The sequence below is a fragment of the Streptomyces sp. YS415 genome, from assembly GCF_023544665.1.
Taxonomy (GTDB): domain Bacteria; phylum Actinomycetota; class Actinomycetes; order Streptomycetales; family Streptomycetaceae; genus Streptomyces.
The window spans coordinates 57672-114695 of record NZ_JAMJFL010000013.1; the positions used below are offsets into that span (position 1 = coordinate 57672).

At 68.1% G+C, this 57024-nt stretch carries 51 protein-coding genes and 5 pseudogenes (2 of these 56 running past the window's edge); 32 read left to right on the forward strand and 24 right to left on the reverse strand.

Annotated features, from left to right (window positions below):
• On the forward strand, positions 1-100 hold the end of the coding sequence (locus tag M8H82_RS18385; protein WP_250075360.1) for an SDR family oxidoreductase. 650 nt of this gene lie to the left of the window's left edge; only the last 100 of its 750 coding nucleotides appear in the window; the start codon falls outside the window, past its left edge; its stop codon occupies positions 98-100.
• A gap of 14 nt (positions 101-114) precedes the next feature.
• The gene (locus M8H82_RS18390) at positions 115-1110 is read left to right on the forward strand and encodes a sigma-70 family RNA polymerase sigma factor (RefSeq protein ID WP_284049053.1); all 996 of its coding nucleotides are present in this window, start codon (positions 115-117) and stop codon (positions 1108-1110) included.
• Positions 1111-1162: 52 nt separating this feature from the next.
• Here the strand turns inward: M8H82_RS18390 and M8H82_RS18395 are convergent.
• Positions 1163-1335: pseudogene (locus M8H82_RS18395) on the reverse strand (hydrolase); the annotation flags it as partial.
• A 455-nt stretch (positions 1336-1790) separates the two neighbouring features.
• Between M8H82_RS18395 and M8H82_RS18400 the strand changes: the two are divergent.
• On the forward strand, positions 1791-2645 hold the full coding sequence (locus tag M8H82_RS18400; RefSeq protein WP_250075375.1) for a polysaccharide lyase: 855 nt from the start codon (positions 1791-1793) through the stop codon (positions 2643-2645).
• A gap of 291 nt (positions 2646-2936) precedes the next feature.
• Positions 2937-4460: a cellulase family glycosylhydrolase gene (locus M8H82_RS18405; RefSeq protein ID WP_250075381.1), complete on the forward strand. Its 1524-nt coding sequence runs from the start codon at positions 2937-2939 to the stop codon at positions 4458-4460.
• 371 nt (positions 4461-4831) lie between these two features.
• On the opposite strand, the gene M8H82_RS18410 is transcribed toward M8H82_RS18405, so the two are convergent.
• On the reverse strand, positions 4832-5461 hold the full coding sequence (locus M8H82_RS18410) for a TetR/AcrR family transcriptional regulator (protein ID WP_250075385.1): 630 nt from the start codon (positions 5459-5461) through the stop codon (positions 4832-4834).
• A gap of 104 nt (positions 5462-5565) precedes the next feature.
• On the opposite strand from M8H82_RS18410, the gene M8H82_RS18415 reads away from it, so the two are divergent.
• The gene (locus tag M8H82_RS18415) at positions 5566-6624 is read left to right on the forward strand and encodes an aldo/keto reductase (RefSeq protein ID WP_250075392.1); all 1059 of its coding nucleotides are present in this window, start codon (positions 5566-5568) and stop codon (positions 6622-6624) included.
• A gap of 938 nt (positions 6625-7562) precedes the next feature.
• On the opposite strand, the gene M8H82_RS18420 is transcribed toward M8H82_RS18415, so the two are convergent.
• On the reverse strand, positions 7563-8231 hold the full coding sequence (locus tag M8H82_RS18420) for an SGNH/GDSL hydrolase family protein (RefSeq protein ID WP_250075397.1): 669 nt from the start codon (positions 8229-8231) through the stop codon (positions 7563-7565).
• 720 nt (positions 8232-8951) lie between these two features.
• Here M8H82_RS18420 and M8H82_RS36800 point away from each other — a divergent pair.
• Positions 8952-9037: pseudogene (locus M8H82_RS36800) on the forward strand (IS630 family transposase); the annotation flags it as partial.
• Positions 9038-9419: 382 nt separating this feature from the next.
• Here the strand turns inward: M8H82_RS36800 and M8H82_RS18425 are convergent.
• Positions 9420-10364 (reverse strand): annotated as a pseudogene (locus M8H82_RS18425) (NAD(P)-dependent oxidoreductase); the annotation flags it as partial.
• 90 nt (positions 10365-10454) lie between these two features.
• Here M8H82_RS18425 and M8H82_RS18430 point away from each other — a divergent pair.
• On the forward strand, positions 10455-11099 hold the full coding sequence (locus M8H82_RS18430; RefSeq protein ID WP_250075729.1) for a TetR/AcrR family transcriptional regulator: 645 nt from the start codon (positions 10455-10457) through the stop codon (positions 11097-11099).
• Between the two features lie 253 nt (positions 11100-11352).
• Positions 11353-11901, forward strand: a complete 549-nt coding sequence (locus M8H82_RS18435) for a phosphatase PAP2 family protein (RefSeq protein WP_250075419.1) — start codon at positions 11353-11355, stop codon at positions 11899-11901.
• 167 nt (positions 11902-12068) lie between these two features.
• Here M8H82_RS18435 and M8H82_RS18440 read toward each other — a convergent pair whose 3' ends face one another.
• Both M8H82_RS18440 and M8H82_RS36805 read right to left on the reverse strand, forming a co-directional pair.
• On the reverse strand, positions 12069-14063 hold the full coding sequence (locus tag M8H82_RS18440) for a tetratricopeptide repeat protein (RefSeq protein ID WP_250075420.1): 1995 nt from the start codon (positions 14061-14063) through the stop codon (positions 12069-12071).
• Positions 14064-14521: 458 nt separating this feature from the next.
• Positions 14522-14713, reverse strand: a complete 192-nt coding sequence (locus M8H82_RS36805; RefSeq protein ID WP_374211677.1) for a DUF6191 domain-containing protein — start codon at positions 14711-14713, stop codon at positions 14522-14524.
• Between the two features lie 133 nt (positions 14714-14846).
• Here M8H82_RS36805 and M8H82_RS18450 point away from each other — a divergent pair, with 133 nt between their 5' ends.
• Both M8H82_RS18450 and M8H82_RS18455 read left to right on the forward strand, forming a co-directional pair.
• Positions 14847-16319 (forward strand): FAD-dependent monooxygenase, encoded by a 1473-nt coding sequence (locus tag M8H82_RS18450; protein ID WP_250075423.1) that lies wholly within the window; start codon positions 14847-14849, stop codon positions 16317-16319.
• Positions 16320-16528: 209 nt separating this feature from the next.
• Entirely contained in the window at positions 16529-17149 is a 621-nt protein-coding gene (locus tag M8H82_RS18455; RefSeq protein WP_250075425.1) for an SMI1/KNR4 family protein, read from the forward strand.
• 172 nt (positions 17150-17321) lie between these two features.
• Here M8H82_RS18455 and M8H82_RS18460 read toward each other — a convergent pair whose 3' ends face one another.
• A complete protein-coding gene (locus M8H82_RS18460; RefSeq protein ID WP_250075427.1) occupies positions 17322-17681 on the reverse strand; it encodes a MerR family transcriptional regulator in 360 nt (119 codons plus the stop codon).
• Between the two features lie 59 nt (positions 17682-17740).
• Here M8H82_RS18460 and M8H82_RS18465 point away from each other — a divergent pair, with 59 nt between their 5' ends.
• On the forward strand, positions 17741-18070 hold the full coding sequence (locus tag M8H82_RS18465; protein WP_250075428.1) for a putative quinol monooxygenase: 330 nt from the start codon (positions 17741-17743) through the stop codon (positions 18068-18070).
• A gap of 20 nt (positions 18071-18090) precedes the next feature.
• Here the strand turns inward: M8H82_RS18465 and M8H82_RS18470 are convergent, their stop codons facing one another.
• Positions 18091-20976, reverse strand: a complete 2886-nt coding sequence (locus M8H82_RS18470; RefSeq protein ID WP_250075430.1) for a CHAT domain-containing protein — start codon at positions 20974-20976, stop codon at positions 18091-18093.
• A 148-nt stretch (positions 20977-21124) separates the two neighbouring features.
• Between M8H82_RS18470 and M8H82_RS18475 the strand changes: the two genes are divergently transcribed.
• From M8H82_RS18475 to M8H82_RS18485, 3 genes are all read left to right on the forward strand, one after another.
• Complete coding sequence (locus tag M8H82_RS18475) at positions 21125-21517, forward strand: hypothetical protein (RefSeq protein WP_250075432.1); 393 nt, start codon at positions 21125-21127, stop codon at positions 21515-21517.
• The gene (locus tag M8H82_RS18480) at positions 21514-22413 is read left to right on the forward strand and encodes a hypothetical protein (RefSeq protein WP_250075433.1); all 900 of its coding nucleotides are present in this window, start codon (positions 21514-21516) and stop codon (positions 22411-22413) included. The genes M8H82_RS18475 and M8H82_RS18480 overlap by 4 nt, the downstream gene beginning before the upstream one ends.
• A 356-nt stretch (positions 22414-22769) precedes the next feature.
• Complete coding sequence (locus M8H82_RS18485; protein WP_250075435.1) at positions 22770-23231, forward strand: hypothetical protein; 462 nt, start codon at positions 22770-22772, stop codon at positions 23229-23231.
• A gap of 178 nt (positions 23232-23409) precedes the next feature.
• On the opposite strand, the gene M8H82_RS18490 is transcribed toward M8H82_RS18485, so the two are convergent.
• The 7 genes from M8H82_RS18490 to M8H82_RS18520 all read right to left on the reverse strand — a co-directional run bounded on the left by M8H82_RS18490 (position 23410) and on the right by M8H82_RS18520 (position 28977).
• Entirely contained in the window at positions 23410-24291 is an 882-nt protein-coding gene (locus M8H82_RS18490) for an alpha/beta fold hydrolase (protein WP_250075437.1), read from the reverse strand.
• Positions 24292-24301: 10 nt separating this feature from the next.
• The gene (locus M8H82_RS18495; RefSeq protein ID WP_250075440.1) at positions 24302-24439 is read right to left on the reverse strand and encodes a hypothetical protein; all 138 of its coding nucleotides are present in this window, start codon (positions 24437-24439) and stop codon (positions 24302-24304) included.
• Positions 24436-25662, reverse strand: a complete 1227-nt coding sequence (locus tag M8H82_RS18500) for a glycosyltransferase (RefSeq protein ID WP_250075442.1) — start codon at positions 25660-25662, stop codon at positions 24436-24438. The genes M8H82_RS18495 and M8H82_RS18500 overlap by 4 nt, the downstream gene beginning before the upstream one ends.
• Positions 25663-25771: 109 nt before the next feature.
• A complete protein-coding gene (locus M8H82_RS18505) occupies positions 25772-26572 on the reverse strand; it encodes a VOC family protein (RefSeq protein WP_250075443.1) in 801 nt (266 codons plus the stop codon).
• A gap of 110 nt (positions 26573-26682) precedes the next feature.
• The gene (locus M8H82_RS18510; protein WP_250075445.1) at positions 26683-27684 is read right to left on the reverse strand and encodes a GNAT family N-acetyltransferase; all 1002 of its coding nucleotides are present in this window, start codon (positions 27682-27684) and stop codon (positions 26683-26685) included.
• Positions 27685-27845: 161 nt separating this feature from the next.
• On the reverse strand, positions 27846-28490 hold the full coding sequence (locus tag M8H82_RS18515) for a hemerythrin domain-containing protein (protein WP_250075447.1): 645 nt from the start codon (positions 28488-28490) through the stop codon (positions 27846-27848).
• Entirely contained in the window at positions 28483-28977 is a 495-nt protein-coding gene (locus M8H82_RS18520; protein WP_250075449.1) for a carboxymuconolactone decarboxylase family protein, read from the reverse strand. Before M8H82_RS18520 ends, M8H82_RS18515 begins: the two co-directional genes overlap by 8 nt.
• A gap of 93 nt (positions 28978-29070) precedes the next feature.
• Here M8H82_RS18520 and M8H82_RS18525 point away from each other — a divergent pair, with 93 nt between their 5' ends.
• The 3 genes from M8H82_RS18525 (at position 29071) to M8H82_RS18535 (ending at position 30993) form a co-directional block, all read left to right on the forward strand.
• Entirely contained in the window at positions 29071-29958 is an 888-nt protein-coding gene (locus M8H82_RS18525; RefSeq protein WP_250075450.1) for a LysR family transcriptional regulator, read from the forward strand.
• A 148-nt stretch (positions 29959-30106) separates the two neighbouring features.
• Positions 30107-30277 carry a LysR family transcriptional regulator gene (locus M8H82_RS18530; RefSeq protein ID WP_250075453.1) on the forward strand — a complete coding sequence of 57 codons (171 nt, stop codon included), beginning with the start codon at positions 30107-30109 and terminating at the stop codon, positions 30275-30277.
• The gene (locus M8H82_RS18535; protein WP_250075455.1) at positions 30268-30993 is read left to right on the forward strand and encodes a LysR family transcriptional regulator; all 726 of its coding nucleotides are present in this window, start codon (positions 30268-30270) and stop codon (positions 30991-30993) included. Before M8H82_RS18530 ends, M8H82_RS18535 begins: the two co-directional genes overlap by 10 nt.
• A 215-nt stretch (positions 30994-31208) precedes the next feature.
• Here the strand turns inward: M8H82_RS18535 and M8H82_RS18540 are convergent, their stop codons facing one another.
• Positions 31209-32192: a winged helix-turn-helix domain-containing protein gene (locus tag M8H82_RS18540; RefSeq protein WP_250075456.1), complete on the reverse strand. Its 984-nt coding sequence runs from the start codon at positions 32190-32192 to the stop codon at positions 31209-31211.
• Positions 32193-32393: 201 nt separating this feature from the next.
• Between M8H82_RS18540 and M8H82_RS18545 the strand changes: the two genes are divergently transcribed.
• Entirely contained in the window at positions 32394-32951 is a 558-nt protein-coding gene (locus M8H82_RS18545) for a hypothetical protein (RefSeq protein WP_250075457.1), read from the forward strand.
• Positions 32952-33284: 333 nt separating this feature from the next.
• Complete coding sequence (locus tag M8H82_RS18550; RefSeq protein ID WP_250075458.1) at positions 33285-33794, forward strand: hypothetical protein; 510 nt, start codon at positions 33285-33287, stop codon at positions 33792-33794.
• Positions 33795-34989: 1195 nt separating this feature from the next.
• Here M8H82_RS18550 and M8H82_RS18560 read toward each other — a convergent pair.
• From M8H82_RS18560 to M8H82_RS18575, 4 genes are all read right to left on the reverse strand, one after another.
• On the reverse strand, positions 34990-35967 hold the full coding sequence (locus tag M8H82_RS18560; RefSeq protein WP_250075460.1) for a CU044_5270 family protein: 978 nt from the start codon (positions 35965-35967) through the stop codon (positions 34990-34992).
• Positions 35964-36560 carry an RNA polymerase sigma factor gene (locus M8H82_RS18565; protein WP_250075461.1) on the reverse strand — a complete coding sequence of 199 codons (597 nt, stop codon included), beginning with the start codon at positions 36558-36560 and terminating at the stop codon, positions 35964-35966. The genes M8H82_RS18560 and M8H82_RS18565 overlap by 4 nt, the downstream gene beginning before the upstream one ends.
• Positions 36561-37080: 520 nt before the next feature.
• Positions 37081-38355, reverse strand: coding sequence for an MFS transporter (locus M8H82_RS18570; RefSeq protein WP_284049067.1), 1275 nt, complete (start codon positions 38353-38355; stop codon positions 37081-37083).
• Between the two features lie 17 nt (positions 38356-38372).
• Complete coding sequence (locus tag M8H82_RS18575) at positions 38373-38912, reverse strand: transcriptional regulator (RefSeq protein ID WP_250075465.1); 540 nt, start codon at positions 38910-38912, stop codon at positions 38373-38375.
• A 581-nt stretch (positions 38913-39493) separates the two neighbouring features.
• Between M8H82_RS18575 and M8H82_RS18580 the strand changes: the two genes are divergently transcribed.
• The 4 genes and pseudogenes from M8H82_RS18580 to M8H82_RS18600 all read left to right on the forward strand — a co-directional run bounded on the left by M8H82_RS18580 (position 39494) and on the right by M8H82_RS18600 (position 42468).
• Entirely contained in the window at positions 39494-39892 is a 399-nt protein-coding gene (locus M8H82_RS18580) for a hypothetical protein (RefSeq protein ID WP_250075467.1), read from the forward strand.
• A 394-nt stretch (positions 39893-40286) separates the two neighbouring features.
• The gene (locus M8H82_RS18585; RefSeq protein WP_250075469.1) at positions 40287-40739 is read left to right on the forward strand and encodes a DUF5707 domain-containing protein; all 453 of its coding nucleotides are present in this window, start codon (positions 40287-40289) and stop codon (positions 40737-40739) included.
• 16 nt (positions 40740-40755) lie between these two features.
• Positions 40756-41196: pseudogene (locus M8H82_RS18590) on the forward strand (GNAT family N-acetyltransferase); the annotation flags it as partial.
• Between the two features lie 633 nt (positions 41197-41829).
• Complete coding sequence (locus tag M8H82_RS18600) at positions 41830-42468, forward strand: Pr6Pr family membrane protein (protein ID WP_250075471.1); 639 nt, start codon at positions 41830-41832, stop codon at positions 42466-42468.
• Positions 42469-42889: 421 nt separating this feature from the next.
• On the opposite strand, the gene M8H82_RS18605 is transcribed toward M8H82_RS18600, so the two are convergent.
• Both M8H82_RS18605 and M8H82_RS18610 read right to left on the reverse strand, forming a co-directional pair.
• Positions 42890-43402: a hypothetical protein gene (locus tag M8H82_RS18605; protein WP_250075473.1), complete on the reverse strand. Its 513-nt coding sequence runs from the start codon at positions 43400-43402 to the stop codon at positions 42890-42892.
• Entirely contained in the window at positions 43403-44356 is a 954-nt protein-coding gene (locus M8H82_RS18610; RefSeq protein ID WP_250075475.1) for a hypothetical protein, read from the reverse strand.
• Between the two features lie 1660 nt (positions 44357-46016).
• Between M8H82_RS18610 and M8H82_RS18615 the strand changes: the two genes are divergently transcribed.
• The 5 genes from M8H82_RS18615 to M8H82_RS18630 all read left to right on the forward strand — a co-directional run bounded on the left by M8H82_RS18615 (position 46017) and on the right by M8H82_RS18630 (position 51461).
• Complete coding sequence (locus tag M8H82_RS18615; protein ID WP_250075476.1) at positions 46017-48239, forward strand: glycoside hydrolase domain-containing protein; 2223 nt, start codon at positions 46017-46019, stop codon at positions 48237-48239.
• A gap of 12 nt (positions 48240-48251) precedes the next feature.
• Positions 48252-48713, forward strand: coding sequence for a hypothetical protein (locus M8H82_RS18620; RefSeq protein WP_250075478.1), 462 nt, complete (start codon positions 48252-48254; stop codon positions 48711-48713).
• Complete coding sequence (locus M8H82_RS18625) at positions 48710-49453, forward strand: hypothetical protein (RefSeq protein WP_250075480.1); 744 nt, start codon at positions 48710-48712, stop codon at positions 49451-49453. Before M8H82_RS18620 ends, M8H82_RS18625 begins: the two co-directional genes overlap by 4 nt.
• Positions 49454-50027: 574 nt before the next feature.
• Entirely contained in the window at positions 50028-50114 is an 87-nt protein-coding gene (locus M8H82_RS36810; RefSeq protein WP_374211678.1) for a hypothetical protein, read from the forward strand.
• Between the two features lie 774 nt (positions 50115-50888).
• Positions 50889-51461: a hypothetical protein gene (locus M8H82_RS18630; protein WP_250075482.1), complete on the forward strand. Its 573-nt coding sequence runs from the start codon at positions 50889-50891 to the stop codon at positions 51459-51461.
• A 373-nt stretch (positions 51462-51834) separates the two neighbouring features.
• Here M8H82_RS18630 and M8H82_RS18635 read toward each other — a convergent pair whose 3' ends face one another.
• Positions 51835-51978 carry a hypothetical protein gene (locus M8H82_RS18635; protein ID WP_250075484.1) on the reverse strand — a complete coding sequence of 48 codons (144 nt, stop codon included), beginning with the start codon at positions 51976-51978 and terminating at the stop codon, positions 51835-51837.
• Positions 51979-52146: 168 nt separating this feature from the next.
• Complete coding sequence (locus M8H82_RS18640) at positions 52147-52926, reverse strand: NAD(P)H-dependent oxidoreductase (RefSeq protein WP_250075486.1); 780 nt, start codon at positions 52924-52926, stop codon at positions 52147-52149.
• A 139-nt stretch (positions 52927-53065) separates the two neighbouring features.
• Between M8H82_RS18640 and M8H82_RS18645 the strand changes: the two genes are divergently transcribed.
• From M8H82_RS18645 to M8H82_RS18660, 4 genes and pseudogenes are all read left to right on the forward strand, one after another.
• Positions 53066-53914 (forward strand): helix-turn-helix transcriptional regulator, encoded by an 849-nt coding sequence (locus tag M8H82_RS18645; RefSeq protein WP_250075488.1) that lies wholly within the window; start codon positions 53066-53068, stop codon positions 53912-53914.
• Between the two features lie 11 nt (positions 53915-53925).
• Positions 53926-54296 (forward strand): annotated as a pseudogene (locus M8H82_RS18650) (transposase); the annotation flags it as partial.
• 872 nt (positions 54297-55168) lie between these two features.
• Positions 55169-56242, forward strand: coding sequence for a polyprenyl synthetase family protein (locus M8H82_RS18655; protein WP_250075490.1), 1074 nt, complete (start codon positions 55169-55171; stop codon positions 56240-56242).
• A gap of 107 nt (positions 56243-56349) precedes the next feature.
• Positions 56350-57024, forward strand: partial view of a polyprenyl synthetase family protein gene (locus M8H82_RS18660; RefSeq protein WP_250075492.1) — the 5' portion only. It continues 414 nt past the right edge of the window; only the first 675 of its 1089 coding nucleotides appear in the window; it begins with the start codon at positions 56350-56352; its stop codon lies beyond the right edge, outside the window.

A 57024-nucleotide genomic window follows, 5' to 3' on the forward strand; every position in this document is an offset into this window, starting at 1 on the left:
GGAACAGGTCGCCCAGGCCGTCATCGAGGTCGCCCAGAATCCGCACAGCGCCCCGGAATACCGGATCATCGGCAGCGACGGGCTGAGCCCGGTCGGCTGAACCACGCCCCCGCAATGCACCCTGCCGCACCCTCAGGAGAGGCCCCGATGCCCTCGGACGCTCAATTCACCGCCGAGACCGAGCAGTTCCGGCCCGAACTGCTCGCACACTGCTACCGGATGCTCGGCTCGATCCACGACGCAGAGGACCTGGTACAGGAAACCTACCTGCGCGCATGGCGGGCGTACGACGGCTTCGAGGGCCGCTCCTCGGTGCGGCGCTGGCTGTACACGATCGCCACTCGCGCCTGCCTGACGGCACTGGAAACACGCACCCGGCGACCGCTTCCGTCGGGCCTCGGCGCCCCCATGGACGATCACCAGGCGGCCATCGCACCCCGCGAGCCGTCGGTGGCCTGGCTCCAGCCCGCGCCCGATGCGCTGTTCGGCGGTGACGACCCGGCCGCCGTGGTGGCACGCAGGGCCGGAGTGCGGCTCGCCTTCATCGCCGCGCTCCAGTTCCTGTCCGCTCGCCAGCGGGCCGTACTGACACTGCGCGACGTCCTCGCCTTCCGGACCGCGGAGGTCGCCGAGATCCTGGACACCACGACCGCGGCCGTCGACAGCGCGCTGCGCCGCGCACGGTCTCGCCTGACCGAGGCCGGACCCGTCGAGGACGACCTCTCCGCACCGGAGGAGCGGACCCAGCGGGCTCTTCTGGACACCTACGTCGACGCGTTCACCCGGGCCGACGCCGATGCGCTGGTGAACCTGCTGCGCCTCGACGTCGAACTGGAGATGCCGCCGACCCCCACCTGGTTCACCGGCCGCCGAGCGGTCGCCGGGTTCCTCGCCGACCGCGTCCTACGGCCCGGCCTGTGGCACATGGTGCCCACCCGAGCCAACGGCCAGCCCGCACTCGTCGCCTACAAACGCACCGCCGACGACCGGTACGAGGCATACGGAATCCAGGTACTGACCTTGATCGGCAACCGGATCAGCCGCATCACCGCGTTCAACGACCCTGCTCTGGTGAATACGTTCGACCGCTTGCCCGCACGGACGAGGTGAATCGGGCGGCATCCTGAAGATGCCGCCCGTAAGGCGCCGAGGGTCCCGTCGATCAGTCGTCCAGTGCCGTCAGGACGTCCGCGAGGTCGACGAACTGGAGGCCCGTGGCGGCGCGGTCGCCGGACCACGGGGTCTCGTCGCCATCCTGGACGACGAGGAGGCCGTCGGGGCAGCGGGGCCGAGCGGGGCGTTCAGGGCCGCCGCTCCGTCGCCTTCCTCGGATCCTGGGTGTAGCCGTTGGCGGAGACGGTGCCGCCCTCGAGCCGGCACACGGCGGTGAGGTTCCGCTTCGCTCCGCGCGCACCGTGCTCCCCGACGTCTTCGAGGGGCGGTACGGAGACCCGAAGCGCTCACCCTCGGAGCCGCCGGGCAGGCGTCGCTCGCCACCGGGCGACATAGCGCTGCACTGACTCCCCCCGGCGTACAGCCGGACTCGCCTGCCCCTTCTATGGCGTCCCGGAAGTTCCCGCGAGAGGGCTCCGTGGGCCCACGCGGCCGACCGATGCCCCTCTATTGACCGTGCTCCGTCAGGAACCTACTCTCTGCGTAGCTGTAAGGAAACTTTCCTAACAGTTGTCGCGGTGCGGCCTCCCCAGGTCCGCGCCGCTGGAGCGTCATCACCCTCCGTCCGGCGTCCCGACCAGCCACTCAGCTCCACATTCCAAGCGAGGAGCCCTCTGATGCCACCCCCGCACCCCCACCGCACCGGAACCTCCCGCCGCGGCCTGCTCGGCGCAGCCGTGGGCGGACTCGCCGCCACCGCCCTCCCCGCGTCCCTGCGGCTGCCGGCAGGCACTGCGACCGCCGCGACCCTCGCCGACTCCTGGGCGCTGCGCTGGTCGCCCTCTCCGTCAAGTGCCGGGCTCGGCGCGTTCGAGACCATCGAGGACGACCGGGCCGACTCCCACACCGGGGGCCAACCGCACATCTACCCAGTGGGCGACACCTTCCGGTTCAACATGCACCTGGCCGACCGGGACACCTCCACGGACCGTCAGCGCCATGAAGTGACCGGCATGCGGACGTCGGGCAGCTCTTACCTGCGCTGGCTCCCGGGCGAGACGTGGCGCACGACGTATCAGATGTACATCCCGAGCTCACTGAAGGCGACCACGTCCTTCACGCACATCATGCAGACCAAGCAGCCGGGCACGGGCACCTCACCGATCACCGTCATGTCGCTGCGCCGAGTGAACGGTGTGCAGACGATCGAACTGAAGCTGTTCGAGGCGGACATCCTGGTCGGCCGGACCGACCTCGTCCCGCTGCACAACGCCTGGGTCGACGTCGACTTCCGGATGAAGATCGGCGACGGCGCCGCGGGCAGTGTGCGGTGGATCCTCCGCAAGAACGGCAGCACGCTCGTCGACGCGACCCGGACCGGCGTCGACACCTTCCTGCTCGACCGGGTGCGGCCCAAGTGGGGCATCTACCGCTCGCTCGGCGACACGTCCGGTTCGCTGCAGGACTGCTACCTGCTGCTGCGCAACATGCGCGGCTACCAAATGGTCGACGACCCCGCCACGGTCAATTAGCAGGCGGGGAACGCCTTCACCTCACAGGCGTCATCGACTCCAACGACACCGGCTTCTCCGGGACCGGCTTCGTGAACTACGACAACGTCACCAGCTCGTTCGTCGAATGGACCGTCCCGGCGAGCACCGCGGGCCCCGCATCCCCCGGATCTCGGGCCTGCTGGGCAACGGCCACGCTCACCGTGCTCCTGATCGCCGGTCCCCACAGGAGCCGCGCCACCGCCACGACCGTCCACGACGGACCCAACGTAGGCACAATCACCGTCAGTTGATCCCCACCAGGAGGACGTCATGCGCAGCCCCCTGTCAACTCTGCTCGCCGGCACCCTGCTTGCCGCGCTCGGCTTCGGCCTCGCCCCTGCCCCCGCACTCGCCGCCGTCCCCGCGCCCGACCGCGCGGCCAGCGTTCAGATCGCCGCCTCTCCGCAATGGCAGCCGCAGACCTCGTACACCGTGGGCACACGGGTGTCCTACGGCGGCAAGGAGTACGAATGCCTGCAGAGCCACACGTCCCTGACCGGCTGGGAGCCCTCCACCACCCCCGCTCTGTGGAAGGCGCTGGGTGACAGCGGCGGCGGCGACACCACCGCTCCCTCGGCCCCGACCGGTCTGCGCGCCACCGGCACTACGACCTCCAGCGTGTCCCTGGCCTGGAGCGCCGCCACCGACAATGTAGGAGTGACCAGCTACGCGGTGTACCGCGACGGCGCCCAGGTCGCCACGACAAGCGGCACCTCGTACACCGTCGGCAGCCTGGCGTCGAGCACGGCGTACACCTTCACCGTCCGTGCCCGCGACGCGGCGGGCAACGTCTCGCCGGCGTCCAGCGCCGTCTCCGCCACCACTCCGGACAGCGGCACCACTCCGCCGGGCACCACGCCCGCCGCGATCAACGGCCGGCTCAAGGTGTGCGGTGTGAAACTGTGCAACCAGTACGGCAAGCCGGTCCAGTTGCGCGGCATGAGCAGCCACGGTCTCCAGTGGTACGGCCAATGCCTGACCGATGGCTCCCTGGACGCTCTCGCCACCGACTGGAATGCCGACGTCCTGCGCATCTCCCTCTATGTCCAGGAGGGCGGCTACGAGACCAACCCGAGGATGTTCACCGACCGGGTGCACCAACTCATCGAGATGGCCACGGCCCGCGGCATGTACGCCCTCGTCGACTGGCACCAGCTCACCCCCGGCGACCCCAACCACAACCTGTCCCGCGCCAAGACGTTCTTCACCGAGATCGCCCAGCGTCACCGCGGCAAGACCAACCTGCTCTACGACATCGCCAACGAACCCAACAATGTCAGCTGGACGCGCATCAAGTCCTACGCCGAGCAGCTCATCCCCGTGATCCGTGCCCAGGACCCCGCCACCCCGATTCTCATCGGCACACACGGATGGGGCTCCCTCGGAATCTCCGACGGCCGCAACGAGACCGACATCATCAACAACCCGGTCCAGGCGACCAACATCATGTACACGTTCCACTTCTACGCGGCCTCACACGGCCAGGAGTACCTGGACGCGCTCAACCGGGCCTCGGACCGTCTCCCCATCTTCGTCACCGAGTTCGGCACCCAGGAAGCCTCCGGTGACGGCCCGAACAACTTCACCCGCACCCAGCAGTATCTCGACCTGATGGCCACGAAGAAGATCAGCTGGGTCAACTGGAACTTCTCCGACGACGAACGCTCCGGCGCCGTGTACAAGCCCGGCACCTGCAACAGCAATGGCCCCTGGGCCGGCACCGTCTCCCTGAAGCCGGCCGGCGTCTGGATCCGCGACCGAATCCGTACCCCGGACTCCTTCCCCACGACCTGAACCCGCACCACTCCGCACGACACCACACGCACGGACCCCGCCGGAGACCCAACCAGGTCTCCGGCGGCGGTCTGGGAACAACGGCGCAACGGCTCAGCAGACTGCGCATCGCTGGCATACGGTCCGTCACGAGCCACAACGGGGGGTGGGGCCGCTGTAGGTCTCCTCCGGCGCGTGCTGACTTCCTCCAGCTGACGAGCCGTCTCGCCAAGATCGGCATCGGTGCCCTGGGCTCTCTGTCCAGCGAGGACACCCCGCAATGGTCGGCCACCGCAACGGGATTGCCGCCGAGGTCGACGGAACCTTGAGCCCCTATACCCCTGGAGATCGCGCGCCCGGTGACCAGCACTCAGACGGATACAAGAAGCTGGTCACGCAAGACCTCCCTCACCCCGCAGGTACGCCCCCGCGCGCGCTGCGGCAGCGGCGGCCTCGGCAGCCTGGTCCGCGGCGGCTTCGTCGAGACGGTCGCCCGTGGTCAGCAGCCGGTAATAGAGGGGGGCGGAGACCGCACGGATGACCTCGTGGGCATCGGTGCCCTCAGGCACCTCGCCCCGCTCGATGGCTTGCTGGACGCAGGGCGCCCACTCCTTGACGCGGATGTCGTAGAAGCGGTGCAGGGCCTCAGCTGTCCTGGCCTCGCAAGTGGCGGCGGCGATCACCGCCTTGAACAGGGCTCCTTGCCGCGGGTCGGCCAAGGTGCGCTGCACGAGCCGGGCGTTGGCCTTGAGATCGCCGAGCAGCGAGCCGGTCTCGGTACGCGGCAGTGACTGCTCGGCCATGTCCACGAGCAAGTCAGCCACCAAGCTGGTCACCGTGCCCCAGCGGCGGTAGACGGTGGTCTTGCCCACCTCGGCGCGGCGCGCGATGTCGGCGAGGTCCAAGTAAGCAAAGCCGTGCTCTGCCAGCGCGTCCCCAGCCGCTTGCAGCACCGCCGACCGCACCCGTGCCGTGCGCCCTCCAGGACGGATGGTCCCCGGATCGGCCCCCTCAGAACCCATAACGGGACTCCAGTTTCATTAATCGCCCACACCTGCTACGTTGGACACCACACTAACGGAACTCCAGAACCATTAGCCAGTGACGCAGCGAGAGAGGAACAACCATGGAGTACAGGCGGCTGGGCGCATCCGGCCTCAAGGTCCCCGCGCTGAGCTTCGGCGCCGGCACCTTCGGCGGCCAGGGACCGCTGTTCGGCGCCTGGGGCACCACCGATGCGCACGAGGCACGCCGCCTCGTCGACATCTGCCTGGACGCCGGGATCACCATGTTCGACACCGCCGACGTGTACTCCGGCGGTGCCTCCGAGGAGGTACTGGGCGAAGCCATCAAAGGCCGCAGGGACCGAGTGATCGTGTCCACCAAGACCAGCCTGCCCATGGGCGACGGACCAGGCGATGCGGGCTCCTCCCGCTCGCGTCTGATCACCGCATGCGAGGACGCCCTGCGGCGGCTCGGCACCGACTACCTCGACCTGTTCCAACTGCACGCTTTCGACGCCGGCACGCCGATCGAGGAAGTCCTGTCCACACTCGACGATCTCGTACGAGCAGGAAAGGTCCGCTACCTCGGCATCTCGAACTTCTCCGGATGGCAGGCCATGAAGTCCCTCTCGATCGCGGAGAGGTACGGCCACCCGCGCTATGTCGCGCATCAGGTCTACTACTCCCTCATCGGCCGCGACTACGAATGGGAACTGATGCCCCTCGGACTGGATCAGGGTCTCGGAGCCCTCGTCTGGAGCCCCCTCGGCTGGGGACGGCTCACCGGCAAAGTCCGCCGCAACCAGCCCTTGCCGGCCAATAGCCGACTGCACGACACCGCGGACTACGGCCCGCCGGTCGAGGATGAACACCTCTACCGCGTGGTCGACGCCCTCGACGAGATCGCCCAGGAGACCGGCAAGAAGATCCCGCAGATCGCCATCAACTGGCTGCTCCAGCGGCCGACCGTTTCCTCCGTCATCATCGGCGCCCGGAACGAGGAGCAGCTCCGCCAGAACCTCGGTGCCATCGGCTGGACTCTCACGCCCGACCAGATGGCGAAACTCGATGCAGCGAGCGCCAAGGTAGCGGCCTACCCGTATTTCCCCTACCAACGCCAGGAAGGCTTCGCTCGCCTCAACCCACCCGTGGGTGATGTCGCGGCTCCGCCTGCTGCATGACATGACACGACATCGGTGGTCTTCGTGATGTGCAGTCGGCCTGAGCAAGTCCGCAGCCGTCGCGTACTCAACCGACCACACAGGCATCAACGCCGTCGCCCCCCACCGCGATCAGCACCGGCATCCGCACCACCGCCATCGAAGCCTGCACCTGGGACAAGGCCAGCAGCATCGCCGCCCTCCAGCCCTTCCACCGCATGGGCCACCCCAACAGCGCCAGCAAGCCCCAGGAACTGAAGGATGCAAAAAGGGGTTGAGACCCTACGCCACCGGTCACGCACAAGACCGGTGTCAGTGCCATCCTTTAGGATCCCAAGCGCGCGGTCGGCTTCCGGGGGTTCCAGCTCTGAAACGAATGGTTGCATCCCCGGCCTGTCTGGGGGCGGCCCGGAGAAATCGTCCGGGACCTAACCGACGGCCGGGCCTCGTCGATGGCCAGCAGACGACCTGCCAGAGCCGACCGCGCACATAAGCAGGATGACCAGCCCCGCTCCAAGAGCGCTGCCGGGCGGGACACAGCTGCAGGACTGGCCGCCACGCAGCTGGCAGCAAAGGACGTAGGTGCGCACAGGTGAGACGGTGACCACATGAACGACCGCCCTGCGGCACTGAGATGAGCCCCGGCCATACGCATCCGGGCGCTCTTGGCCACACGTCTCCCCGCACATGCTGTTCGCCCCAGCCGACAGCCAGCCGCTTGAAGTGGTGCAGGAGCGAACAGGTTTACTCGTCGACGTAGCGGAGTTCGCCGGAGGTACTGGCAGTCCCGGGCGCCGTGGCGTGCGCGGCGCGTGGCACCGATGTCGCCCTGGCACCGCTCACCCAGCCCCGCATGTGGGCCTGGGCGAGCGGTGCCCTTTGCGCGTGCCGACCAGGGGCCCCGGGCCGCGTCATTCACGCGGGTGCCGGGGCTATGGCGCCGGGGGCGGACCGGCCGGTCAGGTCAGGAGGGCGATGCGGATGGCTCGTTCAACGTGGTTGGCGGTGTTTTCGTGCCCTGCGCTGTTGGGGTGGACCAGGGTGACGCGCTTGCCGAGGAGGCCGCAGTTCAGCGGCGTGCCGGGGAGCGCGGCGGGCCAGTAGTCCGCGGCGTCGCCGCAGATTCCCTCGACCCACTTGGTGTCCGCGGGCTGGCAGACGTCGTGGCCCTCGCTGGAGGAGTAGACGTCGACGTAGGTGTCACCGAAGAAGTTGGTGACCCGTTGGATCGTGGCGTTCAGCTGCTTGAGGACGTCGTCACGAAGCCAGTCGACGTCGGCGTGCTTGATCGCGCCGAGTTCACTGAGGGCGAGGCGGTTGCATTCCCTGGCTTCTTCCGGCAGGACGGCCGGGTAGCCGACTGTGATCACCTTGGCGTGGGGCGCGGCCTCGTGCACCCGGGCCAGCATCTCGATGTACTCGCCCTCGACCCGGGCGAGCTTGTCCTGGATGCCTTCCTCCCCCTCGGGAGGACTGGTGTAGTACTCGCGGCAGGACTCGCCGGACTTCGGGCCCTGTTCGAGGCATTTCAGGAGCATGCCGCCGAAGGGCAGGCTGTTGCCGCCGACGCCGATGGTGACGATGTCGGTCGTGTCGTTGAGTTTCGCTCGCTGGATCTGCGGGTCCACGGAGGGCCATCCTCCAGCCGGGGGCTGGACGGGGCTGATGGGGGTTTGCTTGGTGTTGGCGATGTCGGCGATGGTGCGTTGCCGCAGCTGACGTTGGTCAGCTGGACGTACTTGCCCGGCGGGAACTCGTCCAGTTCCCGCTCGACAACGCCGGGGTAGGCGTCGCTCGTGCGGTCGCAGCCATCCCGCGAGGCGTCGCCGAGCGGGGGCTGCGGGTCGCCGACGAAGCCGCCGGCGGTGTACGAGTCACCTAACGCGGCCCACTCGTACTGATCGGCGGCACCGGCGGGGAGCGAGGGCACGAGCGCGGACAACGCCAGCGCGAGCCCGACAGCCAGGGCTCGTGGACGAAGGCGGGAGACGGGGTGTCGCATGGATCCTCCAGGGCTGACAGCGGCGGGAGTTGCCGAGTTGAAGGCCGCCAGACGGCGTGCAGATGTCGAACGCACCCCTGACCCTCCTTCGCTCTCGGTAGTCGCTTGACTACGCTCCGAAGGTACGGGCGGGCGGGCGGCCGCCTGACGGGTGTGCCGATAAACCACCCGCCCGTATTGCGCTGAGGCTCTGACCGCGACGAATGCGCCGGTGGCCACCCCCTACCGAGGAAGAGATCCCGCCGCGGTGCCGCTCGGCACCTCCAGCTAGTGCTGCGACCACAGACCTTTGCCGGCTAGCTCGTTGTGCTGTCGACGGCTTCGTCCGGCATGGGGAGGCGGGATGGCGGCACCGGTCGAAGCTCATTTCGGACCGCTGCGGCAGTTCACCCTGGCCAAATCCGCCACCCCAGCCACACCGTCCGGACCCGGGAGTGTCGTTGAGGTTGACCCGGTCGGCCTATGCGGGCTGTCGGGAAGCTTGCGGACAGACTGCGGCGCAGGAACCTGAATTGACCGTGCGTCACCTCGGTCTCCCCGCACGCGTCACGTCGAGCGCCGATACCGCCATAACGCAAATACAGGCCAGCAACGCCCCTACTGGCGGCAGACGGAGAGGCCCCACAGTGCGGAACGCTACTGCCACCGCACGACGAGATGGCAGGAGAGGAACTCATCCGGCCCTATCACGGCATCCAAGGCGAGCATCCAGGCTGGCTACCGGGCCGCCATGGTCCGCGACCGCCGGCTGGTGCTGCGGCTGCCGGTGGAGCGGTGTACGGAATTTCCGGGGGCCCGACCGGGACTGACCGCCCTACGGTCGGGCGGCGCCCCGTCGGCTCCCCTGCGCGGTGCGTGCCTCCAGCGCCCGCAGCACTGCGGCCATGTCCTCCCCGCCGTAGCCCGATGCCACGGTCTCCTCGAACAGCGCATGGCACACGTCGAGCAACGGTGAGGCGAGCCCGCTCCCACGGGCGGCCTCGGCGATCAGCCGGTTGTTCTTCAGCACGTCGTGGGCGGCCGCCTGCACCGCGAAGTCGCGGTCGAGCAGCTTGGGCGCCTTCATCCGGGAGACGGCGCTGGCCATCGGACCGGCGTCCAGGACGTCCAGGAAAAGCCGCCGGTCGAGGCCCTGCCGCTCGGCGAAGTGAAACGCCTCGGTCAGGCCGGTGACCTGCGTGATCAGGAACAGATTCACCGCCAGCTTCATGAGCAGGGCGTTCGGCGCGGGGCCACAGACGAACGTCGTCCGGCACACGGGTGCCAGCAGCGGCCGTACGACCTCGACGGCGTCCTCGGCTCCGGCCAGCATCCCCACCAGTTGCCCGTGCTCCGCGGGGACGCGGGAGCCGGAGACGGGTGCCTCGACGTACCGCCCGCCCGCCGCGCGGACGTCGGATTCCAGCTCCCGCGAGTACGCGGGCGAGGTGGTGCCCATGTGCACGACGACGTGGTCGGCGACGCGTTCGGCGAAGTGCGGGGTGCCGCGGCCCAGGACGCTGTCGAGGGCGACGTCGTCGGCCAGCATGAGGAGGACGACATCCGTCCGCGCAAATACCTCGGCGGGTCCCTCCACCACCACGGCGCCGGCCTCGCGCAGCGGCTCGGAGCGGGCGGAGGTGCGATTCCACACCGCCAGGGGCGTTCCGGAGCGGGCCAGTCGCAGCGCCATGGGCTGACCCATGACGCCGAGCCCAATGAAGCCGACGTGCCGCACGGCGTACCGCCTGTCCGAGGTGGGGCGCTTGCTATGACAGCTGTCATAGTAGCGCCGGTTATGACGCCGGTCATAGGGTGGGTGGTGGGGATCGGCGCAGAGCTGCTGCGGGACGGCGGGAAGAGGTCAAGGATGGCGGAGTCCGCCCATGGGCCGCGCGAGCGGATGGTCTTCAGCGCGGCGCAGCTCATCCGCCGCCAAGGGGTCACCGCGACAGGCATGCGGGACGTCGCCGCGCACGCCGGGGCACCCCGGGGCTCCCTCCAGCACTACTTCCCCAGCGGCAAGGAACAGCTCGTCAACGAGGCCGTCGACTGGGCAGGCCGCTACGCCGGCAAGCGCGTCGCCCGCTTCCTGGCGGAACTGCCGAAGCCCACACCCGCCGGGCTGTTCGCGGCAATGGTGCGGCAGTGGACCGACGAGTACGCCACGGCGGACTTCGCGGCGGGCTGCCCCGTCGCCGCGGCGACCGTCGACTGCGCCGACTCGATCGCCTCCACCCGAGAGGCCGCCGCCACCGCCTTCGCCACGTGGACCGGCCCGGTCGCCCGGGCCCTCGCCGACATGGGCGTCCCACAGAAGCGCGCGGAACCCCTCGCCACGCTGATGATCAGCGCCCTGGAGGGAGCGATCCTCATCGCCCGAGCCGAACAGGACGTCCGGGCCCTGACGACCGTGGCACGGGAGTTGGGGCCGCTGCTGGACGCCGCGGCGATGACGGAGGACGAGGAAGCAGGCGGTCCGCAGGCCTGGGCTCCCGGTCCCGAGACTCGATGAGGACGACACAAGCACTGCATTGCCAGTGGTGCGCAGGACGGTCCTGACGTGGCACCCGTCATTGACCTGACCCTCGACTGCGCACCAATGCTCGCCGCCGCGCGTGAGAGCCCGTTGTGCCCGCGCTCCAGGTCCGGGCCGGTGGGCCCGTTCTCGTCATGGATGGTGACGTGGCCGCCTCGCCGACTCCCGGCTCACCATCACAGGTAGATGACCTACGTGTGAACGCACTACTTCGGGACACTTGCAGGTCGTGACGGTGATAGCGGGGCTTCGCGAAGTTGACCGGGTGCTGACCCAACAGGTCGCCTGCAGTATTGGGCCGGGTGTCGGCAGGGTGCTGTCGGCAGTGGAGGAGGCCGCAGAGAGCACAAAGCTCTGGTGGGGTGCAGCCGTGGTGATGGCTGCGGCCGGCGGGTGGCGCGGACGGACGGCAGCGGCCGCCGGAGTGACGGCCATGACGCTGGCGCAGCTGGTCTCCAATGGGCTCTGCAAGCAGCTCGCCGACCGGGAGCGGCCGCCCAAGGAATGGTTTCCGCACGATGAGGTCGATGACCGGCCCGCGTCGTCGTCGTTCCCTTCCGGGCACACCGCCGCCGCCGTCGCCTTCACTGCTGCCATTGTCCCGATCTGGCCGGCAGCAGGGGCGACGTGTGGGTTGCCGGCCGCCATGGTCGCCCTGGAGCGTGTACAGTCCGGCGCCCACTACCCCAGCGACGTCGCCGCCGGCGCCGCGATCGGCCTGGCCGCCGCTACGCTGGTGCGCCGCGCGCCACGCCTTGCACTGCGCTGGTTCACTTGAGCATCACAGCCCTTCGAAGGCAGAGGCCCGTGACAACAGACCCAACCACTCCTCGTGCATGGGGAACAGCCCCCACCGTGACCGCGGTGCCAGGCGAGGGATGACGGGCGCACGTCGGACACCGATCTCCCGCACGAGGAGCGTGGGCCGCTGCCGTCAAACGACTGTTACCGGACGCCGCCGCTCGCACCATCAGCCTGCCCCCGCCAGTGGGCGAAGTACTCCTGGGTGACAAGTGTGGCGGGGTGGTGGGGCCCCAGCACCCGCAGGGAGTCGGCCAGCAACTCTGCGAACGCAGTGGCGGCTCCGGCCGCATCCCCGGCCTCCCCCCGCCAGTTGGCAAGGTTGTGCCGGGCGAGCAGGGTGGAGGGGTGGTCGGGGCCCAGCACCCGCAGGAAGTCGGCCAGCAACTCTGCGAACGCGGTAGCGGCCCCGGCCGTATCCCCCGATTTTCCACGCCAGTAGGCGAGATTATGCCGGGCGAGCAGGGTGTCGGGGTGGTCGGGACCCAGCACCCGCAGCCGGTCGGCCAGCAGCTCGCCGGTGCCGGTGGCAGCCCCGGGAAGATCGCCCAACCGGCCCCGCCAGAAGGTGAGGTCGGCCCGGGTGGTCAGGGTGTCGGGGTGGTCGGGACCCAGCACCCGCAGCCGGTCGGCCAGCAGCTCGGCGAGCGCGGCGGCGGCCCCGGCCACATCCCCCGCCGCCCCCGCACCCCGCCAGTAGGCGAGGTAGTGGCGGGCAGTCAGGGTGTCAGGGTGGTCGGGCCCAAGCACCCGCAGGCGGTCGGCCAGCAGTTCGGCGGTGGAGGAGGCCGCCCCCACCACATCCCCCGCCTCCCCCTGCCAGTAGGCGAGGTAGTGCCGGGCGGTCAGGGTGTCAGGGTGGTCGGGACCCAAGCGGGCCATGGCGGCGCTGGTCAGGCGGTCGAAGTACTGTCGAGCGGCGCTGACTTGGCCGGCCTCACCAAGACTGCGGCCGGTTCGGTACAGCAGTGAGTGTGCGTCCGGGTGGACGAGGGCGGCTTCCGCAAAGTCGGTGAGTACGGCGGTGTTGGCGCGCAGGGCCTGGGCCAGAACGGTGTCGGTTTCGACGTCGGGCCAGGCAGCGAGTAGGGCGTCGGCCGCTGTGCGGGCTGTCTCGTCGAACTGGTCAGGAGTGAGGGTGTCGCGAACGGCGCGCTGGAGGAGTTGGTGCACGCGGACCGCGGTTTGCGGGGTGGTGGGGTCGTGCTGGATGAGGCTGAGGCGACGCAGGGTGCTCAGCGCCAGGCGGGCTTCGTGTTCCGGTACTTCCGGTTGCTCCGGAGATTCGTCGGTGGCGTCCGTCGCCCTGGCGCGGCTGCGGTGGCCGGCGAGGTAGGCCCGAGCGGGGCGGCTGGTCAGGACGGCCTCGGGGATTGCGTTGGGGTCCAGGAATGCGGCGAGCTGAAGAAGCGGGCGGGCCAGGTCCGGCGGCCGGAGCCGGGCGGCGTGTTCGATCGACAGTGACCACGTCGCAGCGACCGCCAGCCGCTGTCCATCAGGCAGCTTGTCGGGGGCGGCATCGCACAGCTGGGTGCGGCTGCGCAGGAGCTGGCGGTACTCGGCCACAGGGGTGGTGGTGTCGGTGAGGTAGGCGGCGGCCTGGGACAGAGCCAGGGGCAGATGCCCAAGGTCCTGGGCCAGTGCGGCCAGTTGTGCGGGCGCTTCGGAGGGTGGCAGGGCATGGGTGAGGTAGGCCAGGGATTCGCCGGGGGTGAAGACGCCGACCGGGATGTGGCGGCGGCCGGTGGTCAGGGCCGCGTCCTGACGGCGGGTGGTGACCAGGACCCGTCCGGTGGGACTGGCCGGCGGCCACCAACCGTCCATGTCTGCCGGATCGCTGACATCGTCCAGCACGACCAGCCACCGGCACGGCTTCTGCCCCGCCTTGGGCTCCAGCCAGGCCAGAAACATTGCAGCTGCCCGCGCCGGATCGATCTCGTCGATGCCCACGATCTCGGCCGCTGCGGCCGCATAGCCCTCCACGACGGCCCCGCCGGTTGCCGCAGTGATCCACACCAGCACATCCAGCTGCACTGACCGCCACAGCGAGCGAGCGTAGTGCGCGGCGAGCTGGGTCTTGCCGACCCCGCCCATACCCACCACTACACCGACCGAGGCAACCGGCGTGACGACCGCCATGCCGCCGCCATCCGAGAGCGCGGCAACCAGCCGGGCGACTTCGGCACGGTCCTGGAAACACGCAGCCTGCGCGGGAATCGTCCCGACTTGATGCGGCCACGACGAGACAGCACGGGGTGCGGCGTTGGTGATCTGCTGCATGCCTACCACTGGGGCACAAAAGGTGCCGTGCCGGAAATCGATTAAGTCCCGGGCCTCACCAGCGCCCTCGTCGTTCACGGGCTGCATGCCCTTCACTCCGGGCCCTCCCCCCAGCCATTCCGACGTACCAGGTTAGCCATCCAAAACCCCAGCAACTGCGGACCAGAGCAGAGCTGTTACGGACCTTTCCTAGAGTTGTCGTGTTGAGTGAGAGGCCGGTTTCGGTACGGAAGCCCTCGATGAGGTCGGCGCCTTGCTGGATATGGCGCAAGCCGCTGCGGACGGCGTGGGCGTCTGAGTGCGTGCTATCGAGGGCCCTACGAGGGCGCCGGTGGCATCCGGACGACCGCAATCCTTGCGTCCAGATCGACCGTTGTCCTGTTCGGCGGCGCCCCATCGTCCTGGTTATCCGGCATGACCAGTGCCGACTGCCGCTCCCGGCTTGGTCTTCTGCTCGAACAGCTCGGCCGCGCGCATGCGCACCCTCTTCCGGCGCTGACGTCCCGCAGGGGTCAGCCCGCCCTCATCCGCATACCTCACACACCACGGAATCCGGCCAACACCCCCGGCCCAGCAGGCACTTGGAGAACACCCTGACAAGCCGCTTAAGTAGCATGTGGCGCACCGATCGGGGAGGGCGGCATGCCGCAGGTTGTTGACGCCGAGGTAGTCGTGGTGGGCGGCGGCCCCGTCGGGATGCTCGTTGCCGCCGAACTCGGGCTGCTGGGCACGAAGGTGCTCGTCCTGGAGACGCGGGCGGCGGTCTCGGACCGCCCGAAGGCCAACACCCTTCACGCCCGGGCCGTGCAGAGTCTCGCCAGGCGCGGCTATGTGGACGCGGTGGCGGGCGTGGCGGACGCGGCTCCGCAGCCGTTCCACTTCGCCGGGATACAGGGCATGCAGATCGCCGCCCCCGAGGGCGAGCCCTCCCCCATCCTCAAGCTCGCGCAGGCGGAACTTGAACGGGCGCTTGAACAGCGCGCGTTGGCGCACGAAATTACGGTGCTGCGCTCCCACGAGGTCACGCAGGTCTCACAGGACGCAGAGGGAGTCCGGGTCGTGGCCAACACACCGCACGGCACCAAGTCTTTCTCGGCGCTCTACCTGGTGGGAGCCGACGGTAGTGCGAGCCGGGTGCGCGAGCAGGCGGGCTTCGCTACGGACACCAGCGCGGCGACCGTCTCCGCGCTGATGGGGCAGGTCCGGTTCGCGGCCCCGGACACCGCGCCGCGTGGCTGGCAACGCACTCCCCGCGGCTGGGTGGTGTGCCGGACCGAGTCCGACGGAACCGGGGTGATCCGCACACTGAACTTCGCTGCACCCGCCGACTGGCGCGCCCGGCCAACACTCGACGAACTGCGGACCGAAGTCCGCCGTATCCTCGAACGCGACGTACCCATGACCGAGGCTCTGTTCCTGAGTAGATTCAGCGACTACACCCAGGTCGCGCGCACCTTCCGCCTCGATCGAGTCTTCCTGGCCGGAGACGCCGCGCACATCCATTTCCCCATCGGGGGTCAGGGCCTGAGCACGGGGATCGGCGACGGCTTCAACCTCGCCTGGAAGCTCGCGTATGCGGTGCGCACGGGCTCGGGCGACCAGCTGCTCGACACCTACGACCTTGAGCGCCGCCCCGTCGTCGAACAGGTCGTGCGCAACACCCGTGCGCAGCTGGCCCTGATGCGCCCCGCGGCCGAACTCGACCCGTTGCGCGAGCTGTTCGCGCGCATCCTGCCCTTCGGCGAGGTCAGCGCGTTCATCGGTGGCGCCCTGAGCGCGCAGGAAACGGTTTGCTCCGCCGGCCGGGACAGCGCCTGCGAGTGGACCGGCCGGTTCCTGCCCAACCAGCTCTTCAAGACGGACCGCGGCGTCGAGGACGTCACCGAGCTGCTGCGTGCGGGGCGCCCGCTGATGCTGTACCACTCCGAGTCGGGGCAGCGCCATGCGTCGGTGGCGCAGGGCTGGTCCCACGTGCTCCGGACGGTCCGGGTACACGGGCGGCGTCCCCTGTCGCGGGACGCCCTGCTCGTCCGCCCCGACGGCTACATCGCCTGGACATCCGCGAGCGAGGATCTCGCGGTTCTCTTGCACACGTGGTTCGGTCAGCATCGCTGATAGCGCTGGAGTGGTTGTCTCACGTGGGCAGTGGGCTGATGTGAGCTGCTCCTGTGCCAGCGTGACTACCGGGCCACCCTCGCAGAGGGACTGGCCGCATGGATCGTCTCCACGCTGCGCCGCGTCAAAGCGTGCCAAACGACCAGAACACAGGTCGGCAGATTCCCACCGGGGGCACGCCGTGACCGGAGCCCGTGAAGGAGGAGCAGGTGACTGAGACGTCTGAGTGGCAGGCGCTCCAGCACCTCATGCCACCCGCGCTCGAACCGGACCTCGCGGTCGACTGGGACCGGATGCGGGAGTCGTGGGGTACGGAGTTCCCCGCCGACTACCGGCAGTTCATGGAGGTGTACGGGCCAGGGACGGTCCAGAGCTATCTGGTCGTCCAGGACCCGGAGCCCCGGGGCGGGCCCCGGCGCTCGCCGTTCGGCGGCATGCAGCATGAGACGGCCAACGCCGAACATGCCTGGGCCGTCACGGCGAAGTCGCCGCAGCTGGCGGGGGCGAGCCCACGGCTGATCGCCGGGGGCGCGGACTCCAGCGCGGACATCCTGTGCTGGGACGCCTCCGGTACGGACCCCGACGCCTGGCCGGTGCTGGTGCTGGACCGGGACGAGGGTCTGTGGAGCCGTTACGACTGCGGCATGGTGGGGTTCCTCACCCGGCTGCTGCGTGCGGAGTTCGACGAGTGTCCGCTCGGCGACCTCTCGTTGTGGGGAAGGGGCTCGGCGGTCTTCCTCACGGTGAGCGAGTACCAGCGGCGGCTGGAGCAGGGGCTCGATCCGTGGACGGGCAAGCCTGATCCGTACGCCGGATCGTACGGCCGCTGATCGAGCCACCGCCCTGAAGAAGACGGGACGCTTCGAAACATCCGAAGCGTCCCGTCCGCGTTTTCATCAGCAGGCAGCCGAGTCGAGACCTTCAACCAGGTGGAGCGTTACGCCCTGTGCTGCTCGCCGAACTCGGTGCTGCCCGACTCCGTCTGCGGGCACTGTGGCCGCCCTACACACCGATGTCCTCGCGGGCCCGAGTGGCGGAGATGAGCCCGGCCAGGGAGGTGCGGGTTTCCGACAGCGCGGAGATCCGGTCGTCCAGACCCGCGAGGTGTTCCTGGAGGGTCTCCAGCTTGCATCCGGCGACCGTGCCGTCTTCCCGAATGCACGGCTGCAGGTCGCGGATGACGCGGCTCGGCAGGCCGGCATCCAGCAGCGCGCGAATGCGCCGGACCACGGCGGGGGCGCTGTCGCCGTAGCGGCGGTGGCCACTGTCGAGGCGGTCGGACTCCAGGAGGCCCTGCTCCTCGTAGTAGCGCAACAGGCGGACGGAGGTGCCCGTTATGGCGGCCAGTTCGCCGATCTTCATGTGGTGCTCCTCACATCCTCTTGAATCTCACATTGATGTGAGATCTTAGCGTGAGGGCCATGACGAACACCGATCGCCCCATCGCTCTCTACGGATTCCTGCGCCCCAAGCCGGAGTACGCGGACGAGGTCCGGCGCATCCTCTCCTCCTTCGTGGAACCCACCCGGCAAGAGCCCGGCAACCTGCAGTACCACCTCCACGAGCATGAGGACGGCCGCTTCTTCCTGTACGAGATCTGGCGCTCCCAGGAAGACCTGGACCGGCACAACGCGACGCCCCCGCTGCGCGCCTTCCTGGAGAACCTGATGACCTTCCTGGAGGAATCCCCGGAAGGCTACTTCGACACCATGCTCAGCCTGTACGCCGAGGCGGCGCCGGTTCCCGCCTGAAACCGACGCCCATCACCCGCTCAGTGACCGACGTGGACATACCCGGCCCACAGGGAAGGGCTGGCCGGGTACCGGTCACGCAGGGCGCGTACGGCCCGGTGCAGCGCCTGGGCCGACAGTTCGGTGCGGGGTGGGGCGGTGCCGCCGTCGGTGAGGCCGGCGTAGGTCGCGCGGGTGATCTCCACCGAGGTGGTGTCGTTGACCGGCCAGAGGGTGCCGATGACACGCCGGTATCCGGCGAGTTGGAAGGCTCCGGTGATGTGCAGTGGCTCGTCGGCGTTGTCCGGGTGCGTGTTGGAGGTGCTGCAGGCGGACAGGAAGGCGAGGTCCGCGTAGGGCAGTTCCATGGCGGAAAGCTGCTCCACGGTCAGCGGTCGGATGAGGTGGTCGTGGAGCAGCAGCATGCCGGCGCCGGGGTTGTCCCAGGAAGTGAGGCCGTGGCAGGAGAAGTGAGCGACGGGGCAGGCGGGCAGCGCGCGGACGACGTTCTCGTACGTGGCCTGCGCGCCGGACAGGATCAGGCCGTGCGGCAGCAGTTCCGTGAGGGCCGCGGCCTCTGCCGCCGCGCCCGGCAGCGAGGGGGCGTTCTCCGCGTCGGGCACTGCCACGACCAACGGGTGCAGGGCCGTACCGGCCGCCGGGGGACGGATCCGGTCGGCCAGGGCGCGCACGGTGGTTGTGCAGGAGGAGACGGCCCGGTCCATCACCGTCGCCTTCCCGCCACTGTCGTGATGGCCGGCGGCATGGAGCGGGAAGTACGACATCAGGCCGACGGGGCACCACCAGATGCGGGGCAGGGGCTGCGTATCGGAGGTGGGGGCGGTGAGGCTCAGCGCGTCGAGCACGGGTTCGGTGACGCGGTCCCACAGCCAGCGCAGGATCTCGTCCAGATCCCGCTGTGCGTCCCGGCGGGTGAGCAGCGACGGGTCGTAGGGGGCGACGAAGACGGCACGAGCCAGGCGCAGGAGGTGAGCGATGACGTCGGCCTGGGTCAGGCCGGTCAACGGGACCGCCAGGACGGGCTGTTCGGCGTCCGCCCGCAGGATGAGTGCGTCGCAGCGGCGCTCGGTGATGTTCACGATGACTACGGGGCCCTGCTCGGCCTGGTGGCGCAGCTCCTGGACGGAGGGCGCCCGCAGGAAGCCTGCCATGCCGTCGAGGCTGCGGATCCGGCTCATCAGGTCGTCCCAGTTCCCGTCGTTCCCCTCGCGGGCAGGGGCGTTGAGGGCGGTGCGCAGCCGCAGGAACTCGGCGTGGAGCTCGGGTGACCGGTGCCGCAGCAGCCTGACGTCACGGGCCTCCAGCGTCCTGCCGTGCAGGATTCCGCGCGACAACTCCAGCAGTTCCAGGGCCCGTTCCGGTCTGCCGAGCTCCAGCGCGGCGGCAGCGGCACCGTCCGGCAGTCCCTCGAGCTGTCTGAGTCCGATGACGTTGCCCAGGTAGGACAGCCAGTGAGGGGTGAGCTGCGGCAGCAGGGCCACTGCGGCTTCATAGGCGGCGAGTGCGGCGTGCGGGTCGCCGAGAGCGGCCTCCATGGCGCCCAGGTGCTGGAAGCTCTTGATCCGTACGTTGGGCGGTGCGGCGGTGGACGCGGCCTCGGCGAAGACATGCCGCGCCTGGCGCCGCCACGCGTCGGCGTCGCCGTGCCTGGCCAGGTCGCGCAGGGTGACACCCAGATGCCACAGGCGATCGCCACGTTCCCGGTGGTCGGGCGGTGTGGCGGCCGCCACGTGCTGTAACAGCCCCAACGCCTCATGCAGTGCTGCGGCGTCCGTGCCGCGCGCGCTGACGCTGGAGCGGTACAACAGGATCCCTGCCAGGAGGAATTGTGCCTCTGTGCGCCCTGGACCGGGATCGGGGGCGGCAGCCACGGCCGTGCGGGCTGTCAGTTCCGCCTCCGTGAGCGTGAGTTGCTCATTGGTCATGGCATGCAGGGAAGCCAGCGACTGAGTGAGGTCGATGAGAGTGTCGGCGTGCTCGTCGGCGGCCGATGGTGTCTCGAGCGTCGCCCGCATCAGGTCGATGGCCCGGCGCATCAGGCCGGGGTCCCTGCGGTCCTGGGCGAGCAGCCTGACGGCGGATGCGAGACGTGTTCGCCGCGTGTCGAACTCGGGATCGCTCCGCGGTGTGGCCGCAAGGCACTGTTCGCTCAAGTCGACCGCCTCGACCAGCAGTGGCGTGTCCGTCGTCGCGTCGTGCAGTGCCCTCAGAGCGCGTACGAGATCGAACTGTGCCCCCGCACGGTCGGACGCGCTGCCGGCCTCGGACAGCGCCTCGCGCGCGAGGCCGACGGCTTCCTGGAGCGGTTCGACGTGCGCGGTGGCGCTCGCGAGATGCCGCAGCGAGGTGATCAGGACCGTCCGGAACATGGAGCGGAGCCCGTCGCCGGGCGGGACGGCCGCGTAGCCCTCGCGTGCCACCTGGACGGCCTCGACGGGTGCGTCCCGGTCCCCGCTCCGCTCGAAGTGCTCACCGAGCTGGACCGCCAGGTAGAACTGGTTCACCTGGCGCATGCTGTCGCCGTGTGGCGTCGCCGTCACGGCCTCGCGGAAGGCGAGCACCGACTCGGCCACGGGCTGAGGGGAGTCCGTGCCCTGGGCGACCGTGAACAGCCGCTGTCCCAGGCTGTTGAAGACCCGGCCGCGATGGAAGTGGCCCGGCGGCACCAGCACAACGCAGCGATGCAGCAGGGCGATCGAGGCGGCAAGGTCCGCCTCCCGCGCCGTACCGGTTCTGCGGCCGGCGCGGTCGGCGAGCAGTTCCGCGGCAGTGAGCAGCACTTCCAGATCGTACGGATCTTCGGCCGCCAGTTCGTGCAGCCCGGCCAGCACGTCGGACGGGTCGGTGCCCCGCCTCTCATGCACGTCGGCCATGAAGAGCAGTTTGCGGCGCTTCCACTTGCTCATCGCTTCTTTGCTTCCTTCTGGTCCCCCGCAGCGTCCCGGCGTCATACCGCCGATCACCGTAGCGGGATGCGCCGGGTCCTGGGCCGTAGAGTCACCAACTCTGGGATTGTGTAACCGTTATGGCGATCGCCAAGGCAGGGAGCGCTCGGTGGACGAACTCGCGGAACGGCTCAGTCGCGTATGCACACTCATGGGTGCGGGCGATCTGGAGGAGGCGGCGCGTGAGGCGAACGCGACGGAACTCCTCGGCGCTGTCCTTGCGGCACTGCGCGGAGACGAACCTATGGCGCGCTCCGTGCTGGAACGTCAGCTGGACACCCTGGACGACCGGATGGCCACGGCCGGCTTCGGCATCGTGACCAGGGCGGCCAAGGGCATGCCGACTCTGCCGGGAAACAGCCCCGGGCGTCCGGTGGTGCACCGGTGGACGTGCCCCGCCGCCCACCCTTGCGAGCGGTTGCCGAGCGCCGAGTTGTACCCGGAGGCCCCCGTGTGCGCGATGACCGGCCGCCCCCTCGTCTATGGCCGGGCCCGGCTGTGACCACCTTTCTGTCCGCCCTCGCCGTCAAGGCCGCCGAGAAGTGGCTCGCCCTGCTCGTCCTGCCCGGCCTGGTCTACGTCGCCGGTGTGGCCGCCGCCGTCGTACTGGGACATCCCTACGCCCTGGATCTGGGTGAACTCCACTCCGCCATCGACCGGTTGACCACCCACTCAGGAGCCTCCAACGCCGGTGCGATCCTCCTCGTGGCCGCCGGTGTGCTGGCGGCGGCCACACTGGCCGGAATGTGCGCAAGAGCGTCGGCCGTCATCGTGGAGCGCCTGTGGACCAGTCGGGGCGACCGGTGGCCCGCGCGCCTTCTCGTGCGGCGCCGCCTCCGACGCTGGCAGCGGGCTGACGCGGCGTGCGAGGCGGCCGGGACCCGCACCGAACTCGCCAGTGCCCTGGAGCGGCGCGAGGCCATCGCCCTCGTCCGTCCCCGGCGGCCCACCTGGATCGGCGACCGCCTCCATGCCGCCGACCAGCGGGTGTACGACGCCTACGGCCTGGATCTCGGCGCCGCCTGGCCCCGGCTCTGGCTGACGGTGCCCGATGCGGTCCGGGCCGAACTCCTCACCGCGCGCGAGGCGTACGGAGCCGCTTTCGGGCTCGCCGGATGGGCCCCGCTCTACCTGCTGCTCGGCGCCTGGTGGTGGCCGGCGCTGCCCGCCGCCGCGATCGTCGCGGCCACGGCATGGATCCGCGGCCGCTCGACGACGGCGGTGCTCGCCGATCTCGTCGAGGCCACCGTCGACCTGCACGCCATCACCCTGGCCCAGGAGCTCGGTGTGACCGGCGAACGGCCCGCCCTCACCAGGGAGGTCGGCGACGCCATCACCACAACCCTGCGCAAGGATCCGCCGCCCGACCCACAGCGCGATCCACAGGGCACCGTCTGACCGCGGCACCCTGCCTCCCGGAAGGATCGTCGTGCTGGCGCGGAGGCGGGAAGAGGCGAGCGTGCGCTGAGCGGAGTGGCGCCTCGTCCTCGTCTTCGTTCGGGGCGAGGTAGGCCGTTGGCGGAGTGTCGACGGCGGGTGTTGCCGTGGCCGGCCAGACGGAGTCCGCCCTTGAGCGCGTCGGCGTCGGCGTCGAAGAACGGGCACCTTCTGTCACCCGTAGCGGAGATCGCAAATCTCTGGCTCCCTGAGGTGAATGCGTCCGATGACACTGCACCACAACCGCGGCTTGTTCCCGTGCGTCCTACTACTGAGCGCCGGCACGAGCCGGCCCCCGGGGGGACGGGACGCGAGCCATGCAGAAGTATGCGATTGTCCAGCACATCACACGCTTCTTCCGGCTTCCGCCGGGCGTGCGGCGACAGCCACCCACGTCCGTGTGGCGACTGACAGGGCTGTGGCTGTTCGCCCTCGCCTGCGGAGCCAGCCTCACCGCGGTCGGCTGGGACGATGCCTTCGGCGGCAGCCACCTCATGGCGCTGCTGCTTGTCTTCCACCTCCTCGACGACATCATCCAAGGGGTACGGCACCGCTGGCCGGCCGCCCTGGCCGCAGTGACGCTTCTATGGGGCGCCGGCCGACTTACCAGCACCGCCCTGCCCGGATCCCTCGAGGAGGCCTGGGCGCAGGCCATCGCCGCCGCCGTCGGTGTCACGCTCGGGCTGACGGCGAGCGCCGCGATCACGCGGATTCCCGAGCGCCGACCACACCAGCCCATCACGAGCCACGACCCGATGCCCGGGGGATCCTCGCGGTAAGGGCCATCCCTCACCGAACTGGTGACAACGAGCCTGCCTATGTGACAACTACCGAACTCGAATGCGTGATGTCCGGCCGACCGCTGCGTGCTTTGGCCAAGGATCAGCCATCCCCCTCGGCGGTCATGGGTGCGCACCGCACGGGCGCTCGCTCCTCGTGTCTCCAGTACCGATCCGCTCACGCCGGAGCGGACGGGCCCGGGAGCGTTGCGAGGTCGGCCAGGATGCGGGCCGCCGGCGCCGGGTCGGCCAGCCACTTCAGGTGGCTTCCCTGCAGTGTGCGTACGTCATAGGGGTTGTGCGGTGTCAGCTCGTTGCCCTCGCGGATCAGCCGGTCCTGCAGGGCGAGAGGCATGCTCGTGTCGTCGGCCAGGCGGATGTACGTCTTGGGGACGCGGCCCCAGGTCGCGGCCTGTGCCCGGTCGCCGGAGCCACCGGCGTCCAGGTTCTCGTCGGGCTGGAAGGTGTTCAGGAAGGTGAGGAACTCCTCATCGGTGCCGTCGGCGAAGAAGGCTGCCTTGAGCGCCGCGAGCGCGTCCGGGTCAGCCGTGCGGAAGTTGACGCGGAGCAGGCCGAGCTCGGCGGGGTTCCCGGCCAGTGCCGAAGCGAAGGCCGCGGGGTCGACCGTAGCCATCTCCGGCTCGGCGTAGTAGCCGTTGACGTCGAGGGCGACCGGGCACCAGGCCGAGACGTAGACGATGCGGTCGATCAGATCCGGGCGGGCGTTGGCCGCGGCCGTGGCCGTTACACCGCCGCGGCTGTGGGCGACGAGGATCACCGGGCCGTTCTGCTTGGCCCGTTCGAGGATCCCGATCAGCTGCGCGGCGTTGTCGGCGAGCGTCACGCCCTTGATCGATCCGGGTGTGGTGGCGAGCCCGTCAGGGTCCTGAGGCGACTGGTAGGCGCGGGTGAAGGTCGCCTGGAAGCCGTGGCCAGGCAGGTCGACGGCGGCTGAGCGGTGTCCGAGGAGGCCCAGCTCCGCCTGGAGGGGCGCGAAGGAGAAGGAGTTCGCGAAGGCTCCGTGAACCAGTACGAACGTCGGTTGCATCTGTGTGTTCATCTTCGGGAACTCACTTTCCGGTCGTCATGTCGGGTGTCTTGCGCAGGACCTGGCACAGGAAGCCGAAGCTGTCCCGGTATCCGTGCAGCCACTGCGAGCGTTGTGCGGTTGCCGTCTTCAGCACCTCGGAGCTCTGTTCGCGGTTCACCGACACGGCTCGCACGCGTCGAGCAGCAGGTTCGCAGCTACCGTCGTCCCGTCGCCCCGGACCGTGCCCGCTACGGCCTGTGCCCGGGCCGCGGTCCGGGGAGCCAGCGCCGTGCTGAGCGCGGCCGACAGCGACTCGAAGGTCGGGACCGGACCGTCGTGGGCCGCGCCGATGCCCAGTGCGGCGACCTGGGCTGCCCAGTGCGGCTGGTCCACGAACTGCGGCACCACGACCTGCGGTGCGCCGGCTCGGGCGGCCGTCGTCGTCGTGCCCGCGCCGCCGTGGTGGACGACGGCGGCCACCCGGGGGAACAGTGCCTGGTGGTTGACGTCGCCGACGGCGAAGCAGTCGTCCGATTCGTCGACCAGGCCCAGGTCGGCCCAGCCGCGCGAGACGAGTACGCGTCGGCCCTGCGCGCGGACCGCCTCGACGGTCACCCGGGCGACGTCCGTCGCCGCGCGCATGGGCATGCTGCCGAAGCCCACGAACACCGGCGGTGTGCCGGCGTCCAGGAACTCCTCCAGGTCGGCCGGCAGCGGGCGCTCGTCCGGCAGGATCCACGCGCCGGTCTGCACGAGTTCGAGGTCCGTCAGCTCCTGCCACGGCCCCAGAACCGGGTCTGCCGCCAGCCACGGCCGGTCGCCGAAGACATGGTCGCGGACGTTGTCCAGGGGCGGCAGCCCGATCTCCGCCCGGTGGGCGTTGAGCGGGGCCAGGTACAGCGCGTTCACCTTCTGGACGTCCAGGTCCCACAGCGCCCGGTTGTCGGTCATGTCTATGCCGTCGGTGGCTGCCGGCGGCCCCGGCCGCGACGACGGAAGGTAATGCCTCGACGGCATCTCGAACGGGTGGAAGCACGCGTACACGTAGCGGATGCCCAGGTTCTGGGCCACCGACCGTGCGCCGGCCGGCATCAGGCCGCTCGCCACCAGAACGTCGCATCCCTCGGCCGCCTTGGCGACCGTGTCAAAGTGCTCCGCGACCAGCTCGGCCGCGAACTCGGTCGCGAAGCCAGGGGCGGGCGGGGTCCCGGTCACCAGCGGGCGCACCGGCCGGCCGAACGGCACATGCTCCACGCCGACGCCTGCCAGCAGCTGGGCGAACTCCTCGTCCGGGGGCGCGCACACCCGTACCTCCGCGCCGAGTTCCCGCAGCTGCGCCGCGAGTGCGGCCGGTGGCATGATGTCGCCGCGTGACCCGTAGGCCATGATCAGCACACGCATGTCGTCATGCTCGTTTCTGTGTAATCCGGCCTGGGCCGGTGATGGTCCGGGGACGGTTCCGGATGGCGCCGGAAGCCGCCGGAGGCGCGCTGGTGTGCGGTGGTCGCGGTCACTGGGCCCAGGGAAGCTCGCGGGTACCCTCCGTGCCGGGAACCGAGGCGACTCCGTCGGAGCGCATCGAGACGTGGGCCTCGGCCCGCTCCGGGGCATGGATCCGGCGGACGAGGGCCGGCGGCAGCACCAGGCTCTGGCCGGCCTCCACCTTCTCGGTACGGTCGTCGCAGGTCACTTCCAGGGCGCCCGCCGTGACCGTCCAGACCTGCTCGCGGTCGATGGAATGCTCGGGTCCGGTCGCGCCGGCTTCCATCAAGACCGTCCAGGTGCTGAGTTCGGCGCTGCCGCGGCTGGGGGCGGCGAGGCGGGTCATGGTGGCGTTCGGGGAGACGGTGACGTCGTCGGCCGAGGGAGTGATCACCTGAACGGTGGCGCCTTCGCTCGCGTCTGTGCTCCCACTCCCGTCCGTGCCGGCGGCGGGGACGGCCCATTCGACAAGCTGGACGACGACCCCGTTGGGGTCGGTCATCTGGAACAGCCGCTCGCCCCAGGGCTCTTCCCGCAGGGGCATGGTGATGGGAGCGCCCGCCGCGCGCAGCCGGGCCTCCTCCGCGGCGAGGCCGGTGACGGTGAGCGCGAGGATCAGGCCGCCTGCTTCCAGGTCCCGCTGCTCAGCCGGCAGGACCTCGCTGCCCTTGCGGAGCAGGACGATGTCGACGGCGGCTCCCTCGCGGGTCAGGGAGGCGAAGCCGTCCTGGGCCATGGCTACTTCGTAGCCGAGGTGGGTGAGGAAGAAGTCGCGGGAGGCGTCGACGTCGGCGACGGTGAGAGAGACGGTGGAGGCGGACACATGCATGGCGGTTCCTCGCAATGTGAGCTGGGACAGGTGGGTGGGGCGCAGAGGCGGTACGTCCGCCTGCGCGGGGTCTCGCTTCTTCGCCGCGGTGGTGCGTACGGGTGCCGGGATCAGACTGCGGACACGTCGAGCTGGAATTCGCGCGTGCGCCGGTAGGAGCGGAACCCCAGCCGGTGGTTGACGGCCAGCATGTGGACGTTGTCCTCGGCGTTGTCGGTCTCGATCTCGACGACACCGGGGTGCTGGGCGCGCAGCCGGCGCACCATGGCGGTCTTCAGCCACAGCCCGAGGCCACGGCCGCGGTGCGCGGGCACAACGGCGGTGTCGTACTGCTGCGCCCGAGGTGCCGTGCCCCGAGGGAGCAGGATCTCGGTGTATCCGGCCATGGCGCCGCCGTCGTGGACGGCGGCGAGAGTCAGCAGGGTGTCGCCGCGGTCGGCGATGACCTGAGCCATGGCCCGTACGCGGTCGGCGTCCCAGTTCTCGGTGCCGTAGTCCAGGTCTCCGACGGGCATATCGTTCATCGCGTTCTTGGCGGTGGCGAAGGCGGCGGCGAGGTCGTCGGGCACCGTGCCGGTCCAGCCCGTCAGCCGGTAGCCGGGGTGCTCAGCCTCGGCGACCTGGGAAACGGTGGCCTCGTCCAAATGGTCCAGGCGGAGTATCAGATGGTTCAGGGCAAGTGCCTGGCGGAAGTTCCGCTTTTCGCAGAAGGCTTCGCCCGGGCTGTCGGCCGCCGCCTCGACGATCAGGCTGCGCCGGTCCTGCGCAAGGCAGGCCGCCACGACCTCCGACAGCAGGAGGGAGCCGGTGCCCAGGCGCCGGTGCGCGGGGGCGACGTGGAGTTCCAGTTCGGCCAGGTGATCCCGCCCCGGGGAGGTGAACAGCCGCAGGCCCGCGACTCCGACCGGGCTGCCCGTCGCTCCGGTCGCCAGCCAGGTCAGCCGGTGACTGTTCAGCGTGGGCTTGGTGAGTTGGGCGTGGATCTGTTCGGGGCCGGGAGTGGGAACTCCGGGCAGGTCATGGGCCATGGAGGCGGTGACGACCTGGTGCCAGGCCGCGGCGTCGGCGGCCGAGATGTCGTGGAGTGGAGTGAGGTGGATGTGCGCGGACAAGGGGATGCTCCAGGGATCTTCCGGGGAATTTTTGTGCGCGTTTCGGACGTTGCGAACGGATGCCGTGCCCGCGACTGCGGGCTCGTGAACCACCCCACGGGTGGCGTCGGGCCCCTGCTGCATAGGCCGACGCGACGCGCTGCGGGGCGCGGCATGCGGTGTCAGTGCGTCGGGGCGGCGCCAGGACTCCACCGGTCCACGGCGGTGTAAGCCGGGGCCCACTTGGTGGTGTAAGCGGCGCGAATGCGTGGGGGCAGGAGAGCGAGCAACTTCGCCACGGTCTGCTCGTCGGCGCCGTGCAGCAGCCACGGCAGCATCAGCGGTGCGTCCGGACGGAGCAGCTGGGCGTGGACCTGACGGAAGCGGCCCCACTGTTCGGCCGTCAACGCGCGCCGGACCAGCGGCAGGGCCGTGTCCTCCTCGTGTTTGAGGTGCCCTGCCAGGCCGGTGGCCAGTGCGTCGGTCAGGATGCCCAGTCCCAACGGGTCGACCTCGGGAGCGGCGAGCGCCGCGTCGATGGCCGCGATCAGCGGGACGATGGCGGCGTGTTCGGCCTCCATCGCCTCCAGAAGAGCCAGGTCCTTCGGGCGGCCGGCCAGATGTCCGCGCAGTACCGGCCACAGGGCCTCGTCCTCGGCCGTGTGATGGGCGCGGAGAGCCTTCTTGAACAGCGTCCATCCGGCGGTGGCCGGTAAGTGCGCGGGGTCACGGTCCGCGGCGGTGGTCATCCGGTCCAGATGAGCCAACTCCCGGCGCAGAGCATCGTGCATCGCGTACATCACGGTCAGGTCGACGGCATCACTCATGGCGGGAGTCGGCTGCGTAACCCCGGCCACGGACCGCGATGGTGCGGCAGTTGAACAGATTGGTCGCGCCGATCGAAAGGATCAGCGCGGACAGCTGCTGCTCGTCGAAGTGCGCGGACAGCCGTTCCCACAAATCGTCCGGCACGGCGGCCCGCACCCCCTCGGGTGCTGTGTCCGGGGCGAGGCCGGCCAACCGCGTGACCTCCTCGGCCAGCTCCAGGGCGGCCCGCTCGGCACTGGTGAAGAGCGGTGCCTCCCGCCAGGCGGCCACCGCCGCCACCCGCTCCTCGCTCTCGCCCATCTCGCGCAGGTTCAGCAAGTGGGTGTGCACGCAGTCATCGCAGCCGTTCATCTGGCTGGCGCGCAGGGCCACGATCTCGGGTAGCTGGTCGGAGAGGGCGCCGTGGTTGACCGACTTGAAGAAGGTGCCGATGCTCGTGAGCGCATCCGGCAGGACGAGTGCCGGGTCCTTCATGCGTGATTGCATGCCCTCAACTCTCCTGCGAGCCACGATCATGATCAATGTAAACTTCCGCGCGGTTCGATAACCGCTGGGTTATCAACGGGGGCTGGGGGGCCGATGGAGCTGCGGGACATCGAGATATTCCTGGTGCTGGCGGAGGAACTGCACTTCGGCCGGACCGCACAGCGACTGCACGTCTCCCAGGCGCGCGTCAGCCAAGCCATCAAGAAGCAGGAGCGGCGCATCGGTGCCGAACTGTTCACCCGCACCAGCCGCACGGTGTGTCTGACCGAGGTCGGCCGGCAGTTCCGCGACGATCTCCAGCCGGTCTACACGGGCCTGCACGACTCCCTGGAGCGCGCCCGGCTGGCGGCCCGCGGCATCACGGCACAGCTCCGCGTCAGCATGATGCCCTTCAACTTGCCTGATCTACACCCCTACTGGAAGGCGTTCCGCGCACGGAATCCGCAGTGCGAACTTCAGATACGCCCGGCACCCTTCAGCAATCTGTTCGGCCGGCTCCGCGCCGGTGAAATGGACGTCGTCGTCGCCTGGCTGCCTGTGGAGGAGCCGGACTTCACCGTCGGGCCGAATCTGTGCACCGACTCCCGGGTGCTTGCAGTGGCCGCCGATCACGGGCTCGCGGGACGGGACTGCGTGCCACTGGAGCTGTTCGCCGACTTCCCTCACGCCACCGCGCCCGAGATGCCGGACTACTGGGAGGACAGCTACCTGCCCTTCCACACCCCACGCGGCCGAACGATCGAACGCATCCAGCCTGCGGCCAACGCCGATGAGCTGATCAACCTGGTCGGCACAGGCGAGATCATCCACGGCTTCCCCAGCCACGTCACCACGTACTGGGGCATGCCGAATGTCCGATGGCTTCCCATCCCCGACCTGTCGGCCATGACCTTCGCCCTGGTCTGGCGGACGGATGCCGAAACCGACCTCATCCGCGCTCTGGCCGACACGGTGCGCGATCTGGGCGTGCTCCACTTCTGACGGCGCCTTCTGGCACGGTTCGATCTGGCAGAGCGGCTTCGTCGCGCTGGCTTGGGGCCTCGACCTTCTTGTCAGTCGCAATCATGATCAAGGTAAGCTTCCGCGCGGTTCGATAACCGCTGGGTTATCAACTGGGGCTGGGGGGCCGATGGAGCTGCGGGACATCGAGATATTCCTGGTGCTGGCGGAGGAACTGCACTTCGGCCGGACGGCACAGCGACTGCACGTCTCCCAGGCGCGCGTCAGTCAGGCCATCAAGAAGCAGGAGCGGCGCATCGGCGCCGAACGTTCACCCGCACCAGCCGCACGGTGTGTCTGACCGAGGTCGGCCGGCAGTTCCGCGACGATCTCCAGCCGGTCTACACGGGCCTGCACGACTCCCTGGAGCGCGCCCGGCTTGCAGCCCGCGGCATCACGTCACAGCTCCGCGTCAGCACGATGCCCTTCAACTTGCCTGATCTACACCCCTACTGGAAGGCATTCCGCGTACGGAATCCGCAGTGCGAACTCCAAATTCGCCTGGAGACCTTCAACGATGTGTTCGGCCGGCTCCGTTCCGGCGCCACAGACGTCCTTGTCGTCTGGCTGCCGGTGGAAGAGCCGGACCTCACCGTCGGTCCGACCTTCTGCACAGACTCCCGGGTCCTGGGCGTGCCCGCCAACCACCGCTTCACGCAATGGGACTCCGTTCCGCTGGAGCTGCTCGCCGAGTTCCCGCACGCCACCGCCCTCGACCTGCCGGACTACTGGGAGGACAGCTACCTGCCCTTCCACACCCCACGCGGCCGAACGATCGAGCGCATCAAGCCGGCGGACAACTCCGACGAGCTGGTCAGCCTGATCAGTATGGGCGAGATCATCCACACCTTCCCCAGCCATGTCACCAGGTACTGGGGCATGTCCCACATCCGGTGGCTGCCCGTCCCTGAGATGGGGACCCTGACCTTCGCCCTGGTCTGGCGGACAGAAGCCGAAAACGACCTCATCCGCGCTCTGGCCGACACGGTGCGCGATCTCGGCGTCCTCCATTTCTGACGCATCCTGCGGCGCAGCCGGGCAGGAGAAGCGTGTCGGCTGGACGACGAAATGCACTTCAGCGCCAACCGCAACGGGCGGCATCAACGCCGTGATCCGGTTCGGCAGTGCATCAGTGATCACTTACCGGACAGGCACCTCGGACCATCTGATCCACCCATCGAGGAGACACGCTCCAAGCGCAATGACGTTGCGCCCGGCGGGAGACCACCGTGTCAGTTGGGGGCTTCTTCCAGCAGACCTGTCGCATGGGCAGTGCGCTGGTACAGCACGTAGCGGCCGTCTCTGACCTTGGTGACCAGGCGTGCGCGGTGCAGCGCGGTGAGGTGGTAGGAGACGGTGCCTGGGGTGCATCCGATGCGGGCGGCGAGTTCCGTGGTGGACCGGGGGGTTTCCAGGGCCGCAAGTAACGCTGCTCGGGTGTTGCCGACCACCTGCGCAATTCTTCCGGGTCTTGAGCCTCTGTCGGCTCCGATGCGCTGGGCGGGGTAATAGAGGACGAACTGTCCTGGAGTGTCGACCTGGACGATGACGTCGGGCCAGTTCAGCACGCCCGGGGCGAGGACCAGATCCCGGCCGGTGGCATCTATCTCGCCGTCCCACGACGTGGCGAGGGTGACTGCGTCGCCCGCCCAACCCATGTCGGGGTGGAGTGCTCCGAGCGCCTGGCCGATGCCGTGGGTGGCGATGGCCGTTGCCCGGTGGGCGATGTCCCGATCGAGGACCGAACGTAATTCGGGCCAGCTGTCGGCGAGGGCGTCGCGCCAGAACCGGGCGAGACCGTTGGCGAGACGTCGCTGCATCCGCCCCGACTCGGCGATCCGGCGGGTCGTGGCCGACAGCGGCCTGTTCCAGTGAGTTTGGGTGTAGGTGAAGACCTGGGTTTCCAGGACGTCCTGCGCTGCGGCTTCGATCTGCGCGATCTGCTCGCCCAGCAGGTCACCAATCTGTCCGCTTCTGCCTGGTTGAGGGGTGAGCAGGTCAGGCGTGTAGGTGTTACCGGCTCGCGGCAGCAGGTCCGCGAGCAGGGCAACGTCCGGATGGGCAAGGGAGGTGCGGGCGAGTGGTCCGGGATCCCCGAACACCGGGTGCCGTCTCGAGGTGGCCGTGAGTTTCAGCCATGCCAGGGACTCCGCTGCGGGGGAAGGAGCCCACCGCGTCCTGGCCAGGGTGTCGGCATCCACACGCACAGTGAGCACGACGCCGACGCTAGCAGTCATGGTGATGGATTTGAACGGGCTCGAATCCTTTCCGCCACAAGGACCGCGCGTGGTTGCATCGCGGCGGCGAACAAACGCCGACACCGTTCACGGCCCGCTGCGCAGCGGTCGCCGCACGACGCCAGAGTGCACACCCGTACCCAAAGAATCCCAACACCCAAGAATGTGGGAGTGGTTGTCATGGTGACATTGGACGACACCGGCACGGTCAACAGCCGCACGAGGACAACCGCCGCAGCCAGCAGGCGAGGCAGGCGAACCGGCGCAGGCTCGCTCCTCGCCATCACCGCTGTCCTCGGACTGAGCCTGGCAACCGCCGGTCCCGCCACCGCCACCGAGACCGGCCCCGCCGCGGATGCCGGCACCTGGCGTGCCTACGGCAACACCAACCCGATCACTTCCAGCTCCGCCAAGTGGGCGTGTGCCGGCAGCAAGACCGTCGCCACCTCCGTAATCGCACAGGTCTGCGCGATCAGGTCAGCAACCGGGGGCAGCGTCCAGGCGGCAGTGATCGTCCGCAACAACGGATCCAGCCTCTACAGCACCAGCGCATACGTGGAGCTGTATAACGCCATGCCTAGCAGTTTCCTGGGCGGTTGGGCGTGCACGTCATCGGGGATCGGATCGAAGTCGTGGTCAGTGTGCTTCGGTAAAACCCTCAGCAAGCCCAGCTCCGTAAAGGTGGACGCCTTGGGATGGATCAAAGAAACTCACCTCGGCCAGTCGCCCAGCATCTGAACCACACCGCACCATGAACCCCGCACATCGCGGCCCGGACACCCGCTGCGTGTGGTGCGGGTAGCTCACGTGCGGGGTGCTCCGCTCTGCCCACTCATCAGTGAGTGACAGCTTCGATGAGCGGGTGCGATGCCCTGCCCGTCCGCCGCGGGGGAAGCGGACGGGCGGGGCCGTTCGTATGTCCCCGGCCTCCGCGGACTCATCCTGCGGAGCGCGCTGCTGACCGCTTCATTGAGAGTCAGCAGCCAGTCAACGGCGGGCGGCCAACCGCTGAACAGCGCCTTCGATGAAATCTGCTCGACCGGGACGCACCGTGAAGACAATGATGGAGGTATGACGTCGCCCGAGACCGCTGCAATGGCTCTGCAGGACCATGCCGCCCTGTGGAGCGCGAGGGACATTGGTGCGAGCGAGGTCGTGGATTGCGCCTGCGATGCGCTCATCGCCGGATTGGACACCCCCGGCCTTCGTATCCTCGCCGCCTGCACGCGCGCCGAGGCGGACTACGACGCCCACGACCTGCTACCCGCGGCGCTGGACGAACTCGGCCTCGTCTTCCATCCGGCCGGCAGCCGAGCCGGACAGGAAGCCGCCGCCCGAGCCCTGGCCCGCCGCATGCTCGCCGGCACACTCACGCCCGCAGAGTTCGCGTTCCGGATCCATCAGCGCTTTGGACATGATCTACCCCTGACCGCGCGGCTTGCCGAACTCGACGATGAGTACGCCATCCTGGAATACGGCGATACCACCGTGGAGCAGGTCGATGCCGAGGTCACGGCCGAAGCCCGCCGCCTCGCACGCCACCGCGTCATTGGCGCCGCACCCACCGATGCGCCCAGCTGACCCGCACAGACCCGCACGTCCCGTGCCTCTCCCATGCTGGGTCCCTGAGAAGGCGGCTGAAGGGCGAGCGCCTTCCGCCCAGGCTGCCTGCTCATGGACGTCATCCGCCGCCCTGTTCGAGTGGCGCCTTCATAGGATCACCTCATGGCTGCCGATGCCCCGCTCATCCGAGAGTCGTTCCGGCGCCTCCACCCGATCAGCACGGCCCGGCCGGTGACCCAGTTGCCGGATCGTGTCTTCACTGACGAGGACTGGGACCGGATACAGCGCGGATACAGAGCCCGGGACATGGATGAGAAGTGGAATGTCTTCGCTGAAGCGATGTCCTCTTCCTGCACCGGAGCTGGACCGGTTACGGCGTCTACGAGGTGTCCTTTGCCTCTGCGGCTGGTCGCGGGCGGAGGATCGCCTCCGCTGTGGTGGAGACCGATGGGGAGCGCTATCGGAGCAGGGGCGCAGAACATGACTGTCTGATGATGGAGCTGATCATCAGCGCGATCGTCCTTGGTGAGCCCGCCGCCGAACTCCGGTCCAGGCCTGTTGAGTTGAACGGCAGGGCTTCCGGAAAGAGTGATCTTCCCTCGAGTGTGGTGGAACACAGTGCTCTGGGGTTGCGCTCTGGACGGTGAGTTCTGCAGCCCCGAGCTGCTGTCACAACCCTGGGCCGTGTGGCTGGGTCAGGCGTTGCATGCGCAGGAACTCGCCGTGCGCGGCGGCCCGTCGCTGCTCGCATGGACGGATGCTCGTTGCTGGGGACGAGGTGGGCGTGCTGCACGTCAATCAATGCGAGGCGTTCGAGGTGAGTCGGATGCGGGTGACCGACAGGGAGCGGCGCGACTGTTGCAGCAGGATCCCGGCAACCTGCACAGACCCCATGTATCCCGAGCGCGGCAACCGGTTGAGCCCGGTGCCGCCCGCAACGGCACCGTGCGTCGGACGTGCCGGTGGGTGATCAGGCAGACGGCGAGGCCGAGGAAGGCTTCGTTCGGATGCACTGCGCGCGTGAGATCAGCGTGTCCTGTGCCGACAAGCCCGTCGTCGCCCGCCAGCGAGCCAGCCGCTCTCACTGCGGCAGGCAGCAAAGCCGATGCCGGACAGCAAAGGGCTGTGGCTTGGGCCGCTTACGGCCCGATGCGAGGTCCGTGGATGCCAAAGGCATGAGTCGAACCCCGTACCGGGCGCTTTTCGCGGGTGCTCAGGGGCGGGCGCCGGGCTTGTCGACTACACCCCAGGCGTCGCGGGCGCTCACGACGAGTCCGTCGCCCTGGCTCGTCCCGAGGTAGGCGTAGCTCTCGGGATCGAAGAAGATCTCCTGCTTCCCCTGCCAGCCCGACGGCACCTTCTCGGCATAGTTCACGCTCACGCTGATCACCGTACGGCCGAGCGGGTCCTTCACACCGGTCGTCACCCGGGCGCCGGGGATCTTCGCGAGCGCCCGGAACAGGCCCGCTTGGACCTTCGGCGGGATCAGCACCGACCGGTACAGCACGTTGATCTCACGCCAGTCACGCTGTGCGCGCGTCTCCCCCTTGATGTCACCGATGGCATGCTCCTCACGGATGCGCTTCATCATGCGGTCGGGGTCACTCGGCAGGGTGTCGAGAAAACGGTAATACTGCCGCTGGGAGCGGTCGTCGTAGCCCTCCTTCTTCCATTTCTCCTCCTGGTTGGGGCCGTACCAGACCTGGAGCTTGTCCGGGTCGAAGTCCGAGATGTCACCGGCCGGGGCTCTGCCGGGCAGATTGGCGTGCCCGGTGCCGTCCCAGCGGGTCCACTCCTCTGCGGTGCGCGGCTTGCCCTGGCCGAAGACGGTCGCCTTCTCGTACACCCACTGCTTCGGGCCGGGTTCGGTCCCGTCGTGCTTCGCAACGGTCGCGGCGGCCAGTTCGAGCGTGTCGGCGGAGGCGCCTGCCGACAGCACCTGAGGACCCTTCGGCGCAGAGGTGCCGGAGCTGTTTGCGGGCAGAGCCGTGATGATGCCGGCGGTCACGGCGAGGGCCCCTGCGGTGGCGGCACCCACCAGGATCATCCGGCGCTGAGGAAGGGCGGCGCGTGGACGGCGGGTGTCCTGGTGGAGCGCCGCGGTGAGGCGGGCTCGCGGCGCGGCGAGCCGGTCGGCGTCGGGAAGGGGTGCGTCGGCGCGCAGGCCGCGGAGTTCGGAGAGCTCGTTCATGCGGGGTCACCTTCGTGTATGCGAGCTTCGAGGAGAGGGGTGTCGCCTTGGCCGGTCGCGGGGCGCAGCTTGCGGCGGGCGCGGTTGAGACGGGAGCGGACAGTTCCGACGGGAATGTCGAGGGCCTCCGCGATCTCCTGGTAGCTGAGGTCGGCCCAGGCGAACAGCAACAGGACGTGCCGGTCGCCTGCGGAAAGTCGGGCCAGCGCCCCGGCCAGGGGCCGGGCGGCGGCCTCGGCGGCAAGACGGTCGTCAGCGGAGTCGGTCCAGCTGTCGGCGATGGGGTCGTGGCCAGTGCGGGCGAGCAGTTTCAGCGCCTTCAGCTCCTGTCGGCGGTGCCGACCGATCTCCTTGGCGGCGATGCCGTACAACCAGGGCCGCACGCCAGCCCGGGTCACATCGAACCGGGCCCGTATCCGGAAGGCCGTCAAGAACGTTTCCGCGGTGACGTCGTCGGCTGCGTCCCGGCCCAGCCGACGGGTGACGTACTGGTGGATCGCCGGTGCGTGACGGTCGAAGAGCGCTGCGAAACGCTCGGGTTCCTCCAAAGAGGCCGCGATGAGCTCGGCGTCGCCGCCGGCCAGGTCGGTCATGGACAGTCCGTCCGTCGGTGGGGTCGGTGGGTGTCAGGATGGTGAGTGTTCACACCCAGTACTCGCCACAAGGCGACGAATGGGTTCACGCCGTCGCCCCAAGGCGACTCCTATGCGGCCTCCCGCAGCGCAGCTGACGCCCTTGCCCCCTCAGGCCCTTGCGCACGCCGCACTATGCTCCGAGCCGGGGAGCGGGGGCCAACTGATCTCTCTCCAGGCCGTCGCACGGTATCCAGCCAGCAGAAACACCAAGCCCACTACCGCGTCTGGCCATACGCCACCTCACGCAACCAGCCCTCGCCCGCCTCTCCCCGCTCAAGATCCGGCATATCAACTTCCTGGGTCGCTACCTGTTCAACGTCGAAGCGAACGGTCCGGCCAGGGCCTGCACTCCTTCCAGGACCTAAACGCCGCCGAGGACGACGTGGATGGACGGCCAGCACCGCCGACCGGCCCAGCCACTCGTCAGGCCTCGCGGGGGTCTGGCTCCCGACTTGTTGTGACGCCTTCACGGCAGGCGTCACAACAAGTCGGATGCATTCTCCTGGGCGGGATCCTTGGATGCCGGGTGATCCGGACCGCCAGCCGGGGCGGCGGCACGCAGCGCCGCTTCGACCCGGCGGTTGCTGGTCATGGATGCTGTGACGGCCGTCATCGCCAGGAGGAGGCCGGCGGCGGCGTAGAGCGGGGTGCGGATGTCGTAGGTGGTGGCGAGCCAGCCGCCGAGGAAGGCCCCGATGGGGGCGGCGCACATAGCCAGCATGCGGGAGGTGGAGGCGACCCGGCCCATCAGGGGGGCGGGAACGATCGCCTGTCGGAGGGAGGGCGCGAGCACCATCGTGGCGCCCATGCCGGCCCCGCAGATGGCGAGCGCCAGCCCGGCGACGTACGGGTTCGGGGCAGCGGCCAGGCCCAGGATGGCAAGCCCTTCGACGGCGGCTGTGCAGGTCAGTGCGGTGCCGGTGCCGAGTCGTCGGCCGAGGTAGGAGGCGATGCCTGCACCGAGCAGGCCGCCTGTGGCCTCCGCTGTGAGGAGCAGGCCGAAGCCGTATGTGTCAATTCCCAGGCGCTCGTGCGCGAAGAGGGCAAGAACGGTCTCCACAGCAAGGAAGGCGACATTCCCGACCGCCGGGCGGAGGGCCAGCCCGAGCAGCACCCGGTCCCGGAAGACGTACGAGGCTCCGGCCCGCGCCTGCCGAAGCAGCGACTCGCGGACCTTCGGAACGGGCCGGGGCATGGTCGGCAGCGTACGGACGAGCAGCGCTGAGACCAGGAACGACACCGCGTCGGCGAGCAGCGGAACGGTCCGTCCGAGTGCGAGCAGCGCACTGCCCGCAGGCGGTCCCGCGAAGCCGGACATGGCGGTCTGGGCTCCGCGCAAGCGAGAGTTGGCTCGCTCCAAGAGTGCGGGGTCGCGGCCGAGCAGATCCGGCAGATAGGCCGTGGCGGCCGTATCGAAGAAGAGTCCGCCGAGGCCGAGCAGGAAGGCGACGGCCGCGAGCAGTGAAATGCTGAGCACGTCGAGTACGGCCGCTGCTGCCGCTATCGCGAGCAGCACCGCACGCGCCGCGTCCGCGATCCACATCACGCGCCGACGGTCCCAGCGATCCACCAGCGCACCGCCGAGCACCCCGAAGAGCAGCCAGGGCAGCGTCCCGGCGGCCGTGATGGCGGCGAGCGCCATCGGATCCCGCGTCAACGTCAAGGCGAGCAGTGGCAGCGCGGCATGCGACACACCGTCACCGAGCGAGGACACCGTCTGCGCAGTCCACAGCCGCCCGAACCCGGTCGGCAACTGCCGTATACCTGCGGTCACTTGGCGCCCCCTTCGGCCGGCCCGCGCGATACCGGGTGGAACAGAGCGAAGACGAGTGACGCGTCCGGCAGTGACGGATCGGACAGCTCCCGGTACTCGTCGGCCAGTGCCTGCAGCCGCGCCCCCAGCTCCGCGAACTGCTCCTCGGTGAGCCGCAGATGCGCCATCCGCACGTGCCGCTCCCGGTCAGCCGGCGACGCCTCCAGGTCGGCTACCGCATGTCGCATCAGGACATCCGGCCCTCCCTCGCCCGGATCCGGCAGCGCGAGCGAACGCGCGGCCATCGCGTAATAGCGCTCGGTGACCCCCCTCACCTTCCGTGTCCGTACCACCTTCACCAGGCCGGCCCGCTCCAGCAGCCGCACGTGATAGCTCGAACTCCCCTTCGCGAGGCCCACCCGCTCGGCGATCTGCGTAATCGTCGCCGGCTCGAAGCGGAGCACGGCCATGATCCGGTGGCGCGTGAGATTGGAGACGGCGCGCAGCTGCTCGTCGGTGGTGACGTGCAGCGTCTCGGGAAGATCGTCGGTAGGCATGGGAGTAATGGTCAACGACTCTTGACCATTGAGCAACGGAATTTTGCACCGACTTCCAGGATCTGCTGTCCGGCGCGCTGTGCCGGGCCGCAAGCGTGCACGCCTTGGGACGAGCTCGTCGTCAATCGGACGGTGTGGGAAAGCGTTGCGGCGCTTCCTCAGCCGCAACATCCTGAGCTGGAGCTGCTCATTCTCGGAGAGAGTCTCCGGGCGGCGGAGGGTCCACTCGGCGACGGTTGAATGCGCTGCCGGTCTGCCGGCTCCGACGGCGTGCAGACCTCTGTTCTACGCGGCAGGCCTCGGCCCCTGAGCGACGGGCACCAAGTCGGCGTCACCAGGCCCCCACGCCCCGGCGACCGGCCGGCGCGCCACCCTCCACACCCTGAAGTGAGGGAACGCGCCCGCGTACCGCCCCCGGCCACAGCCCGTCTCACCGACCGGACCGCAGCCATGGCCGACCACTCCCCCGGGATCACGCTTTTTTCCAAGACCCCCGCCACTCGCCTCCGCAAGTATCACGACGCAACGCAAACCTGTCATGCGCGACCGCCGTGACAGCGGACCATGAAACTGGGGGAACCATGAGGAAATTCGCACGCTTCGGAGCTGCTTTAGCCGTCGCAGCGGCCTGTGCCGCCCTGCCCACTCAGGCCCAGGCCTCGACCAACCCGACCACCTCGACCGCCGCGAGCTGCTACGGAAGCGCCTCCTACCTCAACGCCTACCCCGGCACCGCCGGGACCAACGCCTACTGGCCCAGCCGGGGCAACTACACGTCGGTGCAGGGCTACTGCAACGACATCAACGTCAAGCTCAACTCCACCCGCGACGTACGGGTGTGCACACGCAACAAGTGTCACGCCTGGCACAACGCGCCGGCGAACCAGTGGACCGTCGTGTTCAGCAACTCTGTCGTGGGAGCCGACTACTACCTCCAGTTCAAGGGGCAGTCGTCGGTGGGGTTCTGGCTCGCCGACTGATGATCCATCGCGCCGGTCAAGATCGCCTCGGATCCCGGGCAGTGAGCGCACTGCTGTCAGGAACGGGTGCCGCAATCTTGCGCCTTGCTGGTCGGATTCGATGATGGCCTGAACAGTGTCTTCGGGCAGGCCTTCGCGACGGACGAGCAGCCGCTTGTGAGCGCCGGATGCGCGTTCTTGTGGCCCCCTTCGTTGTCCCTCCGGCCCGGGTAGTCGGCCGAGCAAAGTCGGCACACGGGCGCATGGCACGAAGGGGCACAGCCGGTGTCCCAAGTGCCCAGCCACAGATGAGTATGCGTACTCACGGCCGGGACTGCCCAGCGCGGTGATCATTGATGTGAGCGGCACAGCCAAAGGCGCCGCTCACATCGACACCATCACGGGGAGAACTGTCATGTCTCGAGGCATCATGCTGGGCTCGGCCGCCGCCCTCGTCGTCTTCGGTGGCGCCGGAGCGTTCGCGCTGGCCCACGCCGGGGAGCAGCCGCCCGCCCTGGAAAACAGCAACGCCCGATACACCGCCCCCACCGAGGACCGCGAGGGCTCCCTCACCTTCACCGCCGACGTCACGGCGTCCTCCGGCGTCAAGAGTCTCAAGGTGCTGGCCTGGCCTGCTGAGGGCCCCTTCGCGAAGAAGGGGCTGACCGAGAAGGACCTGGTCGCCGCGGAGTCGGCGACGTGCAAGCCCGCAGGTGAGGACACCGCCCACTGCACCTACAAGGTCACGGTGACCGCCGCCGAGGCCGCCGAATCCGTAGACGGCCGCTGGCACCTCGCCACCCTCGCCACGGCCAGAAACGGCGCCACCGCCTTCGCCGACAAGACGGCAACCTTCACGATCGGCTGAGCCGCGAACTCTCCAGCCAACCTGCACCCATGAGAAGGGGTCCGGCTCGGCCACCCACCTACGCCACGTAGAGCGGGAGCTGGTACGAGCTGCGACGGGCGAGGTCGACTACCTGGCCGTGTGCACTTCCGTGGACCTGCCGGTGGCGATCGGCGGCATCGACTACCAGGTCCGCGAGAAGACCGGAACTTTGCGGCAGCTCGCCGTGCTGCCCGCGCTGCAGTCCTGCGGCCTGGGAACGTTCCTCGTCCGCGCCGCCGAACAACGCATCCGTCGGCGCGGCCTGCACAGCGCCGAACTCGCCGTGGAGGAGGACAACCACCGGGCGCGCGCTTTGTACGAACCCCTGGGCTACGTCGCACACGGCCGCCAACCACAAGCCTGGGACGAGGAAGGAGCCGACGGATCGATCCGCCGCCACGAGATGATGGGCGTCCTGAAGCGAAAAGGCCTGTGAGCCCGCCTGCTTTCCGTCAACAAGGCCTGGAGGCCCGGGTTCGTGGAAGGTGCCGTCGCGGAGCGTCGGGAAATGATCCGTTTGTCCCGCGGAGAGCTGTGTGCGCGTCGGCGGTGGGGAAGCTGTGGTGTCGCCGACGGTGCCCAGGAGTGTTGCGGCGGTCCTGACTGCGATCCCAGGCATTGAGGTCAGGACCTCGGTACGTCGGCGCGCGTGCGGCAGCGCTCCCTCGGAGACCAGGCGGTACATGACCCGGCGCAAGGTGACTTGCATCGGCCCGTACCCCTTCACGATCTCCCGCGCCCGGTCCACCACGGATGACCACCGCGCCCGCTCACGCGCCTGAACCCTTCCGCGGCTGCCGGCCTCCGGATCGGGCTTGCCCGCCGGGGGCTGACCTGTGTGAACGGGCAAAGGTCGGTTCGGGCGTGCCTACCGCCGGTCCCCCGCAGGCAGCAACCGTCCAGCCACCGATGCAGCAGCCGCAGGCTTGGATGGTGGTGTACTTGCGTGATGGAACCAAAGGGGCAAATCGGAGTAGACGGTCTCTGTGGGGCTTCATCCCGTGCGGGCTGCGTTACGGGCTCTGGGTACCTGACGGCGTCGAGACTCTGGCATGGCGCGCTGGCCGCGGTGATCCTCGCGGCACTGACGACACAGATCGTTCTCCTGGTCCTGGGGGAAGCGGACGCCAACTCAGGCGCCGTGGACCCGCAGTCCAGTGTCGGCTCGCGCCTGGCGCGGATGCTCTCGTTCTTCACGGTGGATTCGAATGTGCTGGTCGCGATGGCGTGCGTGGGACTGGTGCTCGGTCCCGGCCGGGACGGGCGGATGTGGCGCGTGCTGCGGCTGACGTCGCTGCTCGCCATCCTGATCACGGGGCTGGTGTTCGTGACCGTGCTGGCTTCCAAGGTGCACCTCTCGGGTGCCGCCCTCTGGTGCACGATCGCGTTCCACTATGTGGCACCGCCGGCGACGTTCCTGGGCTGGCTGGTCTTCGGCCCGCGCGGGCAGACGGACCGGCGCACGCTCGCATGGTCGTTCGCCTGGCCGCTGGCGTGGATCGGATACACCCTGGTGCACGGCGCGATCACAGGCTGGTACCCGTACCCCTTCATCGATATCGGTGCTGTCGGTTACCCGGGGGCGTTGCGGAACGTCGCCGTGGTGTTGGCGATCGGCGCTGCGCTCGCGCTGGCCCTGCGGTGGATCGACCGTCATTTGCCTGCACGGCGTGCTGTCACAGCCGAAGCAGGCGCGCGAGCGCGGTGACGGCCGCATAACCCACGTGGCAGTTCTCAAGGGCTCGTGGAGAGGGCGTTCCGAGAACCAAGCCGCCGGCGGCTTCCGTGGCAGCAGCTCTGTACCCTGCCGCACCGCATCTGCGAGCCCGCACACCCCGGTCGCCATCGCGTCGCGCGTCCGTCCGCCCCGACCGGTCGCTGTGGAAGGTGATGAGGCTATCGAAATGAGTGGCTGTGAGCCTCTCAGCCTCACAGCTGACGTCGGAGGGCCTCGCACATGCGTCTTGGGACCATCTCGCAGGCGCCGGGAGCGCAGGTGCTGCCGGGCACCATCACCGACACCACAACAACTACGAAGCCCGGAATCACAGCAGGGTGCCCACCCCCGCGACCCACGTGAGATGCCGGGACCCCTATTGGCACTTCGGGGTCCCGGCGAACCTGAGGGCTCAGAGACGCTTCGCCGAGGCGTTCTCGTTCTTCAGGGTCGCGGAGAGATTCTCCGAGGGCCAGTAGTCGCCACACGTGGGCGAGAAGGTCTGGTTCACGCCCTGGTATCCGGAGCTGTAGTACACACGGTAACTCGCCACGCACTCACCGTTCGAGGCGGAGGCGGCGTTGTTCTTCACCTCCAGCCCTTCACCGCTGTTGCCCAGGCGGCAAGTGTTGTAGTTCCCCGAGATCAAGCCGTAGTCGAAAACAAACCGAACCAGAATGGCACCGTTGGGCGAGTACCCGTAGTAGTCGGGGATGCTCCGGTTGGCGACGAAACAGGAGCTGGCCGAGTAGTTGCTCGTGGCACTGCGGCTGTTGTAGTGGATGACGAAGCAGTAGGCATTCCCGCTCGATGTGCACTCATCCGCCGCGTAGGATGTGGCGGCGGAGGCGGGAGCCGCGAAGCTCACGACTGCGGCAAACGCACCGACAGCGACCGCCACTCTCTTGAAGAAGCCCGCTCTCATCTACTTCGCTCCCTCTTCGTACGCGGTTACTGCCTTGGCGACTGCCGCGTCCCTTGCCTTCTTGTTCGTAGTGAGCACGCTCTGCCGCTGGGAGATTTTTGTCTCCTGCTTCTCCTGCTCCACCTTGTGCCACGTGCTGACGAGACTGCTCGTCTTCTTGCAGGCGATGTCAGCGGAGGCCAGGGCGATTTCCTCAGCGGAGGGTTCAGCAGCAGAGATCGATTCCCCTACGAGGTCGGGTGCGTCGAAGGGGTGCTTGACCTGGTATCCCTTCGTGCTCATGCACGACGACCATGCCGCCACCGCCGCCACGACGCGGGAGTCGTCACGGGACTGCTCGAACGTCTGAACCTCGGCCTCTTCGGCCTCCGTGGACTGCGGCAGGGGGAAGGCTCGGGCGGCCTCGCCACGGCAACCGCCTTCGGGGACGGCCTTGCCGTTGTAACTACCGTCACTGAGTTCGGGGCCCGAACCGGTGAACACAGCGGTCTCGGCTCCGGGCGCCGGCTCCCAGTGCGGAGACTCGGCCGCCGACTCCACCAGGTGGTAGCCGTTCCTCTGCGCGTCTGCGGCGTCGGTGACACCGTAGCGGCGTCCCATGTCCGACTCAGCCTGCGCGGTGACGATGTCGGCGCTGGGGGCCGGCGGCGCGAAGTCGGTGAATCCGTAGCCACTCATGCACGTGCGCCACTGCTGCTGGACGGCCACCTGCCAGATGTACCGGTCCTTGGCGCTGTAGGTGTACTCGTCCAGCGGCAGCGTCAGCCCTTTCGCCAGCCCTTTCGTAGGGGCCGCCGGAAGAGCGTCCAGGGCGATGCGTTCGGCCGTCTGCCCTGCGGCCGCGTTCCCGGTGGACGCCTCGACGGTGGTAGGGCCGTCGGACTGCTGCGTCCCACAGCCGGTGAGCGCCAGTATGAGTACGGCCGCGCTCAAGCCCTGTCTCGTGGTGATCAATTCTGGATCCCCGTCTTTCAGAAGTGATGTGCGATGAAGTCCGCGCGAAGCGGACGTGGCGGGTGGACCATGCGGGAGGGACGGCATTACCGGTACCGGGCTGCGCTTCGGCGTCGCGAAGGCGACGTCACGTCGATGACGGTGCCGCCGGAGACTCCATGGACGTGACCCGATCGGGTCGATGACGCCCTGGAGCGAACAGGTCCAGACCATCGCACGCCCCAACTAGCCTGGGGTCAAGTCCAGTTACTGGAGAGACGGGCGATTCAGTCGCTTTGAGATCGATCTCGTGATCATTCCGTGCCTGTAGCGACATCGAAGATGTGCACAACCTTTTCCGGCTTCAGCCGTCGTCTACCGTGTCGGAGTCCCCCCACGTCTGTGCCTCGGTGGCCGACGGCCAGAACGCATGTGAGGTCACCCAGCGCCTCACGTGGTAGCGCGAGGGCGCTCGCGGGTTCCTCATGCTCCGAGCCTTGGCATGAGGGCCGATCCGACGACGCTGCGATCGGCCTCTCGCTCGCCACTGCGCAAAGGCCGGTGGGGTCGGCGTTTTGATGCGGTCGCCTGCGACGTAGGTACATGGGTTGGCTTCCTGGCCGGGGCGAGCGGCTGGACGGATTGGCCGATGAGCCAAGCCGGGCTGCGCTGGGCGACGGCCGTCGACATCGACCAGCCGAAGCGATAGCGGTCACCCCCTTACGCGGAGCGCTTGTGCATCCACTCGACCCCCTGCACCTCACCGCTTCAGCCATCAATGCACCGTCAGGAAGAGCAAGAGTCCGCCCAGCGGACGCAAAACTTCAGGGGATGTGAGCAAGGCCACAGCAACACGGTTGGTGACTGTGCTTCAGATGGCCACGCAGCAAGCCCTTACCCAGGGCTGCACGGGCTGACCGAAAATCAACTTCGCGCCGGAGTGATGCGCCTCAAGGCAACCATCCAAGCCAACTGGCCTAGTCAGCACGCAAGTTACGACACAGCGCCCTGATGCCCCTTGGGATGGCTGCGAGAGTTCGCATGCGCGCTCAAGTGGCTGATAATCGCCACTGCCACCTCAGAGGTGACGCATAGACCCAAATCCCGGCAGTTTCACCCCCTTTAGGTGCTACTGGCGCCACGCTGCGTGAGCGCAGGGTGCGGCACTCGATGCTGCATGCACTCGCATTGGTCTAAACCCTTCCCCAAGGACACTTCCGTGCTCTAGCTTCTTGATCACCACAAGGTGTGGGGCCCGGAGACCTATGGGGATGCGTACCAGCAGCCGGGACTTGTCGGCATTGGGGTTCACAGTCAAGCGCTTGTCCGGGGGGACACGCCGATGCGCGGAACCATCGATCATCTAGTCACTCCAACATCGCGTACGGCATCGAACTCGTCACCGGCTGGACTGACAACGCGGCTCGTCACAGGTGGCAGATTTCAAGCGGTCCGACAGGGGCGCGCGCTGATGACTACCTATTTCGCTCGCACCCCCTGACAACAGTCACATAAATGCGCTGCCACATGAGGCGCAAATTCGGCTGACCTACCTCTCCTTACCTGTAGTCATGAACCGGATCGAGAGCGAAGCCATGTCTTTACGGCCGCGAAGCTCGATCGAAACCAGCGATTGAGGCAACTGGGTGCGCACCCAGTGTTTCTGCATGAAAGGATCACCATGGCTGACGAGATGGTGCGTCAAGCTCAAGCATTCATCAACGGAGTTTACGGCGGAAAGCTCGGAATTGATCGCCTCCCGGAGACCGGGGTGACTGGTTGGCCGACCATGTTTGCGTTGACTCGCGCCCTCCAGTACGAGCTCGGGATTACGAGTCTGTCTGACACCTTTGGCCCTACCACCCTGACCACGCTCACCTCGAAGTATCCGGTGCTCAATAGCGGCACCGTGCCCTCCCAGAATTTCGCCAAGATCATCCAGTCGGCCTTGTACTGCAAGGGGTACGACGGAGGCTCGATGGATGGCGTCTACAATTCGCGCGTCCACTCATCAGTCGCGCTCATGAAGAGGGAAATGGGCGTCGACTTTACTTGGCCAGGCGGCAACCTGGAGCCCAAGGTATTCAAAGGGTTGCTCAACATGGATGCGTACCGCCCTGTCAACGGGGGCTCGGATACCATCACAGCCGTCCAGCGGTGGCTAAACGGATCTTACGCACTGCGCAGAGACTTCAACATCATTCCCGCAGACGGACACCACTCGCGAGACGTTGCCAAGTCGATGCTCTTCGCTGTTCAGTACGAGCTTGGCATGGCCGACGGCACCGCAAACGGAGTATTTGGGCCAGGAACGCAAAGCGGCCTCAAGAGCCATACCGTTTCACTTGGCAGCTCGGGGCCTTGGGTAAAGTTGTTCAGCGCCGGCATGGTACTGAATCAAAGGCCTGCAGCTTTCACCTCCACGTTTACTGATGGTCTTGCCCTTGAAGTTTCTCGCTTCCAGTCGTTCGTGAAACTCCCCGTTACCGGTACGGGCAATTTCTCAACCTGGGCGTCTCTGCTCGTTTCCTATGGCGATCAGTCCAGGAACGGCGAGGCCTGCGATGGGGTCACCCTCATCACCAATGCGCGTGCGGCCACTCTGAAGGCCCAAGGAATCAAATACATCGGCCGGTATCTGACCAACCCCGTGCCCAATGACACCAAGCTGCCACAAAAGGAGATCCAGGCCGGCGAACTCCAGACCATCGCCGACAACGGACTGCGCTGTTTCCCTATCTACCAAACCTTCGGCCGTGACGCCGACGGCTTCACCTATCCGCAGGGGCGCGCGGCTGGGCAGGCTGCGATCAATGCCGCACTGGACCACGGCTTCAAAGCAGGAACCCGAATCTTCTTCGCAGTAGACTTCGACGCCCTGGACGAGGACGTCACCAGAAACGTCTTGCCGCATTTCAAAGGTATTCAGGACGCCATCGCCGATGATGGGAGTCGGTTCGAAATCGGAGTCTACGGACCGCGCAACGTATGCACTCGTGTTTCCGAAGCCGGCCACGCTAGCGCATCGTTTGTCTCCGACATGTCATCAGGGTTCTCCGGAAACTTCGGATACCCGCTGCCTGAAAACTGGGCCTACGATCAAATAGTCACTCGCACAGTAGGCTCAGGCGATGGTTCCATCAACATCGACATCAATATAGCGTCCGGCCGAGACACCGGCCAAGGGTCCTTCAACGCCCCCCGCGCCCCGCTCCCCGACACCCGACTCGATCCGAATGTCATCGGGGCCATGCGGACCGACGTCGGCAAGTACATGGAGTCGATCGGATTCCCGAATGATGGCGGATTCAGATCGCATACGCATGAAACATGCTTCAACACGTTCATGGTCGAATACGATCCCGCAATCACGATACTCGCCTACCGTCACAACATGCGCAAAGCTCTCATCCAGGCGAGTGCGTATTGGGAAATGAGGCACATCGACGCTGTCGATGTGAGCGTAGACCTGGAAGTGCGGGCAGAGTTCAATGCGACAGGCAGCTTCAGAGACAGCTCCACGGGTATATGTCAGATCTTCGGGAGGACGGCCATCACGGCGTGGAACTATGCGATCCGTAACGGATACGCGGAGGGAACCATCCACGATCCCGCCACCGATGAAGACAAATACAACATCTGGGAAGATTGCGGCACAGACGATCAATTTGCGATATCCACGGTGCCCCTCATTCATATCTGGAACGCTGCCGGAGCACCTGGCGGCCTCCTGGAGGAAGCGCCCCTCCGCAATATCGGCTACTACTACAAGGAGACCGAGATTTATCAGGTCTTGCGCCGTTACCAAGGGGGAGAGGATTCGGTGGCGGCCGAACATGCGAGGCAGCGGATGGCGCTCTACCAAATACTCGAGAAGTACAACGCAATCTCTCGTAACGTCTGACAGGCTCCTCGCATGATTGATGCCTCGAACGATGTGTACATCCTGCTCGTGCTCGCTCTCGGCCTTGGCGGCATGGTCGCCACGGTGTGGCTGGCCATCCGTGCAGCCGTCCTGTTGACGCGCGCCGGCAGGCATCGAACCCTCCTGGCTCTGCTCAGGGCTTCCGCTGCCCTGACGTGGATGTGCGCTGTAGGGGTGTACACCTGGGGTGCTCTGCATCTGATGCTGCTGGACGAAAGTTCGCAAGCACAGGAGTGCGCGGAGCGGTTGACGCGAGAGCAGGTCAAGTCCGTTGAGGGGTACGAGTATTCGTTCGTCCCGCTGCGCTTCACGTGCCGAGTAGCGGGTGGGCAAACCTACGACGCCGTTGTGCCCGGATACGTGAACCCTGCAGCGGCCATTTTGAGTGTTTCCGCGGCTGTTCTGACAGCCATCACACGCTCGCACAGCCAGCGTAAGGAGATAACGAAGTGACAGAATCCCCTTCCCGTCGGACCATACTGCGGCGCTTCTCTGCCGTAGCCGTCGGTGCGGCAGTCGGCTCGCAGGTACTGTCCCTTCCTGCCGGCGCGGCCAACAGGGATCCCGACCTGGACAAGTTGCGCGAGTCAGTCCGCAAGGCGCAGGAGCGCAACAAACGTGTACAGTCTGGCATTCCATCAAAAAATGGCTGGGAGATGGAGAAAGTCGCGGACAATCACGGCAGCGTTTACGGCAGACCCGTGCCCGGAGTCCCCATCGCGGATGTCCAAATGCGGATGGCCGAGGTAGAAACCGTCCTCGTACATGTCATCAGCCGCTTCCACTATGAGATTGACAGCCTCCGCAAGGGCGACGTGAGCGGCTGGCGTAAGCCGGGATCCGTTCGCAAGGGACTTGGCGAGTCCAACCTCGCGTCCGGTACAGCCGTCCAGATCCGACCGGGCTCCTACCCTTCGGGCGCGCGGGGAGGTTTCTACCCGATGGAAGAGTTGGTCATCAGGGACATTCTCGCCGAGTGTGAGGGCGTGGTGCGTTGGGGCGGAGACGACCGGAATCCGGACGAGTCTCTCTTCTACATCGATGTGCCGCCGGGCGATGCGCGTCTGATCCAGGTCGCTCAAAAGATCAGAGAGTGGAACTACACGCCAGGGAAGGGTTCCGGGGTTCTCGTAGACCCACTTCAGCCGCAGCGTCGTAAGGCCGCAAAACGACTGGCTGCTCAGCAGGCATGACGTACACAAGAGCAGGGTTCCTTGCCGCAGCTGGCGGGAAGGAACCCTGCTTTGCTGTGTCGCCCGAAAGATCCTGGGCTCAGAGCTTGCAGGGGATCAAGGTGTTGCCTCCCGACCTGAGAGTCGTTGGCGCGGTATGCGCATCCCTGACGCGACCCGTAATCAACTCGCTATGGAATTAAGGCGGTTGCTTCCGATTCTTGAACGAGCGGCAGCGGCGGCTGTCGACGCCCGTGGAGGCCCCGGTGAGTGGAACGACGGGAGGAGCAACTGCCGGACGATGCCACGACGTTACGCTGCGCCTACTTGCGCAGGTGGAGGCCCAAGACACTGACAGGCGGTAGTCGCTGGCCTTCGAACTCACCGTGACCGCGCGCTCCGGGCGCTGGACCATCGCAGCGCTTCACAACCGCGGACCCGCGGGGCGGGGGTGAGCGCTCGTGTGATGCTCGCGGGCAAGCAACAGCTTCCGCGGCTGCTGCATCACGCCAATCCGGGCGGCTGCCCGATCGGGTGCGCGAAATACACGCGGCTGTCCACACCCTGCTCGACCTAGGGTGTCGGCCCGCGGACAATCGCCCGCCGGCTCGGTCTGGCCCGCAACACCGTGCGTCGCCTGGCGCACGCGACCACCGCGGACGGCTTGCTGGTCGGGCGGTAGGCCGGCCTACGCAGCATCCTCGATCCGTTCAAACCCCATCTGCGCCGGCAGGGGGCCGAGGGCTGCACAGTCACCCACCGGCTGTTCGAGGATCTCCGTGACCGCGGATACGCGGGCGGCGAAGGTGTCGTACGCCGTCACATGCACCAGCTCCGCACACCCTTTCCCCACGACGATCCGCCCCGCCAAGTCCGTCCGCGCGAGTCTTGACGGCCGGCTCACCCGCCGCCCCGAGCACCTCGACGACGACCAAGCACCACACCTTCGGTCAATTTCCCTCCCGATACCCCGCGCGCGGGGCCCACGGAACGAGCGTGTCCAAGCCGACGACCTGCCAGCCCTGCACGGTTCAGCCTTATCGGCTTGCCTCAACGCTGCCCCTGTCTGCCAGCTACCTGCCAGCGCGAGGAGGGCAGCAATAGCCGCCGATTCCATGGTCATCGCCGCTCGTTCCTGCGCCGCACTCTCGTAACGGTGCCGGAGGATTTTCCGGAATGTGACGTTCCAGGCTTTCGGTGTGAAGGGCGGGGTACGCGCGCGTTCATGGCGTGGCCGATACCACTGGAGCGGCGCGCCCGACACATGTGCCGATAGAGGGACGAGGAGCACAGAATGCGTTTAGACAGGCGGGTCGCAATGATGGCAGTGGCCGGCATATGCGCCTTGGGCGCGACTGGCTGCGGCTCGGACGACAGCGCCGAGGAAGCGTTCGAGGGTGAGAGCGCGGATGCGATCGCGGCGAAGGCTGTCGAGGCGACCAGGGATGCCGCTTCCATGCGCATGAAGGGTCAGGTCGCGGAGTCCGGCCAGAGCATCTCCATCGACATGGCGGTGGACAACCGGAGCAACTGCGAGGGGACCATCACCCAGGGTGGCTCGAAGGCCGAGGTGCGACGGACGGGCGAGACTCTCTATCTCAAGGGCGACGAGAAGTACTGGCAGACGAGCCTCAAGGGTCAGCCGGGATCGGACAAGGCCGTGGACAAGGCGGCCGGCAAGTGGGTCAAGGTCCCCGGCCAGGACGACGAGATGGCCGGCATGTGCGACAAGCAGAAGCTGGTCGCCGCACTGGACGAGGACAAGTCCGAGCGTCAGGGCATGAAGAAGGACGGCACCGCCGAGGTCGACGGGACGGAGGCCGTCAAACTCACCAAGGAGTCCGGCGGCGAGACACACACTCTGTTTGTCGCCGCCGAAGGCGAGCCCTACGTCCTCAAGTCCGTCGTGGAAGGCGGCGACGCCCCGCAGTCCACGACCTTCAGCAACTACGGCGACAAGGTCGAGCCCGAACAGCCCGCGGCCGGGGACAGCGTGAGCATCGAGGAGATCGTGGGCGCCTCGTCGTAGGACGCAGCAGTCACACGTGGCTGGCGGGAGGCATCGAAAGCCCAGCCGCCCCCTCACCACCCGATCCGGCGGCTGCCGTGGCCCATTCCGGCAGTCCTGCGAAGCCTCCGGAGACAGCCAGGCCAACCGCCTGGCTGTCTCCGGTGCCGGTGAGCGGGACAGCGGGGCTTGCACTGCCGTCGCCGCCGTAGGAGCCCGCCTCCGTCGAGTCACACTGTGTCGGTGCGCAGATCGGCAGCTGCCACCTGGCACCTCACCTGACCTGCCAGCTCCCACCACTCGGGCTGGGAACAAGGTGTTGCCGGACGGACGCCGGGGTTCCATGGTGGTCTCGCGCCCCAACTCGCTCTGAGGTGCGACGTTGCAGGCTTCGTCATGCGAGTATCTGGCGCTTGCGCATCTTGCTGCAGTCAACGTGGCCTTCGACGATGCCGGAGTTCCAAGGCAGGGCCATTCCGACGATGACGGCGTTGATGTCGCGGTCGATGCCGACATCGATGGTGTGGAGGCTGGGCACGTCGTCCTGCAGGACGGCGTCGAGCCAGACCGGAGACGCTGGCCCTGGCGGTCGGTGGGCCTTGACGCGAAGGACCAGACGTGAGCAGGCAGCCGGCCACCACTGCCACCACGGCCCGCCGACTGCTCTCGGGGCGGGTCTCAGCTCGTCCTGTTCCAGAGAAGTCGGTCAGCCGCGCACGTGCAGTCCGAAACCCGTGCGACCCGCCGGTTCCAGCCCTTCCTTCAGGCGCAACGAGGGGATCTCGTAGTCGCCGAAGTTCTGCCGCCGGAATGCGATCGGCTCGGTCGACTCCAGGGTGAGCAGGCGCTGTTCGAATGCCTTGGCGACGTCCGAATAGTCTTCGCCGGTCATCCGGTCAGCGCCGTACAGCACGAACGGCGGCAGCACCTCGATGCCCGGGAAGTAGAGGATGCCGTGCTGGATCGGGAACAGCAGATCGTCGATGGGGCCGTTGATCCCGCGAGCGGCGTAATGCGACTCCGGGCCGCCCGCGGTCACCGACAGCAGAGCCCTCCTGCCGGCGAGGGTGCCTTCGCCGAAGCGCTCGCCGTACTTGGTGTCGCTGTGCTCGCCGACGCCGTATGCGAAGTGGTACGTGAAGACCCGGTCCACCCAGCCCTTGAGGATCGCGGGCATCGTGTACCACCACAGCGGGAACTGGAAAATGATCGTGTCGGCCCACAGCAGCTTCTCTTGCTCGGCGAGTACGTCCGCGGTGAGTGTCCTGGAGTCGAAGGCCCGGCCCGAGTCCAGGGCGACCTTCAGCGGACGCGAGGCGTTGGGGCCGTAGTCCGCGGCGTCCACGACCGCCTTCCAGTTCATCGCGTACAGATCGCTCACCCGTACCTCGTGCCCGGCCCTCGACAGCGTGGACACCGCGAGGTCCTTCAGGGAGCCGTTGAGGGACTTCGGCTCCGGGTGGGCGTAGACGATGAGCGTCTTCATGGGAACTCCTTCGGATCGGATGCCTCCGATCCTGGACGCCACGGCGCCCGGCGTTCAGGGGCTCATGTTCCGTCGGACGGGACTTCCTGGTAACGGCAGGACCACCATCACGGGCCTGCGCCGAGGCCATACTCGGTACATGGACGATCTCGCGGGCTTCCTGCGGACCCGGCGTTCCCGGGTCGACCCGGCGGCTGCCGGCATCCCCACCGACAGCCGCCGCCGGGTCGAAGGGCTGCGCCGCGAAGAGGTCGCGCACCTGTCCGGAGTGAGCGTCGACTACTACGTCCGGCTGGAGCAGGGCCGCGCGACCCAGCCCTCCGAGCAGGTTCTCGACGCCCTCGCCCGCGTCCTCGGCCTCGACGAGACCGAACGCGGACACCTCTACCGGCTTGCCCGGCAGCGCCGCCACCGCGCGAAGGCGCCAGGCGGGCGACTCCGGCCGGAGCTGCTGCGCGTCCTTGACCTGGTATCCGACGCGCCCGCGCTGATCATGAACCACCGCATGGACGTACTCGCCGGAAACCGCCTCGCCAAACTCCTCTACGGCCGCCCGATGCCGGGCCTGAACACCGCACGGCACATCTTCCTCGAGGAAGCCGAGCGCGGACTGTACGCGGACTGGGAGAACTGCACCCTCGACGTGGTCGGGCACCTGCGCCTGGCCGCCGGCAAGTACCCCGAGGATCCCCGCCTGGCTTCGCTCATCGGCGAGTTGGCGATGGGCAGCGAACGCTTCCGTCGCCTCTGGGCACGCGCGGACGTGCGCGCCCGCAGTCATGGACGTAAGACGTACCGGCACCCCTTGGTCGGACTGCTGGAACTGCACCATGAAAACTTCGCCCTGCCGAACGAATCAGGCATCGAGCTACTGGTGCTGTCCGCGTCCCCCGCCAGCCCCGCCGAGGACGGACTGCGCCTGCTCGCTGGCTTGTCCGCTGACGACAGCAATGCACATCCCCCAGCGAACGCCCACATCCGCGAGTAACTCCGACGCGGGACGCGTTCATCGTCGCGGACGCGGCCCGCGCGATGCCCTACACGCTGCGGGCGATCGACGGCGAGGACGAGACGATCGCCGAGCTGGAGATGATCGTCGGTTTCGACGACGATCTGTCCGGTGAAGCGACCCGCGTCGCCAACCGGCCCCATGGCCCTGCTGACGCAGGTCCATCCGTCGCTGGAGCGGGTGTTGGGGCCGTGGTTGCCACACCCGGCCGTCCTCACACTGCTGGAACGGTTCGGGGTCGCCGGCCCAGATCCGCAAGGCCGGACGGCGGCGGCTGGTCACCCTGTTACGGCCGGAGGCCCCGCGGATGGCCGAGCGGCTGGTCGAGGACATCTTCGCCGCGCTGGACGAGCAGACCGTGGCGCGGGAGGTGGCACCGCCCACGCTCTTGCGGGAACCGGAGTGCCCTGATGGGGCATGCACCGTCAGGGTGGCCCGCCACAGGCCTCGCCCGCCGACCACGACCTCCTCCGTGCCCGGGTAGCCGATCATCACCCCGGCAGGCCGGACCGCCTGCGGATCAGCGAGGTAGGCGCGGGCGCCGCCAAAGCCGCCAGTGTGCTCGTCGACATCCAAGAGCACCGCCAGCCCGCCGGCCAGGTCAACGGCGCGATCCGCGAGGTGGGCGGCAATGGGGCAGAACACCGCCGCGGCGAGCATGCAGTCCACCGGGCCCCGGCCGCGCAGTCACCCGTCCACCACATCCCCAGGCGGGTGGGAAGGATCAGGCGGTCTCATCACCGGAAGGAGCGGTGTCCACGCGCGCATCCAACGTCCACCAGGCGCCGGGCCTCTCACCGGGGATCTCCACCCGCAACCCCACCACAGCACCCACCGGGTCTGGGCCGACTGCGACAGACTCTCAAGTACGGTTCTCCCTCCCTGGAGTTGCGCCGCTGCCGGCAGCACAAGAACGGCGTCGATCGTCTCCACCACTCGCGCAGACGCGCGCCCCTCCCGCCCATGGTGACCAGACCCCGCCACCGCCACGCGACCAAGCACAACCGCACACCCGAGTTACGTGCAGGGCGCGTCACGGGGAGGGCCCAGGTGAGGCGTGTTCTGGAGCCGTCTTGTTCGTTGATGAGGCATGAAGATCACGCGGGTGGTCCTTCCTCATGAACGGACCCGGTGCAGTCACAGTCAGTCCCTCTCAGTCCGATGGGGCGGTCGAGGCCTTCTGCCCTCGATCCACGGCCGTTCGCCCGTCGACGTTGCCGGGAGGGTCAGCCGGTGACCTCAGGCGTGATGGACGCTCAGGAGATCGATCTCGGTGCGGTGCGGGAGCAAGTCGACGCGGTGCTGGAGGACTTCCTCGCAAGCAAGGCTCGCGCAGCCACTGGACGGGCCCATCCCGTCGAGGTGGTGGACACCTTGCGGGACTTCCTCGCCGCTGGCGGCAAACGTATCCGCGCCCTGCTGTGTGTGGTCGGTTGGCATGCCGCCGACAGAGACGAGGACGCCGCGGCCGTCCTGCGAGTGGCGGCGTCCCTGGAGCTGTTCGTGGCGTTCGCCCTCATCCACGACGACATCATGGACGACTCGGCCACCCGCCGAGGCCGCCCTGCGGTCCACCGTGCCCTGGGGACGCGCCTTGGACCGTCCGCACGGGCGGAGCGACTCGGCGCGGGCGGCGCCCTCCTGGTCGGCAACCTCGCCCTGATCTGGGCCCAGGAGCTGCTGCACACCGCACCTCTGTCCCTCGAACGGCGTCGCAGGGTGAACGCTCTGTACGACGCGATGCTGGAGGAGGTGATGTACGGCCAGTACGTGGACGTGATGGGCACAGGCCCCGATGACGACGTCGACGCCGCTCTGCAGATCGTCCGGTACAAGACCGCCACAGCGACTGTCCAGCGTCCCCTGCAGCTGGGAGCCTCCGTCGCCGGTGCCGAGGACGCCACCCTGGACCTGTGCACCGCAGTGGGCCTGCCCCTGGGAGAGGCGTTTCAGATCAGGGATGACCTGCTGGACGTCTTCGGCAGCACGGACGGTGCGTGCACCCCCGGCCTGGGCGACCTCAGAGAGGGGAAGCGGACTGTTCTTCTCGCCCTGGGACTGGGTGCGGCCACCCCGGCGCAGCGGCGTCGCCTTCGCGACTTGGTCGGGCGGGTGGACCTGGACGAACACGGGGCGGCCGAGGTGCGGGCCATCCTGGAGGCGACTGGCGCGCGGCGGCGAACCGAGCACATGATCGCTTCACGTTACGAACAGGTCCTGCGGGTGCTGAAGACGGCCGCACTGCCGCCGGCCGCGTCCCGGGCTCTCCACGGACTGGCCCTCACCGCCACTCGGTACACCTCCTGACGCTCGTAGCTTCCGGCACCCCCGGCCGGACACCGAACTCCAGCACCATCACGCCCGTCGCGCGCCACGTCTGGTGAGCGCATGGCCTTACGAATGGAGCCGTCCTCGTGACCTCTACCGCTCTCCCCGCCGACCAGGTCAAAGAGCGCTTCACTGCCTACGAACGCCGCTTCAACACACGCTTCGAGCGGTACTTTCGCGACCTGGCAGACACCTTCGACGCCCCGTCGCCCAGCCGGTTCACTCCCGAATGCCTGGACTTCCTGCGGGACGTGTCCGTGCGGGGCGGCAAGCGCCTGCGGGTGGCGCTCATTTACGAGGCGGCCCGGCTGGTGACGCCGGATCCCGTGCCCGGCCTTGAGGAGGCCGCGCTGAGCATCGAACTGCTCCAGACTCACGGGCTCATCCACGACGACATCATCGATGACGGTCCCGTCCGCCGGGGCGGCCCCTCCACCTACTACGCCTATCGGGAGAGGTTCCCCGACCATCCGCAGGACGCGCTCGGGCTGGCTGTGCTCGCCGGCGACCTCGCGCTGGTCCTGTCCCTGCAAGTACTCCTCGACTCCCCGGTCTCTCTCCCGGTCCGCCATGCCATGGTCGGAGTGCAGACTGCGGCGGCCTCCGCAACGATCGTGGGGCAGATCACGGATATCGAGCGGGACTTCACCCCCGTCCCGTCCGAAGAACTCCTGCACGCGGTGTCCGACTACAAGACCGCCCGCTACTCGGTTCTTGCTCCTCTGCAGCTGGGTCTGCTGGCCGCGGGCGAGGAGCCGGGC

Excerpts from the sequence above, each read along its gene's own strand:
- M8H82_RS18390 (WP_284049053.1), top strand. The coding sequence starts at position 115 with ATGCACCCTGCCGCACCCTCAGGAGAGGCCCCGATGCCCTCGGACGCT.
- M8H82_RS18400 (WP_250075375.1), top strand. The coding sequence starts at position 1,791 with ATGCCACCCCCGCACCCCCACCGCACCGGAACCTCCCGCCGCGGCCTG.
- M8H82_RS18405 (WP_250075381.1), top strand. The coding sequence starts at position 2,937 with ATGCGCAGCCCCCTGTCAACTCTGCTCGCCGGCACCCTGCTTGCCGCG.
- M8H82_RS18410 (WP_250075385.1), bottom strand. The coding sequence starts at position 5,461 with ATGGGTTCTGAGGGGGCCGATCCGGGGACCATCCGTCCTGGAGGGCGC.
- M8H82_RS18415 (WP_250075392.1), top strand. The coding sequence starts at position 5,566 with ATGGAGTACAGGCGGCTGGGCGCATCCGGCCTCAAGGTCCCCGCGCTG.
- M8H82_RS18430 (WP_250075729.1), top strand. The coding sequence starts at position 10,455 with ATGGCGGAGTCCGCCCATGGGCCGCGCGAGCGGATGGTCTTCAGCGCG.
- M8H82_RS18440 (WP_250075420.1), bottom strand. The coding sequence starts at position 14,063 with ATGGCGGTCGTCACGCCGGTTGCCTCGGTCGGTGTAGTGGTGGGTATG.
- M8H82_RS18450 (WP_250075423.1), top strand. The coding sequence starts at position 14,847 with ATGCCGCAGGTTGTTGACGCCGAGGTAGTCGTGGTGGGCGGCGGCCCC.
- M8H82_RS18460 (WP_250075427.1), bottom strand. The coding sequence starts at position 17,681 with ATGAAGATCGGCGAACTGGCCGCCATAACGGGCACCTCCGTCCGCCTG.
- M8H82_RS18465 (WP_250075428.1), top strand. The coding sequence starts at position 17,741 with ATGACGAACACCGATCGCCCCATCGCTCTCTACGGATTCCTGCGCCCC.
- M8H82_RS18470 (WP_250075430.1), bottom strand. The coding sequence starts at position 20,976 with ATGAGCAAGTGGAAGCGCCGCAAACTGCTCTTCATGGCCGACGTGCAT.
- M8H82_RS18485 (WP_250075435.1), top strand. The coding sequence starts at position 22,770 with ATGCAGAAGTATGCGATTGTCCAGCACATCACACGCTTCTTCCGGCTT.
- M8H82_RS18490 (WP_250075437.1), bottom strand. The coding sequence starts at position 24,291 with ATGAACACACAGATGCAACCGACGTTCGTACTGGTTCACGGAGCCTTC.
- M8H82_RS18500 (WP_250075442.1), bottom strand. The coding sequence starts at position 25,662 with ATGCGTGTGCTGATCATGGCCTACGGGTCACGCGGCGACATCATGCCA.
- M8H82_RS18505 (WP_250075443.1), bottom strand. The coding sequence starts at position 26,572 with ATGCATGTGTCCGCCTCCACCGTCTCTCTCACCGTCGCCGACGTCGAC.
- M8H82_RS18515 (WP_250075447.1), bottom strand. The coding sequence starts at position 28,490 with ATGAGTGATGCCGTCGACCTGACCGTGATGTACGCGATGCACGATGCT.
- M8H82_RS18520 (WP_250075449.1), bottom strand. The coding sequence starts at position 28,977 with ATGCAATCACGCATGAAGGACCCGGCACTCGTCCTGCCGGATGCGCTC.
- M8H82_RS18525 (WP_250075450.1), top strand. The coding sequence starts at position 29,071 with ATGGAGCTGCGGGACATCGAGATATTCCTGGTGCTGGCGGAGGAACTG.
- M8H82_RS18530 (WP_250075453.1), top strand. The coding sequence starts at position 30,107 with ATGGAGCTGCGGGACATCGAGATATTCCTGGTGCTGGCGGAGGAACTG.
- M8H82_RS18545 (WP_250075457.1), top strand. The coding sequence starts at position 32,394 with ATGGTGACATTGGACGACACCGGCACGGTCAACAGCCGCACGAGGACA.
- M8H82_RS18550 (WP_250075458.1), top strand. The coding sequence starts at position 33,285 with ATGACGTCGCCCGAGACCGCTGCAATGGCTCTGCAGGACCATGCCGCC.
- M8H82_RS18560 (WP_250075460.1), bottom strand. The coding sequence starts at position 35,967 with ATGAACGAGCTCTCCGAACTCCGCGGCCTGCGCGCCGACGCACCCCTT.
- M8H82_RS18565 (WP_250075461.1), bottom strand. The coding sequence starts at position 36,560 with ATGACCGACCTGGCCGGCGGCGACGCCGAGCTCATCGCGGCCTCTTTG.
- M8H82_RS18575 (WP_250075465.1), bottom strand. The coding sequence starts at position 38,912 with ATGCCTACCGACGATCTTCCCGAGACGCTGCACGTCACCACCGACGAG.
- M8H82_RS18580 (WP_250075467.1), top strand. The coding sequence starts at position 39,494 with ATGAGGAAATTCGCACGCTTCGGAGCTGCTTTAGCCGTCGCAGCGGCC.
- M8H82_RS18585 (WP_250075469.1), top strand. The coding sequence starts at position 40,287 with ATGTCTCGAGGCATCATGCTGGGCTCGGCCGCCGCCCTCGTCGTCTTC.
- M8H82_RS18605 (WP_250075473.1), bottom strand. The coding sequence starts at position 43,402 with ATGAGAGCGGGCTTCTTCAAGAGAGTGGCGGTCGCTGTCGGTGCGTTT.
- M8H82_RS18615 (WP_250075476.1), top strand. The coding sequence starts at position 46,017 with ATGGCTGACGAGATGGTGCGTCAAGCTCAAGCATTCATCAACGGAGTT.
- M8H82_RS18620 (WP_250075478.1), top strand. The coding sequence starts at position 48,252 with ATGATTGATGCCTCGAACGATGTGTACATCCTGCTCGTGCTCGCTCTC.
- M8H82_RS18630 (WP_250075482.1), top strand. The coding sequence starts at position 50,889 with ATGCGCATGAAGGGTCAGGTCGCGGAGTCCGGCCAGAGCATCTCCATC.
- M8H82_RS18640 (WP_250075486.1), bottom strand. The coding sequence starts at position 52,926 with ATGAAGACGCTCATCGTCTACGCCCACCCGGAGCCGAAGTCCCTCAAC.
- M8H82_RS18645 (WP_250075488.1), top strand. The coding sequence starts at position 53,066 with ATGGACGATCTCGCGGGCTTCCTGCGGACCCGGCGTTCCCGGGTCGAC.